Raw genomic sequence first — 55,762 nt, 5'->3', positions numbered from 1 at the left:
GTCCACGTCGGCGACCGCGTCGAGGTCGGTGGTCGTGGTGATCCGCGCCAGGGCCGCCTCGGCGTCCTCGGCGGTCAGCTTCCCCTTGGAGACGAACTTGTCGTAGGAGGCCTTGATGCCGTCCGTGCCCCGGGTCAGCGCGGCATCGGTGACGTCCCGCAGGACGACGTCCCAACCCGCCTGAGCGGAGACCTGAGCGATCCCGGAACCCATCAGTCCCGCGCCGATGACGGCGAGCTTCCCAGCCACTGCACACCCCTCGTTGTTCTCAGTACGACCCGGCCTCGTAGCCTCTCCGGCGGAGACTAGCGCCCGTGGGCGGCGGAGTGACCGCGAAGTAACACGCGTCACGTCTCAGATGACGGACATCACACTGGAACGGGTCAGGAGGCGTGCGCGGCCCGACAGTTCAGTTTTCGCCACCTTCGTACCGGGCCAGCAGCTCCTGGACGCGGCCCAGTTCCCAGCGGGCCGCCGGGACGTGGCCGAGCGCCAGGGCCATCGCGGCGCGGCCGGCGAGGTAGTGGGCGTCCTGGCGGGCGCGTTCGTCCGCGTCGGGGTGGTCGTCGATCCGCCGGAGGGTCCGCACCACCTGGTCCCGGAGCATGCCGGCCTCGTGGAGCCGCGGGTCTCCCGGGGCGAGGTCCGCGCGCGGCATGTCCTTGGCGTGGTCCCAGGTCCGGGCGTCCTGCTCGGCGGGGCGCCCGGCGTCGGGGTGGTGGGGGTGGCCGGCCCAGGGGTGGGCCAGGTCGCGCAGGTCGAGGCAGCGGTCGAGGGCCGCGCCGAGGTCCCCGGCGGCGACGGCCGCGCGGCCCGAGGCGGCGCGGCGGGCGGCTTCGTCCCGGTTGCGGTGGTCCTGCGGGGTCCCGGGGCGGCGGGAGGCGAGGAAGCCCGCCAGCTCGTCGATCTCCCGGGCCGCGTCGGCCCGCTGCCAGATCCCGTACGCGTCGTCCAAGGCTCCGCTCCCCCGCTCTCCGGACCCCTGCGGCCCCCGCCCGACGGTACGCGGCCGGCGGGCCCGTCTACGCTGGCGCCATGGTGAACCTGACGCGCATCTACACCCGTACCGGCGACAAGGGCACGACCGCCCTGGGGGACATGAGCCGGACGCGGAAGACGGACCTGCGGATCTCCGCGTACGCCGACGCCAACGAGGCCAACGCCGCCATCGGGACGGCGATCGCGCTGGGTGCGCTGCCGGAGGAGGTCGTGAAGGTCCTGGTCCGCGTCCAGAACGACCTGTTCGACGTCGGCGCCGACCTGTGCACCCCGGTGGTGGAGGACCCCGAGTACCCGCCGCTGCGGGTGGAGCAGTTCTACGTGGACCGGCTGGAGGCCGACTGCGACGTCTTCAACGAGCAGCTGGAGAAGCTGCGCAGCTTCATCCTCCCCGGCGGCACCCCGGGCGCGGCCCTGCTGCACCAGGCCTGCACGGTGGTCCGCCGGGCCGAGCGCTCCACGTGGGCGGCGCTGGAGGAGCACGCCGAGGTGATGAACCCGCTGACGGCCACCTACCTCAACCGCCTGTCCGACCTCCTGTTCATCCTGGCCAGGACGGCCAACAAGGAGGTCGGCGACGTGCTCTGGGTCCCCGGCGGCGAGCGCTAGCGCTTGGTTCCGGCCAGTTCGGCATCCTGGTCCGCCGCGCCCTCCGGGGCCTTGCGGGGCCAGATCGTGTAGGTCGCGGCGACGATGGCCTGGATGCCGAGCACCTTCAGGGGGACGCCCTGCCAGGACTGGAGCTGGGCCGTGTCGGCGGTGTCGCCGACGTACCAGATGCCGGCCTGGAGGAGGCCGTACGCGACCGCCGCGGCGGCCAGGGTGCGCAGCCACAGCTGCCACTCGTGGACCGCGCGGGCCTTGCCGTACTTGGCCCCCGGCGGCTTCGGGCCCCCGGCGAAGCGGTGGGCGGCGTGCCCGTCGAGCCACTTCACGGTGTAGTGCCCGTAGCCGACGGTGTAGCCGACGTACAGGGCGGCGACGCCGTGCCGCCAGCTCGGTTCGCCGCCGTTCTTCAGGTCGACGAAGGACGCCACCAGCAGCACCAGCTCCAGCAGCGGCTCGCACAGCAGCAGCGCGGCGCCCAACCGCGGCATTCCGGCCAGGTAGCGCAGTGCCAGCCCGCCCGCGAGCAGCACCCAGAAGCCGACCTCACAGGCGATGATCAGCCCGACGAGCATGACGGCTCTCCCTTCCTTCCTCGGTTCCCCCGTTGTCCTCCCAGGGTTCCGGCCCGCGCGCCCCGCCGCGTCGTCGCCAGTGACGAAAGCCCACTGCATCCTTCGATGTAGCGCCGTCTCAGCCCGGGCGGCGAGGCCCCGCCGCGGCGGACCGTGTTGGATGGGACCGTGCTCCCGAAGATCCCCCGCCCGCACCGCGACGACGTCCTGCTCGCGGCCGTCAGCGTGCTCGCCGGCCTGCTGCTGTGGGCGCTCGGCGTGCACAGCTCGCCCGGCCGGCACTCCCTGCCCGACTGGGCGGTGCTGGTGCCGCTCCTGGTGCTCGGCGCCCTGGAGCTGCTGCGCCGTTCCGCGCCGAACGTCACCCTGACCGTCGGCACCGTCGCCGTGGTCGTGGACCAGTTCACCCTCGGCAACATCGCCAGCGTCATCATCTTCACGGACCTGATGTACGCGGCCGTGGTCTACGGCAAGCCCGCCATGGCCCGCCGGCTCCCGGTCGTCACCGGTCTGATCACCGTGGCCGTCACCATCGGCTCCCTGGTCTGGCTGCGGACCCCGCAGGCCCTGCTGATCGGCGTGATCACCGGCATCGTCAGCTTCGCCCCGGCCCTGACCGGCGCCACCCTGCGCAACCACCGCGAGGCCGCCGAGGCCGCCCGGCTGCGGGCCGAGCAGACGGCGCTGCTGGCCGAGATGGACCGCAGCCAGGCCGTGGCGGCCGAGCGCGCCCGGATGGCGCGGGAGCTGCACGACATGGTGGCCAACCACCTGTCGGCGATCGCCATCCACTCCACCGCCGCGCTGTCCATCGACTCCCCCGCCACCAGCCGCGAGGCGCTCGGGGTGATCCGGGAGAACAGCGTGCAGGGGCTGGCGGAGATGCGCCGGCTGATCGGGCTGCTGCGGGACGCGGGGGCGGAGCAGGAGGCGGTCGCCGTGCCCTCCCTGGACGGTCTGGACGCCCTGCTGGGGCAGGCCCGCACCAACGGGTCGGGGAGCGGGCTGGACTTCGTCCTCGCGGACGAGCGGCCGGCCGGGGAGCCGCTGCCGGCGCCGGTGGAGCTGGCGGCGTACCGGATCGTCCAGGAGTCGCTGACCAACGCCCTCAAGCACGCCGTCCCCGGTACGGTCCGGGTCCGCGTGGCGCACGGCGCGGGGCTGCTGACGGTGGCGGTGGACTCCCCGTACGGGGAGCGGCCGGGCCCGCGCGCCCCGGGTTCGGGGGCCGGGCTGATCGGCATGCGGGAGCGCACGGAGCTGCTGGGCGGGACGTTCACGGCGGGCGCGGCGGACAGGGTGTGGCAGGTGCGGGCGGTGCTGCCCGCCGAGGAGAGGGCGGTGCAGTCATGACCATCAGGGTCGTCGTGGCCGAGGACCAGCGGGCGGTACGGGCCGGTCTGGTGCTGATCCTGCGCAGTGCGGGCGACGTCGAGGTGGTGGGAGAGGCCGCCGACGGCGAGGAGGCGGTGCGGCTGGCGGACGAGCTGCGGCCGGACCTGGTCCTCATGGACGTGCAGATGCCGAAGCTCGACGGGGTGTCGGCCACCCGCCAGGTGGTGGAGCGGGGGCTGGCGGACGTGCTGGTCCTGACCACCTTCGACCTGGACGAGTACGTCTTCGGAGCGCTGCGGGCCGGGGCGTCGGGCTTCCTCCTGAAGGACGCGGACGCCTCGGAGCTGATCGCGGCGGTGCGGACGGTGGCGCGCGGCGAGGGGCTGATCGCCCCGGCGGTGACCCGGCGGCTGATCGCCGAGTTCGCGGCGCCGAAGGCGGTACGGGCCCCCGTGCGGCCGGGGGCGGCCGCGGCGGTGGAGTCGCTGACGCGGCGCGAGCGGGAGGTGCTGGGGGCGCTGGGCGAGGGGCTGTCGAACGCGGAGATCGCCGTACGGCTGGACATGGCGGAGGCCACGGTGAAGACCCACGTCAGCAGGCTGCTGGGGAAGCTGGAGCTGCGCAGCCGGGTCCAAGCAGCCGTGCTGGCACAGGAGTTGGGGATCTAGACGGGCTCTGGAGGTAAGGTCTGGACCTCTTGACGCTTGGTCCAGACCTTTCTAGTCTCACCGCATCACTGTGGTGAGCATGCCATGACACAGAGCGACACGAGGCGTGCTCACGGGCGGCGCAGGTCCCACCCCCATGTACCGGTCGGCCCCACGATCGGTACGGACCTACGGAGGAGCACCCTTGAGCACAGCACCCCCACGACCCAACCGTCTGTTCAGGAGGCTGGCCGCCACCGTCGCGGCCCTCGCCCTGCCCGTCGCCGGCCTCGTCGGCCTGGCCGGCCCGGCGCAGGCGGCAGCATCAGCGACCGCGACGTACACCAAGGTCTCCGACTGGGGCTCCGGCTTCGAGGGCAAGTGGACGGTGAAGAACACCGGCACCACCGCCCTCAGCAGCTGGACCGTGGAGTGGGACTACCCGGCCGGCACCCGGGTGACCTCCGCCTGGGACGCCACCGTCACCAGCTCGGGCAACCACTGGACCGCCAAGAACCTCGGCTGGAACGGCAGCCTGGCCCCCGGCGCCACCGTCAGCTTCGGCTTCAACGGCACCGGCGCCGGCGCCCCCTCCGGCTGCAAGATCAACGGCGGCTCCTGCGACGGCGGCACCAACCCCACCGACAACCCGCCCTCGGCCCCCGGCACCCCCACCGCGACCGGCGTCACCGAGAACGCGCTGACCCTGTCCTGGACGGCGGCCACCGACGACAAGGGCGTCAAGAACTACGACGTCTACCGCAACGGCGGCAAGCTCACCACCGTCACCGGCACCACCTTCAACGACGGCGGCCTGACCAAGGGCACCACGTACACCTACTCGGTCACCGCCCGTGACACCGCCGACCAGACCGGCCCCTCCTCCGGCGAACTCTCGGTGACCACCCCGGGCGGCGGCGGCACCGATCCGGACCCCGGCTCCAAGGTCAAGCTCGGCTACTTCACCAACTGGGGCGTCTACGGACGCAACTACCACGTGAAGAACCTGGTCACCTCGGGCAGCGCCGCGAAGATCACCCACATCAACTACGCCTTCGGCAACGTCCAGAACGGCAAGTGCACCATCGGTGACGGCTACGCCGACTACGACAAGGCCTACACCGCCGACCAGAGCGTCGACGGCAAGGCCGACACCTGGGACCAGCCCCTGCGCGGCAACTTCAACCAGCTGCGCAAGCTCAAGGCCCAGTACCCCCACATCAAGATCCTCTACTCCTTCGGCGGCTGGACCTGGTCCGGCGGCTTCGGCCAGGCCGCCCAGAACCCGGCCGCCTTCGCCGACTCCTGCTACGCCCTGGTCGAGGACCCCCGCTGGGCGGACGTCTTCGACGGCATCGACATCGACTGGGAGTACCCGAACGCCTGCGGGCTGTCCTGCGACACCAGCGGCGCCGCCTCCTTCAAGAACCTGATGTCGGCCCTGCGCACCAAGTTCGGCGCCTCCAACCTGGTCACCGCCGCGATCTCCGCCGACGGCTCCAACGGCGGCAAGCTCGACCTCGCCGACTACGCCGGCGCCGGCCAGTACGTCGACTTCTACAACGTCATGACGTACGACTTCTTCGGCGCGTGGGACGCCAAGGGCCCCACCGCCCCGCACTCCCCGCTGACCTCCTACGCCGGCATCCCGATCGCCGGCTTCAACTCCGAGGCCGCCATCACCAAGCTCAAGGGCAAGGGCATCCCCGGCTCCAAGCTCAACCTCGGCATCGGCTTCTACGGCCGCGGCTGGACCGGAGTCACCCAGGACGCCCCCGGCGGCACCGCCACCGGACCCGCCCCGGGCACCTACGAGCAGGGCATCGAGGACTACAAGGTCCTCAAGAGCAGCTGCCCCAGCACCGGAACCGTCGCCGGCACCGCCTACGCCAAGTGCGGCAGCAACTGGTGGAGCTACGACACCCCCGCCACCATCGCCGGGAAGATGACCTGGCTGAAGAACCAGGGCCTCAAGGGCGCCTTCTTCTGGGAGTTCAGCGGCGACACCGCGAACGGCGAACTGGCGAACGCGATCCACACCGGGCTGCAGTAACCCCCACGCACTGCACGGCCCGGCGGCACGACGAAGCCGGGGAGGCGGGACCGTCCCCCGCCTCCCCGGCTTCCCCGCGTACGGGCCGGCTCAGGCCACGTTCACCCTCTGCCCGGGCGGCGCGGCCTCCAGCCACGCCAGGAACCCGGTCAGCGCGTCCTCGCTCATCGCCAGCTCCAGGCGGGTCCCCTGGTGGGAACAGCCGAGCACGACGGCGTCGGACAGCAGGGCCAGCTCCTCCTCGCCCTCGGGCGCACGGCGCGCGAGGACCTCGATGGAGGAGCGCTCCAGCAGCCGGCGCGGGCGGGGGGAGTACGAGAAGACGCGGAACCACTCGATGCGGTCACCGCTGTAGCGGGCGACCCCGTACACCCACCCCTTGCCGGAGACGTCGGGCTCCTCGGCCACGCCCCAGCGCAGGCTGCAGTCGAAGGTCCCGCCGGACCGCTGGATCAGTCTGCGGCGCAACCCGAACACGAACAGCCCGATCACCACCAGGGCTACGACCAGGCCGCTCACAAGCAGAGCGAGGAGCATCTTCACCGACCTCCTCGCTCATCGAAAACCGCACAAACAAAAGTACGTACATCGCCTCAGCCGCGACCCGGTCCGGAAAATTCCGGACCTGACCGCGGCTGAGGTATCAAACTGTTCGGTACGGGGCTCAGTGCCCCGCGACCGCGCGCAGCCGGACATCGGCGCGACGTTCGGCGGCCGCGTCGGCCTCCGACTTCGCGCGCTCCAGTGCCCGCTCCGCCCGCTGGACGTCGATCTCGTCCGCGAGCTCGGCGATCTCGGCCAGCAGGGACAGCTTGTTGTCCGCGAACGAGATGAATCCGCCGTGCACCGCGGCGACGACAGTGCCGCCCTCGCTGGTGCGGATGGTCACCGGGCCCGATTCCAGCACACCGAGAAGCGGCTGGTGACCGGGCATGACGCCGATGTCGCCGGACGTGGTGCGGGCGACGACCAGGGTGGCCTCGCCGGACCAGACATTGCGGTCCGCCGCGACCAGCTCGACGTGCAGCTCAGCAGCCAAGGTGGCTCCTCGGGTCACCACCCGGCGGGTCAGCCGGGTGTTGGGTCAAATTCTAATGGGCGTGGAGAGAGGGACGGGACACACCCGCCCCTCTCCGTCGAACGTCGAACCGGATGCGCTCCTCGCGGAGCGCGCCGGATCAGGAGACGCCCAGCTCCTTGGCGTTGGCCTTCAGGTCCTCGATGCCACCGCACAGGAAGAACGCCTGCTCGGGGAAGTGGTCGTAGTCACCGTCGCAGATCGCGTTGAACGCGGTGATCGACTCGTCGAGCGGAACGTCCGAACCGTCCACGCCGGTGAACTGCTTGGCGACGTGGGTGTTCTGCGACAGGAAGCGCTCGACACGACGGGCACGGTGGACAACGAGCTTGTCCTCCTCGCCCAGCTCGTCGATACCGAGGATCGCGATGATGTCCTGGAGGTCCTTGTACTTCTGGAGGATCCCCTTGACGCGCATGGCGGTCGCGTAGTGGTCCGCCGCGATGTACCGCGGGTCGAGGATGCGGGACGTCGAGTCCAGCGGGTCCACGGCCGGGTAGATGCCCTTCTCGGAGATCGGACGGGAAAGAACCGTCGTCGCGTCGAGGTGGGCGAAGGTGGTCGCCGGCGCCGGGTCGGTCAGGTCGTCCGCGGGGACGTAGATCGCCTGCATCGAGGTGATCGAGTGACCACGGGTCGAGGTGATGCGCTCCTGGAGGAGACCCATCTCGTCGGCCAGGTTCGGCTGGTAACCCACCGCGGAGGGCATGCGGCCGAGCAGGGTCGACACCTCGGAACCCGCCTGGGTGTACCGGAAGATGTTGTCGATGAAGAAGAGCACGTCCTGCTTCTGCACATCGCGGAAGTACTCCGCCATGGTCAGACCCGCGAGGGCGACGCGCAGACGCGTGCCCGGCGGCTCGTCCATCTGGCCGAAGACGAGGGCCGTCTTGTCGATGACGCCCGAGTCGGCCATTTCCTCGATGAGGTCGTTGCCCTCACGGGTGCGCTCACCGACGCCCGCGAAGACCGACACACCGTCGTGGTTGTTGGCGACGCGGTAGATCATTTCCTGGATCAGAACGGTCTTGCCGACACCGGCACCACCGAACAGACCGATCTTTCCACCCTTGACGTACGGGGTGAGAAGGTCGATGACCTTGACGCCGGTCTCGAACATCTCCGTCTTCGACTCGAGCTCGTCGAAGCGGGGGGCCTTGCGGTGGATCGGCCAGCGCTCGGTGACGTTGGCGTTCTCCTCCGGGTAGTTCAGCACCTCACCGAGGGTGTTGAACACCTTGCCCTTGGTGAAGTCACCGACGGGGACGGTGATGCCCTCGCCCGTGTCGGTCACCGGGGCCTGGCGGACCAGACCGTCGGTGGGCTGCATGGAGATGGTGCGGACCAGGCCGTCACCCAGGTGCTGGGCGACTTCCAGGGTCAGCGTCTTCAGCGCACCGTCCTCGGCCGGGTCGGAGACCTGGACCTTCAGCGCGTTGTAGATGTCGGGCATCGCGTCGACGGGGAACTCCACGTCGACGACCGGGCCGATGACCCGGGCGACGCGGCCCGTGGCGGCGGCCGTCTCAACAGAGGTCGTCATTACTTGTCACTCCCCGCGGTCGCGTCGGCCATGGCGCTGGCGCCACCGACGATCTCGCTGATTTCCTGGGTGATTTCGGCCTGGCGGGCCGCGTTGGCAAGCCGGGAGAGGCTCTTGATGAGGTCTCCGGCGTTGTCGGTCGCCGCCTTCATCGCGCGGCGGCGGGCGGCGTGCTCGGAAGCGGCCGCCTGCAGCAGGGCGTTGTAGATACGGCTTTCGACGTAGCGCGGCAGCAGGGCGTCGAGGACGTCCTCCGCCGACGGCTCGAACTCGAACAGCGGAAGGATCTCGCCCTTCGCACCGTCCTCCTCCTGAGCCTGGTCGAGGCTGAGCGGCAGCATCCGACCGTCCACCGGGTTCTGCGTCATCATCGACACGAATTCCGTGTAGACGATGTGCAGTTCGTCGACGCCGCCCTCGGCCGTCTCGGCCTGGATGGCCTCGATCAGCGGCCCGGCGACGCGCTTGGCGTCGGCGTAGGCCGGGCTGTCGGTGAAGCCGGTCCACGAATCCGTGACCTTGCGCTCACGGAAGCCGTAGTAGGCCAGACCCTTGCGGCCGACGATGTAGGTGTCGACGTCCTTGCCCTCAGCGCGCAGCCGCTCGGTGAGCCGCTCCGCCTGCTTGATGGCGTTCGAGGAGTAGCCGCCGGCCAGACCGCGGTCGCTCGTGATGAGCAGGACCGCGGCACGGACCGGCGCCTCGACCTCGGTGGTCAGGGCGTGCTTGGTGTTCGAACCGGTCGCCACCGCGGTCACCGCACGGGTGAGCTCGGTCGCGTACGGCATCGACGCCGCCACCTTGCGCTGCGCCTTGACGATGCGCGAGGCGGCGATCATCTCCATCGCCTTGGTGATCTTCTTGGTCGCCGTGATGGCACGGATGCGACGCTTGTAGACCCGGAGCTGCGCTCCCATGAGTCAGGTCCCTTCCGTCGTCACTTGGAGACGTTGACGGCCGGGACGTCCTCGCCCAGGAGCTTTCCGTCGGAGGTCTCGAACTGGCGCTTGAAGGCGGCGATCGCGTCGGCGATCGAGCCCAGCGTGTCGTCCGACATCTTGCCGCCGTCGGCGATGGAGGTGAGGAGGTCCTTGCGCTCGCGGCGCAGGTGCTCCAGCAGCTCCGACTCGAAGCGACGGATGTCGTTGACCGGGACGTCGTCCATCTTGCCGGTGGTGCCGGCCCAGACGGAGACGACCTGCTCCTCGACGGGCATCGGCTGGTACTGGCCCTGCTTCAGCAGCTCGACCAGGCGCTTGCCGCGCTCCAGCGCAGCCTTCGACGCGGCGTCCAGGTCGGAACCGAAGGCGGCGAACGCCTCCAGCTCACGGTACTGGGCGAGGTCCAGGCGCAGACGGCCGGAAACCTGCTTCATGGCCTTGTGCTGGGCGGAGCCACCGACGCGGGAGACCGAGATACCGACGTTCAGCGCCGGGCGCTGGCCCGCGTTGAACAGGTCGGACTCCAGGAAGCACTGGCCGTCGGTGATGGAGATGACGTTGGTCGGGATGAACGCCGACACGTCGTTCGCCTTGGTCTCGACGATCGGCAGACCGGTCATCGAACCGGCGCCCATGTCGTCGGACAGCTTCGCGCAGCGCTCCAGCAGACGGGAGTGCAGGTAGAAGACGTCGCCCGGGTAGGCCTCGCGGCCCGGCGGACGGCGCAGCAGCAGCGACACGGCGCGGTAGGCGTCGGCCTGCTTCGACAGGTCGTCGAAGATGATCAGGACGTGCTTGCCGGCGTACATCCAGTGCTGGCCGATGGCGGAACCGGTGTACGGCGCCAGGTACTTGAAGCCGGCCGGGTCGGACGCCGGGGCGGCGACGATCGTCGTGTACTCGAGCGCGCCGGCGTCTTCCAGGGCGCCGCGAACGGACGCGATGGTCGAGCCCTTCTGGCCGATGGCGACGTAGATGCAGCGGACCTGCTTGTTCACGTCGCCGGAGCGCCAGTTGTCACGCTGGTTGATGATCGTGTCGACGGCCAGCGCGGTCTTGCCGGTCTGACGGTCACCGATGATCAGCTGACGCTGGCCACGGCCGACGGGCACCATGGCGTCGATGGCCTTGTAGCCGGTCTGCATCGGCTCGTGGACCGACTTGCGGACCATGACGCCGGGGGCCTGCAGCTCGAGGGCGCGACGGCCTTCGGTCGCGATCTCGCCGAGACCGTCGATCGGGTTGCCGAGCGGGTCGACAACGCGGCCGAGGTAGCCCTCGCCGACGCCTACGGAGAGGACCTCACCGGTGCGCTGCACCGGCTGGCCCTCCTCGATACCGCTGAACTCGCCGAGGACGACCGCACCGATCTCGCGCTCCTCGAGGTTGAGGGCGAGACCGAGGGTGCCGTCCTCGAACTTCAGCAGCTCGTTCGCCATGGCGGAGGGCAGGCCCTCCACCTTCGCGATGCCGTCGCCGGCAACGCTGACCGTTCCGACCTCCTCGCGCGAGGCCGCGTCCGGCTGGTACGACTGGACAAAGGTCTCCAGTGCGTCCCGGATCTCCTCCGGCCGGATCGTGAGCTCCGCCATCTGGGTTCCCTGCTCTCCTTGTTGGGCCTGAAGCTTCTTAGGGGTCTGGGGGTGACCCCCAGGAATCTTCTGCAAGTTCTGCACGGCCCAACCGGGCCGCTAGGAATGCTTTGTATCTGTGTGGTGGCGGCTGGGTCAGCCGGCCATGCGGCGCGACGCCTCGGCGAGGCGGTCCGCGATGGTGCCGTCGATGACCTCGTCGCCGACCCGCACCGAGATCCCGCCGAGGACCGCGGGGTCCACGTCGAGGTTCAGGTGCATCTGGCGGCCGTACAGCTTGGCCAGCACCGCGCCGAGACGCTGCTTCTGCACGTCGCTGAGCGGGATCGCGCTGGTCACGGTGGCGACCATGCGGTCCCGGCGCTCGGCGGCGAGCTTGGACAGGGACTCGAGTCCCGCTTCCAGGCTACGTCCACGCGGGTGCGTGACGAGACGGATCACCAGGCGCTCGGTGACGGCGTTCACCTTGCCGCCGAGCAGGCTGCGCAGCAGCTCGCTCTTGGCGGAGCCGGTGGCGGCGCGGTCGGTCAGCGCGGAGCGCAGCTCGGTGCTGGAGGCGACGATCCGGCCGAAGCGGAAGACCTCGTCCTCGACGTTGTCGAGTCCGCCGGCCTGCTGGGCCGCCGTGAGGTCGGCGGTGGCCGCCAGCTCCTCCAGCGCGTCCACCAGGTCGCGGGACTGCGACCAGCGGGAGCGCGCCATGCCGGACACCAGGTCCAGGGTGTCCCCGGAGACCTGGCCGGACAGCAGCCGGCCGACCAGCTCGGCCTTGGCCTCGCCGGACTGCGCCGGGTCCGTGATGACCCGACGCAGCGAGACCTCACGGTCGAGCAGCGCGGTGACGGCTGCCAGCTCACCGGCGAGCTTCGCCGCGTCGACGGACGTGTTGTCCGTCAGCGCGTCGAGGCGCTCGCGCGCGGAGGCCAGCGCCTCGCGGCTCGCTCCGTTCATCGGGCCGCCTCGGCCTTCTCCTCAAGCTCGCTGAGGAAGCGGTCGATGGTGCGGCTCTGGCGGGCGGCGTCCTCGAGGGACTCGCCGACGAGCTTGCCGGCCAGGTCGGTGGCGAGCTTGCCCACGTCCTGACGCAGCGCCTGAGCGGCGGCCTTGCGGTCTGCCGCGATCTGGGCGTGACCGGCAGCGATGATCTCCTCACGCTGCCGCTGGCCCTCTGCGCGCAGTTCTTCCTTGAGCGCAGTGCCCTGCTCCAGCGCGTCCTGGCGCAGGCGCGCGGCCTCGTGCCGGGCCTCGGCGAGCTGGGCCTTGTACTGCTCCAGCACGCTCTGGGCCTCGGTCTGAGCGGCTTCGGCCTTCTCGATACCGCCCTCGATCTGCTCGCGGCGCTCGTCCAGAACCTTGTTGATGTTCGGGAGGAGCTTCTTCGCGAGGAAGCCGAAGACGATGACGAAGGCGATCAGACCGATGACGAGCTCGGGGATCGGCGGGATGAGAGGGTTTTCCATCTCAGCCGCGAGAACCATGAGGTTCACATCAGTGCCTTTCGTCTAGTGGGCTGTTCGTCGAGACCGAGGATCAGGAGCTCGGGTAGACGAACGGCATGACCAGACCGATCAGGGCGAGCGCCTCACAGAAGGCGAAGCCGAGGATCTGGTTGGCGCGGATCAGGCCGGCAGCCTCGGGCTGGCGGGCGAGGGCCTGGGTGCCGTTACCGAAGATGATGCCGACGCCGACGCCGGGGCCGATGGCCGCGAGACCGTAACCAACGGAGCTGAGGGAGCCGGTGACGGCGGCAAGGGTCTGGGACATGCCAGTTCTTCCTTCTCTTTCACGGACCGGTGGGGGTTGGCCACCGGACGAATACGGGGGGCTGAGCGGGGGCGGGCCTGGCTCAGTGGTGCTCGGCGAGCGCGCCCTGGATGAAGCTGCAGGCCAGGAGGACGAAGACGTACGCCTGGACAGCCTGGATGAAGAGCTCGAAGGCGGTCATCACGATCACCATCACGAACGACACACCGGCGTAGGCGATGCCGATGCCGTTCAGCAGGTACCAGCTGGCGATCGTGAAGAGCAGCAGCAGGGTGTGACCGGCGAACATGTTCGCGAAGAGTCGGACCGCGTGGGTGAACGGGCGCACCAGGACGTTCGAGAAGAACTCGATGATCATGATGAGCGGCAGGACGCCGCCGAGGCTCTTGTCGTAGCCGGTGAGGTTCTTCAGGCCGCCGACGAAGCCGTGGCGCTTGAAGGTGACCGACATCCAGATCACGTAGACGATCAGGGCGAGCACGGCCGGGTACGCGATGATCGAGGTCACCGGGAACTGCGCCACCGGGACGATCGACCAGACGTTCAGGATCCAGACGAAGAAGAACAGCGAGACCATGAAGGGGACGTACTTCTCGCCCTCCTTCTTGCCGAGGGTCTCGTAGACGATGCCGCGGCGCACGAAGTCGTAGCCGGCCTCGCCGACCATCTGGAGCTTGCCGGGGACGATCTTCGCCTTGCCGAAGGCGGCCCAGAAGAAGGCCACGATGATGACGGAGCCCAGGAGGGCCAGCAGCATCGGCTTGTTGAAGTAGGCATTGCTGCCCGCTTCGCCCCAGAGCGGCTCGAAGAGGAACGAGTGCAGGCCCGGGCCGGGGAAGCCACATCCGTCGAAGATGTGACAGTCGGTCTCGAAGGCGAGGACCTGCGTCGGGTCAGCACTCACCGCGGGCTCCTTCAGCGTGGCGCATAGGTACGGCAACCTCGTTGTGTCGGCGCGGCGCGAGGCCGCGGTTCGGCACTGGACTGGTGTAACGGGTGTGGGGGCGGCAATCAGGCATCGAGCCTCGCGATGGAACAGGCGTCAGCTCAGATGCCCGCGCCCGCAGAGCCGCAGTTGGAACCGGACGATAGCAGCATCTCGAACGCACACTTATCCCGGCCCTACCCCTCACGACTTCGACCCCGGGTTTTCGGGCTTTTCACCCTTGGTCGAGTCCGGCTCGACGTAAAGGATCTTCGCCTTCATGTGGGCACGCGTCTGTGCGCCGATCCACACGAGGGTGGCGACGACGAGCGTGATGGCGAACGCCCGGGGGTTGAACAGTGTCGTGTTCTTGAACACGGCGAGAAAGACGAAGAGCAGCAGGATCTGCGCGGCGTAGAGCATGAGGCCCATGGCCTGGAACAGATGCGGCAGGGATTTCGCCGTGCGCTGCAGGACGACGAATCCGAGGCCCATGAACAGGATCACGACCACGGTTGCGACGACGGACCCGATGGCGCCCTGGCTGCCGGCGACCAAACCGCTGATCACTGCGGCGATGCCGCCGGCGATTGCGGTGGGTACGGCGGTTTGCAGGAGGGATCGGACGTCATTTGACCGCATGGCGGTTTGCTCCGCGTGGTGGTGGGGGCACGGACTCGTACGGGAACTCGTACGGGGACGAGCGTAAGCCCGGTCCGAGTGAGAGCCTCGGGCCAATGGACCGTCGCACTACGGTCCTTCGGCTCTGTCGCCGGGTTTAGTGAACGGTATCACAAACTATTTGATGAGAGCTTTACCTGTCAGGTGTGCTGACTGTCACACATGAGGGCTAACGCGCCCGTGTGTGCAGGACAAGCCCGCTCATTGTCTGGTAAAGGGCGCCCATGTCGGAAATGCGCCCGGCCCGTCAGCGTGCCGATCCGGCCTTACGCCGGTCGGGGAGGCGCGAACGGGGGCCTACCGCGGTCGCTCCGTTGACGCCCGAGACACCCGCCACGACGGGCCTCGCCGGCTCCGGCTCCCGGCCCTCGTCCTCCCGCACCGCCGCCTCCGCGGCCCGCTCCGCGTGCCGGTAGCGCGGCGGGACCAGGCCCTCGGCCCAGCGCGGCGCACGCGGCGTGAACCGCGGCATCAGGAGCAGGACGAGGCCCAGCGCGCTCAGCGCGGCCAGCGACAGCACGATCCACATCGAGGCCGAATGCACCGAATAGGCCACCGTGCCGAATGCGATCAGGCCCGACCAGAAATACATGATGAGTACGGCGCGGCTGTGGGAATGCCCGAGTTCCAGCAGCCGGTGGTGCAGGTGCCCGCGGTCCGCGGCGAAGGGCGACTGGCCGTTCCAGGTGCGCCGGACGATCGCCAGGACCAGGTCCGCCATCGGAATGGCGATGATCGTCAGCGGCAGCAGCAGCGGAATGAAGACCGGGAGCATCGCGTGGGTGGCGTTGCGCTCGCCACCGACGAAGAGGGCCATCGTGTCGGGGTCCACCTGCCCCGTGATCGAGATGGCCGAGGCGGCCAGCACCAGACCGATCAGCATCGACCCGGAATCCCCCATGAAGATCCGGGCGGGGTGCATGTTGTGCGGCAGGAAGCCCAGGCACATGCCCATCAGGATCGCTGCGAAGAGGGTGGCGGGGGCGGCGGACTCGATGCCGTAGCCGAACCAGATCCGGTAGGCGTAGAGGAAGAACGCGCACGTGGCGATGCAGACCATGCCGGCCGCCAGACCGTCGAGGCCGTCGACGAAGTTCACCGCGTTGATGGTGATCACCACCAGGGCCACGGTGAGCAGGGTGCCCTGCCACTGGGTGAGCGCCACCGTGCCGATGCCCGGAACCGGAATCCACAGGATGGTCAGGCCCTGCATGACCATCACGCCCGCGGCGATCATCTGGGCGCCCAGCTTGATCAGCGCGTCGAGCTCGAACTTGTCGTCCAGGACGCCGATCAGCCAGATCAGCGCGGCACCCGAGAGCAGCGCTCTGGGCTCGTTCGACCGCTCGAAGACCCCGTTGAGGTTCTGCAGGTGGTCGGCGATCAGCAGCCCCGCGCACATGCCGCCGAACATGGCGATCCCGCCGAGCCGCGGAGTGGGCTCGCGGTGCACGTCGCGCGCGCGGATCTCCGGCATCGCGCCGGCCGCGATCGCGAACTTCCGCACGGGCCCGGTCAGCAGGTAGGTCACCGCGACCGTGACGCAAAGCGTCAGCAGATATTCACGCACTGGCTGCCCCAGATGTATCGCCGGCCATCTCAGCCCCACACATTAGCCGCGATGTCACCACCGACGAGGACGCACGGAGGCCCCGTTCCGGTTGCACTACGCCATGCTCGTCCCGGTTACGCCCCGTAAGGGGGAAATCCACTGGTCAGGTCGGCCACGTCCGTGCGCGTTCCGGCCGCTCCGCCCGCCAGCGCAGCGGCGAACAGCTCCGCGATCCGGGCCATCTCCGGCTCCCCCATCCCCTGCGTGGTCACCGCCGCGGTGCCCAGGCGGATGCCGCGCTGGTCCCCGTACGGCAGCGCGCAGGTGTCCAGCACGATGCCCGCGGCGGCCAGCCGGCCGCGGGCCGTCGGCCCGTCCACGCCGAGCGCCGCGGGGTCGGCGCTGATGAGGTGGGTGTCCGTCCCTCCGGTGGTCACGGCGAACCCGTGCTGCTCCAGGGCGGCGGCCAGGGCCCGGGCGTTGGCCACGACCCGGTGCGCGTAGCGGGAGAAGGGCGGGGCTGCCGCCTCTCCGAAGGCCACCGCCTTCGCGGCGATGGAGTGCATCTGGGCGCCGCCCTGGGTGAAGGGGAACACCGCCCGGTCGACCCGCTCCGCGAACTCGGCGCCGCACAGCAGCATCCCGCCGCGGGGGCCGCGCAGCACCTTGTGGGTGGTCGCGCACACCACGTCGGCGTACGGGACGGGGCTCGGCGCGGCCCCTCCCGCGACGAGCCCGATGGGGTGGGCGGCGTCGGCGATCAGATAGGCCCCGACCTCGTCGGCGATCTCCCGGAACGCCGAGTACTCCAGGTGCCGGGGATAGGAGATGGAGCCGCACACGATGGCCTTGGGCCGGTGCGCCCGGGCCAGCCGCTGCACCTGCTCGTAGTCGACGAGCCCGGTCCCGGCGTCGACGCCGTACCCCACGAACTCGAACCACCGGCCGGAGAAGTTGGCGGGCGAGCCGTGCGTGAGGTGCCCGCCGTGCGCCAGCCCCATGGCCAGGACGGTGTCCCCGGGCCGCAGCAGGGCCGCGTAGGCGGCCAGCACGGCCGCGGAACCGGAGTGGGGCTGCACGTTGGCGTGCTCGACCCCGAAGAGCGCCGTGGCCCGCTCCACAGCGGTCCGCTCGGCCAGGTCCACGTACTCGCAGCCGCCGTGGTAGCGGGCGCCGGGGTACCCCTCGGCGTACTTGTTGGAGAGCACGGACCCCAGCGCCGCGAGCACGGCGGGCGAACTGAAGTTCTCGGCGGCGCTCATCTGCAGCGTGACCGCCTGCCGCTGCCGCTCCCCGTCGAGGACGTCGGCCATCTGCGGGTCCTGCTGGCGCAGGGCGTCCGTGGGCTGGGTCATGACGCTCATGGCGCGACTCCCGCACAGTGGGGGTACCGGTACCAGCCACTGTAGGCCGGACCCGCCCTTCCCGCCCGGAACCACCTCCGCGCGCTCCCGCCGCGCGGGGCCGCTTACAGCCTCGCCGGCGTTTGAGGCGCGGAGGTCTGGGGGCGGAGCCCCCGGAAAGGGGTCCGGGCACAGCCCGGGGAACGGAGGAAGGGCGGGTAGGGGACCTCGCCCCGCGCAGCGGCGACGCACCCGCAGCCGAACCACCGGCCCCAGCCCGGGGCGGCGCATCAAAAAGGGGTCAGCGGCCCGCGTCGACGCCCGTCAGGGCCGTGACCACGGGGTCCAGCGCCTGGTTGATCTCGTCGCCGATCGAGCGGAAGAAGGTGATCGGTGCCCCGTACGGGTCGTACACCTCGTCCGCGTCGGCGGACGGCGCCAGCAGCCAGCCGCGCAGCGCAGCGGCGGCCCGTACCAGCGCCCGCGCCCGCTCCGCCATGCCGTCGTCCAGCGGCGGCAGCGTGGCCGGGTCTATCGCCCGTACGAGCCGGGTGAACTCCTTCAGCGTGAAGGTGCGCAGCCCCGCCGAGTGGCCCATCGAGATGACCTGCGCCCGGTGGTCCCGGGTGGCGGTGAGCACCAGGTCGGCGCGTATGACGTGCTCGTCCAGCAGTTCCCGCCCGGTGAACCCGGACGCGTCGGCGCCGAAGTCGGCGAGGACGGCGGCCGCGTTGGCCTCCATCGGGGCTCCCTCGTGGCCCCAGGTGCCGGCGCTCTCCACGATCAGGTCACCGGCCGGCAGGCCCAGGACGCCCAGGCGGTCGGCCAGCGCGTGCCGGGTCAGCCGCTCGGTGATGGGCGAGCGGCACACGTTGCCGGTGCTGACGTGGAGTATGCGGAAGGACTCGCTCGCTATGCCACGCCCCTGAGGGCTCACGGAGCCACCTCGAGGTCGGGTACGACCTCCCGCAGCTGTGCGGCGCTCAGCGCCCCCTCGCGCAGCAGTACGGGAACCTTCCCGGTGACGTCGACGATCGACGACGGCTCGGTGCTCGGCGTGGGCCCGCCGTCCAGGTACACGGAGACGGAGTCGCCGAGCATCTCGCGCGCCGCGTCGCAGTCGGCCGGTGCCGGGTGCCCGGACAGGTTCGCCGAGGAGACGGCCATCGGGCCGACCTCGGTCAGCAGCTCGATCGCGACGGGGTGCAGCGGCATCCGCACGGCCACGGTCCCGCGGGTCTCCCCCAGGTCCCAGGCCAGCGACGGCTGGTGCTTGGCGACCAGCGTGAGCCCGCCCGGCCAGAAGGCGTCCACGAGCTCCCACGCCTGCTCGGAGAAGTCCGTGACGAGGCCGTGCAGGGTGTTCGGGGAGCCGATGAGGACGGGGGTCGGCATGGTGCGGCCGCGCCCCTTGGCGGCGAGCAGGTCGCCGACGGCCTCCGCGCTGAACGCGTCCGCGCCGATCCCGTACAGGGTGTCGGTGGGCAGCACGACGAGCTCTCCGCGGCGCACCGCGGAGGCCGCTTCACGCAGACCCGTCTTGCGGTCCGTCGCGTCGTTGCAGTCGTATCGCCGGGCCATCAGCGGATCTCCTCGTGCAGCGTGTGGGGGGCGGGAAGGGCGGTCGCGCCGGTCACGGCATGGCCTTGCGGGCCGTCGCGAAGCGCGGGCGGTTGTTCAGGTCGGGGTGGTCGGCGGCGTCGGCCCAGCCCCGTTCGTCGGCGAAGATCCACGGCACCTGGCCGCCCTGGGTGTCGGCGTGCTCGATCACGACGATGCCGCCGGGACGCAGCAGCCGGTGGGCGGTGCGCTCGATGCCGCGGATGGTGTCGAGGCCGTCCTCGCCGGAGAACAGCGCCATCTCGGGGTCGTGGTCGCGGGCCTCCGGGGCGACGTACTCCCACTCGGTGAGCGGGATGTACGGCGGGTTGGAGATGACCAGGTCGACCTGTCCGTCGAGCTCGGGCAGCGCGGTGAGCGCGTCGCCCTGGTGGACGGTGACCCGGGAGCCCTCGGCGTTCTTGCGGGTCCAGCGCAGCGCGTCCTCGGACAGCTCCACGGCGTGCACGCGCGACCGCGGCACCTCCTGGGCCATGGCGAGCGCGATGGCGCCGGACCCGGTGCACAGGTCCACGATGAGCGGCTCGACCACGTCCATGGCCCGGACGGCGTGTATGGCCCAGTCCACGACCGACTCGGTCTCGGGCCGGGGCACGAACACCCCGGGGCCGACCTGGAGCTCCAGGTAGCGGAAGAAGGCCCGGCCGGTGATGTGCTGGAGCGGCTCGCGCGCCTCGCGGCGGGCGACGGCCTCCCAGTAGCGGGCGTCGAAGTCCGCGTCCTTGACGTGGTGCAGTTCCCCCCGCTTGACGCCGTGCACGAAGGCCGCGAGCTCCTCCGCGTCGAAACGCGGTGAGGGCACGCCGGCGGCGGCCAGCCGCTGGGTGGCCTGGGCCACCTCGGCAAGCAGCAAGTTCACGCTGGTCCTCCGGGCTGCTGTCGTCGGGGGGGGGTGGGGCGAAGGTCAGTGCGCGGCCGCGAGCTTCGCCGCGGAGTCGGTGTCGACACAGGCCTGGATGACCGAGTCGAGGTCGCCGTCGAGCACCTGGTCCAGGTTGTAGGCCTTGAAACCGGTCCGGTGGTCCGAGATCCGGTTCTCCGGGAAGTTGTACGTACGGATCTTCTCCGAACGGTCCACGCTGCGCACCTGGCTGCGGCGCTGGTCGGAGGCCTCCTGCTCGGCGGCTTCCTGGGCGGCGGCCAGCAGGCGCGAGCGCAGGATGCGCATGGCCTGCTCCTTGTTCTGGAGCTGGCTCTTCTCGTTCTGGCAGGAGGCGACCACACCGGTCGGGAGGTGCGTGATGCGCACGGCCGAGTCGGTGGTGTTGACGGACTGGCCGCCGGGGCCCGAGGAGCGGTACACGTCGATGCGGAGGTCGTTCATGTTGATCTCGACCTCGACCTCCTCGGCCTCCGGGGTGACGAGCACGCCGGCGGCGGAGGTGTGGATGCGGCCCTGGGACTCGGTGGCCGGCACGCGCTGCACGCGGTGCACGCCGCCCTCGTACTTCATCCGGGCCCAGACGCCCTGGCCGGGCTCGGTGGCCCCGTTGCCGCCCTTGGTGCGGACGGAGACCTGGACGTCCTTGTAGCCGCCGAGCTCGGACTCGGTGGAGTCGATGATCTCGGTCTTCCAGCCCACGCGCTCGGCGTAGCGCAGGTACATGCGCAGCAGGTCGCCGGCGAACAGGGCGGACTCGTCGCCGCCGGCGCCCGCCTTGATCTCCAGGAGGACGTCCTTGTCGTCGCTGGGGTCGCGCGGGACGAGCAGCAGGCGGAGCTTCTCGGTGAGCTCTTCGCGCTGGGCGCTCAGTTCCTTGACCTCGGCGGCGAAGTCGGGGTCGTCGGCCGCCAGCTCCTTGGCCGTCTCGATGTCCTCGGCCGACTGCTTCCAGGCGCGGAAGGTCGCGACGATCGGGGTCAGCTCCGCGTAGCGCTTGTTCAGCTTGCGGGCGTTCGCCTGATCGGAGTGGACCGAAGGGTCGGCGAGCTTCGTCTCGAGGTCGGCGTGCTCGCCGACCAGGTCCTCGACCGCTTCGAACATCGGGTGCTCCTGGGGTGAAAAGTCAAAAATGGGCTGGGCTGGCTGAACGACGACAAAGGCGCCGGTCCGGCCGCCCCCGCGTGGTCAGGGGGCGGCCGGTGACCGGCGCCTGGGTCGCGCTACTTCTTGGCCGCACCCTTGCCGAAGCGGGCCTCGAAGCGGGCCACACGGCCACCGGTGTCGAGGATCTTCTGCTTGCCCGTGTAGAACGGGTGGCACTCGGAGCAGACCTCGGCACGGATGGTGCCCTCGGTCAGGGTGCTGCGGGTGGTGAACGACGCGCCACAGGTGCAGCTGACCTGGGTCTCGACGTACTGGGGGTGAACATCGCGCTTCAAGGTGTCTCCTAGATTCGGGAGGGCGCCGGGTCGCAGGAGCCGAATTGCGCACTGCGTGAACCGGGGCCGACAGACCAGTCTGCCAGGACCGGGCCGCCTGTCAAAATTCCGGGAACGCACCCTTCAACAGGAGGGCTGCGGGATGTATTCCTGCCGGGTCCCGGCAGGTACGGCTACTTGACGATCGAGCCCGCGGTGCTCTTGTCCCCGTTGGAGTGCTGGGTGGCCTCGGCGGGGATGGGCCGGTCGGCCAGCAGGGCGTCCCAGACCATCTTGGAGTCCTTGGGCAGGATCGCCACGCGGTCCCTGTCGAGCGGGTCCGGGCCCACCGGCAGGGTGATCATGTGCATGTTCTCGGCGCTGATGCCCTGGAGTCCCTGGGCGAAGCTCGCCAGGGACTTCACGTCGCCGAGCGCCTTGTCGGTGGTGATCGCCTTGGTGGCGGAGTCCGCGAGGCCGTAGAGCTTCTTCGGGCTGTCGAACACGCCGACCCCCTTGACCTGCTTGATCAGTGCCTTGATGAAGGCCTGCTGGAGCTGTATTCGGCCCAGGTCGCCGCCGTCGCCGACGCTCTTGCGCGTGCGGACGAGGCCGAGGGACTGCTCCCCGTTGAGCTTGTGGGAGCCGGCCGGCAGGTCGAGGTGGCTGCCGTCGTCCTTGATCGGCTTGGTGGTCGTGAGCTCGACCCCGCCGAGGTTGTCGATGATCTTCTTGAAGCCGGTGAAGTCGACCTCGATGTAGTGGTCCATGCGGATCCCCGACATCGCCTCGACGGTCTTCACGGCGCAGGCGGCCCCGCCGATGGTGAAGGCCTCGTTGAACTGCGCGCGCTGCCGCGGGGCGCTGGTCTTCCCCTTGCCGGTGGGGCAGGCGGGCCGCGGGAGCATGGTGTCGCGCGGGATGGACACGACGCTGGCCTGCTTGTGGCCCTCGTAGAGGTGGATGATCATCGCGGTGTCGGAGCGGGCCGAACCGCCGTCGTCCGCGCCGTACTCGCTGTTCGCCCCGTCGCGGGAGTCCGAGCCGAGGACGAGGATGTCCATCGAGCCGTTGTCGACGTTCGGCGGGCGGTCCTTGCCCAGGGCCTGGTCGATGTCGACGCTGTGCAGGTTGCCGTTGAGCTTGAAGTAGAACCAGCCGAGGCTCCCCCCGCCCAGCAGGACCACCCCGGCGGCGGTCCAGGCGGCGACTCTGAGGCCCTTGCGGCGGCGCGGCTGCGCCCGGCGCCCGCGCCTGCGTGCCCGTCGACCGCTGCCCCTGCTGTCCTCGCTCATGCTCTCCTCGGTCCTGGCTCCGTTGCCGGCTGTCTCTCACACAGACGGACTAGCGCATTCCAGGGTTCCACGGAGCGCGGAGCGCTCCGTACGCCCCCTCCCGTACGAGCACCACCCGTGACCGGACGCCCACCGAGGGTCCCGATCCGGGGGTTTCAAGGGTCTCTTACACGACCCGTACGGCGCAGGAGTGTGGCGAAGGTCGCACAAACGGAACCGCCCCCGCCGCAGATGCGGCGGGGGCGGTTCCGTGTTCGGCGACCCGGTCAGTCGTCGTTCTTGCCGGCCGGGGTCGTCTTGGCGATCTGCATCAGGAACTCGGCGTTCGACTTCGTCTGCTTCATCTTGTCGAGCAGCAGCTCGATCGCCTGCTGCGAGTCGAGCGCGTGCAGCACCCGGCGCAGCTTCCAGACGATGGCGAGCTCCTCGCTGTTGAGGAGGATCTCCTCCTTGCGCGTACCCGACGGGTCGACGTCGACGGCCGGGAAGATGCGCTTGTCGGCGAGCTTGCGGTCGAGCTTGAGCTCCATGTTGCCGGTGCCCTTGAACTCCTCGAAGATCACCTCGTCCATGCGCGAGCCGGTGTCGACCAGCGCGGTGGCCAGGATGGTCAGCGAGCCGCCGTCCTCGATGTTGCGCGCGGCACCGAAGAAGCGCTTCGGCGGGTACAGCGCGGTCGAGTCGACACCACCGGACAGGATGCGGCCGGAGGCGGGCGCCGCGAGGTTGTACGCGCGGCCCAGACGGGTGATGGAGTCCAGCAGGACGACCACGTCGTGACCCAGCTCGACGAGGCGCTTGGCGCGCTCGATGGCCAGCTCGGCGACGGTGGTGTGGTCCTCGGCCGGGCGGTCGAAGGTCGAGGAGATGACCTCGCCCTTGACCGACCGCTGCATGTCGGTGACCTCTTCCGGACGCTCGTCGACCAGGACGACCATCAGGTGGCACTCGGGGTTGTTGGTGGTGATCGCGTTGGCGATCGCCTGCATGATCATGGTCTTGCCGGTCTTCGGCGGGGCCACGATCAGACCGCGCTGGCCCTTGCCGATCGGCGACACGAGGTCGATGATGCGGGTGGTCAGCACGCCCGGGTCGGTCTCCAGACGGAGCCGGTCCTGCGGGTAGAGCGGGGTCAGCTTCTGGAACTCCGGGCGGCCGCGGCCGGATTCGGGCGCCATGCCGTTGACCGAGTCCAGGCGCACGAGCGCGTTGAACTTCTCACGGCGCTCGCCGTCCTTGGGCTGGCGGACCGCACCGGTGGTGTGGTCGCCCTTGCGCAGGCCGGCCTTGCGGACCTGGGCGAGGGAGACGTACACGTCGTTCGGACCAGGCAGGTAGCCGGAGGTCCGGATGAACGCGTAGTTGTCGAGGATGTCCAGGATGCCCGCGACGGGGATCAGCACGTCGTCGTCGGCGACCTGCGGCTCGTTCGGCGCGAACTCGTCACGGCCGCGACGGCCACGGCGGTCGCGGTAGCGGCCGCGGCGGCCGCGACGGCCGTCCTCGTCGAAGTCGTCCTGCGGGCCGTTGTCCTGACGGTCCTGACGGCCCTGGCCGCGGCCGCCCTGCTGCTGCTGACGGTCGGCACGGTCCTGGCGGCCGCCGCCCTGCTGCTGCTGGCCCTGGCCACCCTGCTGCTGGCCCTGCTCGTCGGCCTTGGCACCGCGCTCGCGGCGGCCCTGCTGACGGTCACCGCGCTCGCCGCGCTCACCACGCTCGCCGCGGTCACGGCGGTCGCGGCGGGTACGGCCCTCGCCGGCCTCCTGGGGCTGGGCGGAGACGGCGGTGGCGGCCTCGGCCTTGGCCTCGGGCTGCGCGGCCGGGGCGGCGGTCTCGGTCTTCTGCTCGACCTGCACGGCGGCGGGGGCCGAGGACTCGGGGCTGCCGGAGGGCGCGGTGGCCCGGCGGCGGCGGCGCTCGCCGATGGGGGCGTCGTCTCCCCCGTTCTCGGCTTCGCTCGAACGGGAGGTGCCACCTGCCGGCTGGCCCGGGATCTCGATCTGGGCCTGGGCGGCCGACTTCTCGGCGGGGGCCGCGGCGGCGGCCTCGCCCGTACGGGCCTTGCTGGTGGCGCGGCGCTTCGGCTTGGCCTCGGCGGCGTCGGCGGCGGGGGCCGCGGCGGCGGCCTTGGGGGCGCTGCCGCCCTGCGCCTCCTTGATGACCTCGATCAGCTGGCTCTTGCGCATCCGCGCGGTGCCCCTGATACCGAGGCCCGACGCGACCTGCTGCAGCTCGGCCAGGACCATGCCCTCAAGGCCGGTGCCGGAGCGGCGGCGCTTCGGGGCCGCGCCCGCGGCGGGGGCACTGGTGTCGACGTTGGTGTCGGCAGCGCCCATCAGATCGGTGGTGTCGCTCACGAAGGGTCCTTCCCTGGAGCGGACGTCGGCCTGTCTGGCTCGGCGACCGGTTGTGCTGTCCGACAACAGTCCGGTGTGTGGACCGTGCCGGGGCGGTGGTCCGCCGTCATAGAGGTACGGCGGAGAGAAACGTGCGTGGTGGTTCCGGCGAGAAGCCCCCGAGCTGGAAGCGTGGGAATGTCACGCCGATTCCGGAGCGTGCTCGAAACTGCTGGCAGCGATCAAAGCAGTCGGGGAGGCTCCCGGAAGAAATGTGGTCCCGGATGGGGACACTGAGCACCGAGCCATGGCGGCTTCGGATGCGCACCTGAGGTTAACACTACCGGATCCAACAGACATTCCCCCTCTCAATCACCGGCAATCGCCCCGCTGGGGGCGGGCGGCCTGCCCGGCCGCCCGCCCCCAGCGGGCCGTGTCGTCACGACACGGGCTGACCGCCCTGGGCGCCCAGCGGAAGGACGCTCGCACCCGCGGCGTCGAGCGCGAGCCGGTTGGCGGCCCACCCCTCGCCCGCGAGCTGCGCGACCTTGTCGGCCGCGCCGTTGTCGACCAGCGCGAGGACCGTGGGGCCCGCGCCGGAGATGACCGCGGGGATGCCGTCCGCCCGCAGCCGGTTGACGAGTGCCACGCTCTCCGGCATCGCCGGGGCCCGGTACTCCTGGTGCAGCCGGTCCTCGGTGGCGGCCAGCAGGAACTCGGGACGCCTGGTCAGGGCCTCCACGAGCAGGCCCGCGCGGCCGGCGTTGACGGCCGCGTCCACGTGCGGAACGGTGCGCGGCAGCAGCCCGCGGGCGGTTTCGGTCAGGACCGGCTTCGAGGGGACGAAGACCACCGGAACGATGGAATCCGCGGGGTCCATCCGGATCGCCTTGGCGCTGCCCCCCTCCATCCAGGCCAGGGTGAAGCCGCCGAGCAGACAGGCGGCGACGTTGTCGGGGTGGCCCTCGATCTCGGTGGCGAGCTCCAGCAGAGCCGCGTCGTCGAGCCGCGCCTCCCCGCCTATGGTCACGGCGCGGGCGGCGACGATGCCGGCGCAGATCGCGGCGGAGGAGGAGCCGAGGCCCCGGCCGTGCGGGATGCGGTTGGCGCAGACGACCTCGAGGCCGCGCGGCTGCCCGCCCAGCAGGTCGAAGGCGGTGCGCATGGAGCGTACGAGGAGGTGGCTCTCGTCCCGCGGGAGGGTGTCGGCACCCTCGCCCGCGATGTCGATGTCCAGGCCGGAATCGGCTACCCGGACGACGACGTCGTCGTAGAGCCCCAGGGCCAGGCCGAGGGCGTCGAAGCCGGGGCCGAGGTTGGCGCTGCTGGCGGGGACGCGCACCCGTACGGCGGCGGCGCGGAACGCTGGACCTGCCATCGGTCGATGACACTCCTTGTGACTGTGCGGGATCCGGCTGCTGCGCGGGATCTTCGCTGCGAATGTACTGGAGAACGTACGACACCCGAAGGCCCTTGGGGCAGCACCGCGGTCATATGCGCGGTGGCGGATGTAAGTACAGCGTATCGAAGGAAGGTTCTCACGCGACATAGGGCGCACGGGAGGCGCACGATGCGTGTCGGTGTCTTCCGCCGGATCCCGCTGGTCCACCGCCTGCTCGCGGTGTCGTACGGCCCGGGTCGCCGGATTCCGGAGGCTTCCGGAATCCGGCAACGGGGCGTGGGCCCCCTCGGGGGCCGGTGAGCGGGGTCAGACCAGGCCGAGGCGGACGGCCGCGGCCTCGGCATCGACCGGGACGGTGACCGGCTGCGGAGCACCGGCGACGGCCCAGTCGGGGTCCTTCAGGCCGTTGCCGGTGACGGTGCACACGATCTTCTGGCCGGGGTCGACCAGGCCGGCCTCGGCGGCCTTCAGCAGACCGGCGACCGACGCGGCCGAGGCGGGCTCGACGAAGACGCCCTCCTGGGAGGCCAACAGGCGGTAGGCGGCCAGGATCTGGCGGTCCGTCACCTCGTCGATGAAGCCGCCCGACTCGTCCCGCGCGGCGAGCGCGTAGTCCCAGGAGGCCGGGTTGCCGATGCGGATCGCGGTGGCGATGGTGTGCGGCTCCTTGACGACCTCGCCGCGCACGATCGGTGCGGAGCCGGAGGCCTGGAAACCCCAGACGCGGGGCGTACGGGAGGCCAGGCCATCGGCCTTGTACTCCTTGAAGCCCTTCCAGTACGCCGTGATGTTGCCGGCGTTGCCGACGGGCAGCACGTGGATGTCGGGAGCGTCGCCGAGCGCGTCCACGATCTCGAACGCGGCCGTCTTCTGGCCCTCGATGCGCACCGGGTTGACGGAATTGACCAGCGCCACCGGGTAGTTGTCCGACAGCGCGCGGGCCAGGTCCAGGCAGTCGTCGAAGTTGCCGTCAACCTGCAGGATCTTGGCGCCGTGCACCAGCGCCTGGCCCATCTTGCCGAGCGCGATCTTGCCGCGGGGCACGAGGACCGCGGACACCATCCCGGCCCGCACCGCGTAGGCGGCGGCGGAGGCCGAGGTGTTGCCCGTGGAGGCGCAGATGACGGCCTTGGCGCCGTCCTCCTTGGCCTTGGTGATGGCCATGGTCATGCCGCGGTCCTTGAAGGACCCGGTGGGGTTCGCACCCTCGACCTTGAGGTGCACCTCACAGCCCGTGCGCTCGGAGAGCACTTGGGCGGGGACGAGGGGAGTACCGCCCTCGCGGAGCGTGACCACGGGAGTCGTGTCCGTGACCGGCAGCCGGTCCCGGTACTCCTCGATGATGCCGCGCCACTGGTGGGTGCGATTGCTGCTCATGGGTCCTTACTCCCCTTCAACACGCATGATGCTGGCGACACCGCGCACGGTGTCCAGCTTCCGCAGCGCCTCGACGGTCCCGGAGAGGGCGGCGTCGGGTGCGCGGTGGGTGACGACGACGAGGGAGGCCTCGCCGTCCTTGCCCTGCTGCCGGACGGTGTCGATGGAGACACCGTGCTCCGCGAAGGTGGTCGCCACCTGGGCGAGGACGCCCGGCTTGTCCGCCACATCGAGGCTGATGTGGTAGCGGGTGACGACGTCCCCCATGGGGCTGACCGGCAGCTGGGTGTACGCCGACTCGCCGGGCCCCGTTGCCTCGGCGAGCTTGTTGCGGCAGACGGCGACGAGGTCGCCGAGGACCGCGGACGCGGTCGGCGAGCCGCCCGCGCCGGGCCCGTAGAACATCAGCCGTCCGGCGGCCTCGGCCTCGACGAAGACGGCGTTGTACGCCTCGCGGACGGAGGCGAGCGGGTGGGTCAGCGGGATCATCGCCGGGTGGACGCGGGCGGTGACGGACTCGCCGTCCGCGGCGCGCTCCAGGATGGCGAGGAGCTTGATGGTGCAGCCCATGCGCTTGGCGGAGGCGAAGTCCGCGGCGCTGACCTCGGTCATGCCCTCGCGGTAGACGTCGTCGAGGCGGACCCGGGTGTGGAAGGCGATGCCGGCCAGGATCGCGGCCTTGGCGGCGGCGTCGTAGCCCTCGACGTCGGCGGTGGGGTCGGCCTCGGCGTACCCGAGGGCGGTGGCCTCGTCGAGCGCCTCCTGGTAGCCGGCGCCGGTCGAGTCCATCTTGTCGAGGATGAAGTTCGTCGTGCCGTTGACGATGCCCATCACCCGGTTGATCTTGTCGCCGGCGAGGGACTCGCGCATCGGGCGGACCAGCGGGATGGCACCGGCGACGGCGGCCTCGTAGTAGAGGTCCAGCCCGGCCTGCTCGGCGGCGGCGTGCAGGGCCGCGCCGTCCTGGGCGAGCAGCGCCTTGTTCGCGGAGACGACGGAGATGCCGTGCTCGAACGCGGTGGTGATCAGGGTGCGGGCGGGCTCGATGCCGCCGATGACCTCGATGGCCACGTCGATGTCACCGCGTTTGAGCAGCGCGGTCGCATCGGTGGTGACGAGGGCGGGGTCGATGCCCTCGCGCACCTTGGAGGGACGGCGCACAGCCACGCCGGCGAGTTCGACGGGCGCGCCGATCCTGGCTGTCAGATCGTCGGCGTGCGTCGTCATGATGCGCGCCACCTCTGAGCCGACCACTCCACAGCCCAGCAGCGCCACCTTCAGCGGACGCGTACGCATCATTGACCTACGCCTTTCGATCTTCCATCGCTCCCGGCGCGCGGTTTTGCGCGCCAGGTATGAACCAGTCTCACTCAATGGACAGGACTTTCCATCTCCGGTCCATTGAGTGAGACGTGTACGGAACGTCTATTTTGGGGGTCCGGACCCCTCCCCCAGAAATATGGGGGTCATCCGAGGTCGAGGGACAGGAGATCTTCTTCCGTCTCCCGGCGGACGATCACCCGCGCCCCGCCGTCGCGCACGGCGACGACGGGCGGGCGGAGCGCGTGGTTGTAATTGCTGGCCATGGAGCGGCAGTACGCCCCGGTGGCGGGCACGGCGAGCAGGTCGCCGGGGGCCAGGTCGGCCGGCAGGAAGGCGTCCTTCACGACGATGTCACCGCTCTCGCAGTGCTTGCCGACGACGCGGGACAGCATCGGTTCGGCGTCCGAGACGCGGGAGACGAGCGTCACCGAGTACTCGGCGTCGTACAGGGCCGTCCGGATGTTGTCGGACATGCCGCCGTCGACGGAGACGTACGTGCGGAGCCCCTCCAGCGGCTTGATCGTGCCGACCTCGTAGAGGGTGAAGGCGGTGGGCCCGACGATGGCCCGGCCGGGCTCGACGGAGATGCGCGGGGCCTTCAGACCGGCGCTCTCGCACTCCCGCGCGACGATCTCGGTGAGCGCCTTGGCGATCTCGTGCGGCTCGCGCGGGTCGTCGGCGGAGGTGTAGGCGATGCCGAGGCCGCCGCCGAGGTCGATCTCCGGCAGCTCTACCCCGTGCTCGTCCCGTACGGCGGCCAGCAGCCGTACGACCCGCTTCGCGGAGACCTCGAAGCCGGCCATGTCGAAGATCTGCGAGCCGATGTGGGAGTGGACGCCGAGCAGCTCCAGGCTCTCGTGCCCGAGCGCCCGCCGCACGGCCTCGGCGGCGGACCCGTCGGCGACGGCGATGCCGAACTTCTGGTCCTCGTGCGCGGTGGCGATGAACTCGTGGGTGTGCGCCTCCACGCCGACGGTCACCCGGATCTGCACGGGCTGCCGTACGCCCAGCTCGCGGGCGACGTGCGCGACCCGCGCGATCTCCTGGAAGGAGTCGAGGACGATCCGCCCCACGCCGGCCGTGATCGCGCGCCGGATCTCGCCCTCCGACTTGTTGTTGCCGTGGAAGGCGATCCGCTCGGCGGGCATCTCGGCGGCGAGGGCCGTGGCCAGCTCCCCGCCGGAGCACACGTCGAGGTTCAGCCCCTCCTCCTTGAGCCACTTCACGACGGCCTTGGAGAGGAACGCCTTCCCGGCGTAGAACACGTCGGCGTCCTTGCCGAAGGCGTGCGCCCAGGCGCGGCAGCGGGCCCGGAAGTCCTCCTCGTCGAGGAAGTAGGCGGGGGTGCCGAACTCCTCGGCGAGCCGGGTCACTTCGATCCCGCCGACGGTGACGACCCCGTCGTCGTTCCGCGTGACGGTACGGGACCACACCTTCTCGTCGAGCGCGTTCAGGTCGGCCGGCGGCGGGGCGTAGTGGCCCTCGGGCAGGACGTCGGCGTGGCGGGGCCCGGCGGGGTGCGCGGAACGGCTCATCGGAATCTCTCTTCGCGGTTCACAGGAAGTCTGGGGCGTCTATGCCGAGGAGGGCGAGGCCGCCTGCCAGCACCGTCCCGGCGGCTTCGGCGAGTGCCAGCCGGGCGCGGTGGGCGGCCGAGGGTTTCTCGTCCCCCTTGGGCAGGACCCGGTGCTGGAAGTCGAGGAGCGCGTCGGCGACGGCGACGAGGTGCCGGGTGAGCCGCTCGGGCGCCTGGTGGTGCGCGGCGGCCTCCAGCACGAGCGGGTACTCGCCGAGCAGCCGCAGCAGCCCGGTTTCCTCCACCGGGCCGGGCTCCGCACCGAACCCGAGACCGGCGGCATTGCGCCCCAGGGCCCTGGCCCGCGCATGGGCGTACCGCACCCGGAAGAACTCGCTGGACTCGTCCTGGACGAGCAGCCCGGAGGTGAAGGAGGGGGTCTCGCGGGCCGGCACGCAGAGCATGGCCCAGGCGGCGGCATCCGCCCCATAGACCGCGACCACGTCCCCGTCACGCCGGGCAACGGGCGCGACGCGCGGCACGGGCCCGTCCGGGGTGCCCTGGCTCTCCTGGATCCGCCGCACGGCGGCCCGTACGACACTCCCCCGGAGCTCCGCGCCGTCCGTGAACCCGTACCGCAGTCCCGCGCCCCGGACCTCGTGCACCAGCTGGGCGGCTGAGATCGGCACGAGGCTGAAGTTCAGGAACCCCGGGCCGGTGATCTCCACGTCCCGGATCCCGGGCTCGTCGGCGAGCAGCCGGCCCGCGAGCACCCGGGCGACCTCACGGGGATCGAGCCGCGCCCCCTTCGCCACCTGGAGCGCGACGGGGCTGGCGTACTCCCCCACTCCCCCGGGGCGGGTCCGCTCGACGACCACCCGCTCGGGCACGCCCGCGGCGAACTCTCCGCCCTCGACGGCACGGCGCACGGCTTGTGCGACGGCACGAGAGAGGTCGGCGGGGATCACGGCACCCAGCCTAGGCGAGAAGCCCCCGGGCCATGCATCCGGTTTCGCCATGTGAACAGGCGCCCGCCCTCAAGCCCCCCGACCGGCCCTCCCGGCCCTCCCCGCGGGGGCACCCTTCCGCTCGACGAGCCGCCGCACGACCCGGACCAGCTCGGCGGGCTCGAAGGGCTTGGCGACGAACGCGTCCACCCCGGCGGCGATCCCGGTCTCGACCTCGTGCTGCGTACAGGCACTGACGATGGCGACGGGCACGTGCCGCGTCCGCGGATCGGCCCGCAACTGCGCGGCGGCCCCGAACCCGTCCAGCCGGGGCATGACCACATCAAGGGTGATGGCGTCGGGACACACCCGGTGCACCACGTCCAGACACTCGGCACCATCGTTCGCGGTCACTACCTCGAAGCCCTCCAGCTCGAGATTGACCTTGATCAGCTGCCGGATGACCTTGTTGTCGTCGACGACAAGAATCCGGCCCGAGGCGCCTGGCACAACTCGAGAGTAGGTCGCCCTAAGCCCCCGCGTCCGGGTTTTTGCCACTTCCACCCCCTCCGGGCGACCGACCTCCCCCTCCCGCCCAAAACGGTTCCTGATCACCCCGCGGAAGCTGGTAGTGTTCAACCCGTCGCCGCAACGCGAACGACACGCCCCCGTAGCTCAGGGGATAGAGCAACGGCCTCCGGAGCCGTGTGCGCAGGTTCGAATCCTGCCGGGGGCACTTCGCAGGAAGTGCCCAAAGACCCCGCCGTCAGCGAGTTCGCTGAGACGGGGTCTTCGCGTATGTGCGGCCAACTGTCCTGCCGCACAAGCCTGCGGGGCAGTCGGAGCCCGGTTACGGGCTCTCGGGGGCGGCGGCCCAGGAGGCCGCGGCGGCAGCCGGATCGCCGGGGTCGTCCGGCGGTGGCGGGGCTGCCGTGAGGTCCTCCTCGGGGTCGGTCCAGAGCCGCTTTCGGATGTGTGCGGCCTCGTCGTGGCGTTCGGCCGCCTCCAGGAGGCGCAGGAGGCGGTGCAGGAAGGACCAGCGCTCGGCCGAGGGTTCACCCAGACCGAGGTCCTCCAGGAACGCCTCCGCCCGGGCGGCCACGTCCGGCGGCCGTGGCGGCTCGTCCTGGGGATGGTCCCGGGGGAACGCGTCGTCCTCCGACCAGAGCGCGGCGCGTGGTTCCGGCCCGTCGACCAGGTGCCGGAACAGCTCGACCACCTCGGTGTTGTTCGACGCGGCGGAGAGCCGGGCCAGGGGGCCGAGGAGGTCCACCGCCCGTTCGATCTCCTCATCGTGGCGCGCGAGCCACCACACGACGGCACTGCCCGGGGTCTGGAGGACCTCGTCCGTGAGGTACTGCCGCTTGCTCCGCTCGTACTGGCGCTCCTGCTCCCAGGTGTCCTCCTCCTTCCGGAGGCCGGCGAGTTTCCGCAAGCGTTCGGCGTCCTCCGGGACCAGCGCCAGCGTCACGTCCGTGGCCATGACGACGAGCGTGGCCGAGTCGTCCAGGGCATGGGACCCCAGTCGCTCTTCCAGCAGGTACTGGACGGCTCCGTACCGGTCCGGGTGTTCACGACAGGTGAGCTCCTGCGCCTTCCGGATGATGCCGGCCGCGGCGAGCCCTGCCCGGTTCCCGTGCGGGACGTCTCCTTCCGTTCCTGCCGGCCGCCACCACACCGACGCGGAGAAGAGGAAGTCGTAGCCGGTCAGCGCACTGCGGACGGGCACCCGGTCCAGGTGGATCTCCTGGAACGGGACCTCGACATGCCGTTGGGCCTCGGCCCGCGACGCGGCCTCGGCGGCGGCCTCTTCGTTGCGCCGGGTACGGAGTCGGGCGCGTTCCGCGCGTTTCATGACGGCGAGGCCGAGCGCTGCCGCGCCGGCCGCGCTGAGGAAGATCCAGGCCAGTGTGTTCACCGGGTGCCTCCCGAGACGGCGGACTCGAAGGCCGGGTCGGGTCCGATCCCCTGAGCCGCATCGATCTTCTGCCAGACCCGCATCGCAGTGGCCTCCCTTTCCGGCCGGCCGGCCGCCCAGCCGCAGGTGGTCGCGTAGAGCTGGTTGCCCCGCCGGTCGTTGCCGGAGGCGGCCTGCACCAGGACGCCGAGCGCCGACTCCCGCCGTGCGCCGGCCGTGAGCGCGGATGCGGTCAGCCAGCTGCGGGCGAGCGGGGACCAGTCGTCCGGCGGGCTGTGCTCCATGGCCGCGCGCCATACCCCGGTCAGCTCCGGCCACGGCAGGTCCGGGGGGAATGGGGCTTCCGGGAAGAGGTCGACGAGCAGAGCCAGATTGCCCAGGGAGCGGCGGCCGGGACTGGTCGCGATCCGGCTGATCAGGAAGCGCTTCAGCCGCCTGTCCGCCCGTACCAGCCCGAGGAGCGCCTCGCGGGCGTCCGCTCCCACGTCCTGGAGTGCCAGGTGATGGAGCCTGACGAGTGCCCGGTGCGGGTGTGTCACGGACATGGTGCCGCGGCAGACCTCGGTCAACACCTGGCACAGCCCTGCCGGAAGTCCGCTCGCCATGGCCCAGGTGCGGATCCGCTCACGGACGGCCTGGCCGTGGCGCGCGTCACCGAGCCCCCGCTCCAGGGCCATGACGGCCACCGTGCCCAGGCGCGGCGAAGCGGTCAGCGCCCACTTCTCGACGTGCTTCAACAGGTCTTCGAGCCGGCCCGTACCGAGGGCCTGTTCCGCGAAGCGCTCGACGAGAGCCTCTCGGTCGGCGGGGGTGAGATCGCCTAGCCTGATGGTCCGGTCGACCCAGCGCGCGAACCTGCCGCGCAGTGCGGGGAAGTGCAGCCAGTAGTGGCGGCGGACGGCGGCGTCGAACTCCAAGGGGCCGAACCGGATCTGCCCCTGGTCGTCCCGGTGGATCTTCAGTGCGTCCATCTGTGCGAGTAGGTCGGGATGGCCGAGTCCGGGCGGGCCCTCACCCCCGTGCCCGAGTTCGGCCAGGAGGGCGTTGCGGCTGTGGAAGACCGCGTCCTCCGAAGCACCGTGGAGCATCGCGACGGTCAGCAACAGGGCGCGGTCCCCGGCTGACTCGTGGTCGGCCACCCGCCGTGCCGCGTCGGCGGAACGGTCCCTGACGGCCCCGAGCGCTTCCACGCACCAGAGGCGGAACTCGGTGCCGTGGAGGCCTCCGTCCCGGACCCGCCTGACCATCTCGCAGAAGCGTGCCAGTTCGCGCATCGGAGCCTCGGCCAGGAACGCCGTCAGGGCCCCGTCCTGCAATGCCTCCGGCTCGCACGGGATCCCTTCGCTGCGCAGGGCGAGAAGCACCACCGCCTTGGCCGGAGGCCTCTCCAGCGGAACCACCAGTGGCGCGAACTGCGGGGCGAGCAGGTGGTGCAGTCCTGCCGGGAGTACGACGACCATCCTGGCCTTGGCGTGTTCAACGGCGGACCGGTGCAGTGCGAGGGTCTCCTGGGCGTCGGGATAGTCCTCGTCGGAAACGCCGGAGAGGTCCAGGAGGAAGCAGTCCCGCGGACCCGCGTCCAGGGTGTCCTCGGGCTTCTCCGCCGTCAGTTCCTCGAACCTGCCTTCTGCCCCGGCTTCGGATTCCGCCACTTCGTGGAGGAGTACCGTCGCCGCGGCGCTTCGGCCGATGCCGGGAGGCCCGTCGAGGAGGACGACGGCGCCCGGCGTCTCCAGCCTGTGGGCCGCCTCCCCGTAGTTGCCCGGGGGGACGAAGGCCCGGCGCAGCCGCGCGCGCCGTTCCCGGACGATGTGCAGGGGGTCACGGCGTTCCCGGTGACCGATGTAGTTGATCTGTGTTCCCGGACCGTGGTGTGCGGGGCCCGTGCTGCCGAAGACGTAGCTGGTGGAGTCTCCCGGCATCACTCGTCGTCCTTGCCGGGCTGCACTCGGTCGGTCTGCTGCCGCATCCCTCCGGAGTTGTCGCCCGCCACGTAGTTCACGCCCATGCCGTCGCCGGTGAAGGTCGGCCCGTTGTGCTGGTTCCCGGAGCCGGTGTGCAGGGGGCCGCTCGACTCGTTGACGAAGGTGCCCAGATCACCGTTGAGGTTGCCGATGCCTCCCTGCTGGCGATGGCGCACGTCCCGCACCTGCATCCGAACGGATCCGTTGTGCTGCGGCGTCCGGTCCTCCGCGGCCGGCCCGGCGGCCGTGTCCGCCTCTGCCAGCCGGGGAACGAGGTCGGCCAAGTCGTCGCCGAGGCGCTTCAGGTCGCTCTCCGCGTTGCGGTGGTCGAACCTGCGGTACTGGCGGTCGGCCAGTACCTGCAGCTCGTGCGGCAAGGTCGCCCGATCGAGCCGCGTCACCCCCCTGAGCAACACCGGGATGACGTGGGCTCCGGTGTCCAGGGCCTCCTGGATCTCGCGGCGGACCCAGTCCTGGGGATCGTCGAGGGCGCGGCGTCCGTCACGTGTGGTGGCCTCTGCCCATCGGGTGCCGATCACTGCGAGCAGGACGCTGCTGCGGCGCACTGCCGTGAGAAGTTCCTGGGGAAATGCCTGCCCCGGACGGATCGACTTTCCGGCATAGAAGATCCGTTCGGATCCGAAACGGCTGGAAAGCGCGTGCGCGATGAGGGCCGCAGAGCCTTCCTCGTCCCCGGTGCGGTAGTTCACGAAGATATCGGGCATGGCGGTTTCTTCTCCTTGCCTGTGCAGGGGTGAGAGAGCCGGGCGTTTCAGATGTGGGAGGGCTTCAAGGACCAGGCCAAGGCGGGCCGCAGATCCCGCACGGCGCGGCTGGTCCGAAAGCGGCCGAGTTCGTCGGCGAGGCGCTGGATGTCGGCGCGCACGGTTGCCGAGGGGGCGGCGGCTCCGACGTCGAGCAATTCGCGGGCAATGGAGCAGGAGTGTTCGATCTCTCCTGCTGCCGCGTGGGCGAGCGCCCGCCGGATTCCGTACCGCGTACGGGTTCTCAGGGCGCCCGGGGGAATCCTGCGGAACTCCTTGTCCAGTACCTGGGCGGCCTCCCGCGGGCTGCCGAGGTCGTACAGGCACCATCCCGTGACCATGGCGGCGGGATCCGCCAGGTTCGTGGTGCCGATGACGGGGCCCGGTCCGGCTTCCGCCTCAGCGTCGGCGAGGTTGCGGCGGGCCCGTTCCAGTGCGCGCATGCAGGCGAGTTCGTCACCGGCCAGCGCGTGCCCCTGGGCCTCGCGCTGCGCCGCCAGGCCCCGGATCCTGGGCGGCACCCGTTCGTTCGACTGGGCCCGGACGGCAAGTCCGATGGTGGCAGCCGCGTCGTTGCCGTAGAAGGCGACGAGCGCCCGTCGCACGAACGCGTAGGAGGCGAGGTGCTCGTCCCCGCCGGCTTTGGCGAGCAGCACGGCGTCGGAGGTCCAGGCCAGCGCGGCCCTGTCCCTGCCCGCCTCCTGCGCCATCCAGCCGGCGAACTCGGCGAATCGTGAGGCCAGGAGGAGCAGGGGGAGGCGGGTACGGGCATCGACCCTGGGCACGAGGCCGACGACGTGGCGCGTCTGGGACTCGAGCATGGGCAGCAGCGCGGCGGGATCCGAGCACTGGCCGAGCTTCCGGGACTGGTCCAGTTGTACGGCCAGTGCGTCCAGCAAGGGGGTTCCGGTGACCGGGGCGCCTCCCGGCGCTTTGGGGTAAAGGCCGGCCAGGGGAATCCCCAAGGATTCGAGGAATTCAGGCCGGTCCTGTTCCCTTCGGCCCGCATTCTGCGCCCGACCGCTTTCGGCAGCCGACGAGGGGTCTGTCGATCCCGCCCGTGAAGGTTCGGCAAGGTTCCACAGAACACCTCCCGTCCGGAGCAGGGCGTCGAGCCGACGAATCAAGCCGGGGGAAGGCCGGACCTTTCCTCGTTCCGCCTTGCTGAGGTAACCCTTGCTGTAGTTCACCGCCCGGGCCAGTTCAGTGAGTGTGTAACCGGCCTGATGCCGTAATCGACACAGCTCTGGACCCCATTCAGGCGAGGTGCTCACGCGAGCTCAACTCCCAAAATCGATGGCGTACTTGGAGATCGATTCAGAGGCGAGTGTGGCACGCTGCCCGACGGCGCGGGGGCCTTCCCGGAGGTTTCCTGTTGCCAAAACGCAGAGTGACGAACCGACCCCCATGCCGTCACGGGGTGCGTTCGTCCCCCTTGTGGGGCGCACCTCGTTCAGCCACGGGCACCGGTTCTCCCGAGCGCTCCCCCGGCCCTTCGGAGGCCGGGGTGACGGCCAGGGCCACGGCTGCCGCCGTGAGGGAGATGAGGCCGCCTGCCGCGAGGGACCAGCGGGGGCCCCAGTGGTCGGAGAGCCAGCCCGTCAGGAGGGCGCCCAGGGGGGTGGTGCCCATGAAGATCAGGGTGAAGAGGGCCATCACGCGGCCGCGGTAGGCGGGGTCCGAGCCGAGCTGGATGCGGTGGTTGGCGGCCTGGGCGAAGTACATCATCGCGAAGCCGGTGAGGGCGAGGAGGAGGCAGGCCGTGGGGAGGGTGGGGGCCAGGCCCGTGAGGGCTTCCGTGGCGCCGAAGGCCAGGGCGGAGCCGGTGACCACGGCGGCCGTCGGGCGGGAGCGGCGGGCGGTGGTCGCGAAGGCTGCCAGCAGGGAGCCCGCCGCGAGGGAGCTGCTGAGGAGCCCGAAGGCCGCCGAGCCGGTGTGGAACTCGGTCTTGGCCAGGAGGGGGAGGGTCAGCTGGAAGTTGAAGCCGGCCAGGCCCAGGACGCCGACCAGGGTGAGGGGGAGGATGAGGTCCGGGCGCCGGGAGACGTAGCGGAGGCCGTCCGCGATGCGGGCGCCGGCCGGGCGGGAGGGCGGGCCGTGGAGTTCCGCGGGGCGCATGAGGGCGAGGCCCGCGACTGCCGCGAGGTAGCTGCAGGCGTTGAGCAGGATGACCGGGCCGACGCCGAGGTGGGCGATGAGCAGGCCCGCGGCCGCGGGGCCCGCCACCCGGGCGGCGTTGAAGTAGGCGCCGCTCAGGGCGGACGCGTTGGGGAGCAGTTCGTTGCCGACCATCTCGCCGACGAAGGCGATGCGGGTGGGGGCCTCGACGGAGTTGACCGCTCCGAGGGCGAGGGCGAAGAGCCAGATGTGCCAGAGGCGGACGTCGCCCCAGACCACCCACAGGCCCAGGGCGAGGGAGAGGGTGCCCGAGGTGAGGTTGGCCAGGATCAGGATGCGGCGTTTGCTGTGGCGGTCGGCGAGCCGGCCGCCGTAGAGGGTGAGGAGGAGCACGGGAGTGAACTGGAGGGCGGTGACCACGCCCAGGGCCGTCCCCGAGTTGCCCGACAGCTCCAGCACCAGCCAGTCCTGCGCGACCACCATCATCCAGGTGCAGGTCACCGAGAGGAGCTGGCCGAGGAAGAAGAGCCGGAAGTTGCGTATGGAGAGGGAGTCGAAGGCGCGTTTCAGCGTGTGCACGGGCGGTAGTTTCCCTTCGCTCCCTCGATTCTCCGTCGTGGCGGCGGAGCGGCCACTCGTGGCCGGTTCCGGTGGTCCGTACGAGGGCGGCGGGCCGGGGTTGGTGGGTTCGGGGGATGGGTGGCGGCCGGGGGCGTGCGTAGGGTGGTTTCCGAGGCCGCTCTGTGCCCGTTGACCAGGTGCTTTGCGGCGAGGGAGCGCACAGAGGATGGGGCGACGAGGATGCGTGAGCTTGCGGAGACGGCGCGGCAGTGGGCGGCCGAGGGGCGGGTGGCGTTCCTGGCCCGGCCCGTGACCGAGCAGGGGTTCGGGCCCCGGGACCCCGCCGGGGCCGTGCTCGTGGACCCCCGCGGGGAGTGCGTCGGGGCCCTGTACCGGGGGGTGTTCGACGCCGAGCTGGTCGCGGAGGCCGGGGCGCTGGGGGCCGGGCGGACCGCGCGGGTGTGCGAGGTGTCGGTCGGGGCCGGGGAGGCCACGGAGGCGAAGCTGACCTGCGGCGGGCAGGCGGAGGTGCTGTTGCAGCCGCTGTCCGCGATCCCCGCCGAGTGGTGGGAGCTGCTGGGCACCGGGGCCGGGGTGGCGCTCGTGACCCGGCTCAGCGAGGGCGCGGACGAGGCCGTCAGCGAGGTCGTACGGGCCGGCGACGCGCCCGCCGACGACGCCGGGCGGCGCGCCGGGGAGCTGCTGGGGACCCGGCGGCCCGGACGGGACGCCCTGTACGGGGGCTCCGGCCTGGTGCTGGTGGAGGCGTACCCGTCGGCCCCGTACGTGGTGATCGGCGGGACCGGGGAGCTGGCGGACGTGATCGGCGCGCAGGCCGGGCTGCTGGGCTGGGACGCGGTCACGGTGGAGAACGCGGCGGAGGCGGAGAAGGTGCTGGCCGCGCACCGGGACGCCGCCTGTCTGGTGATGCTCAGCCACGAACCCGAATTCGACGTGCCCACGCTGGGCAATGCCCTGGCCCTGGAGATCCCGTACATCGGCGCGCTCGGCTCCCGGCGGACGACCGCCCGGCGCCAGGACGGGCTGGTGGCCGCCGGGGTGGGGGCGTCCGACCTGGCGCGGGTGCACGGGCCGATCGGGCTGGACCTGGGGGCCAAGACGCCGGCGGAGACGGCGCTGGCCATCTGCGCGGAGATCCTCGGGGTGCTCGGCGGCCGGGACGCCCGCGGGCTGCGGGACTCGGACGGGCCGCTGCGCTGAGGGAGGGCGGCGAGGGGGCGGCCGTCGCGGCGTGACCCCCGTCGTCATCCGTTCGGAGTAAGGGGCGGTACGCGCCGCCCGGTCGCCGGCTCCGCCTCCGGGCGGGGCCGGCGGCCGTTTCCGAGGGGTTTTCGAGGGGGATTCTTTGCGCCTCCCCGAGGCGCAAGAGGGGTGAAATCGGGAATATGGGGTCCATGGACACGATCCTCAGCGTGGACAAGATCCTGACCAACATCGCGTGGTTCTTCGTCGTCGGCATCGTCATCGCCGGCGTCCTGCTCGCCGGGTTCAAGCTGGGCCAGCAGGTCCGGGAGAAGGAACCGCCCCCGCCCACCCCCGAGAGCCAGCCGCACCTGCCCGAAGGCGGGGCGGTCTACGAGGTCCGCGAGGAGCGTGACCCGGTGGAGATCCCCGAGGGCGGCCTGCGCCCGCACGAGATGCAGGGCTACGGGAACTTCGGCTCCACCACCTCCAGCCATGCCGACGAGGTCCGGGCCGAGCGCGAGTCCGGCTACAAGAAGCCGGAGGGACCCGGTCCGCACCCGCAGCCCGGGGCGCCGCCCGACGCCGGACGCGGCGCGCACTCCTGAACGCCTCACCACCTGGCCTCTGACCTGCGCCGCCGCGCGGGTCAGAGGTCCGTCCGCAGCCGCAGCACCTCCGGCGGCGGGTGGCGCGCCGAGCTGTGCCGGACCTCCGCCGCCAGCGGCGGGTCCAGCAGGCTGAACGGCACCTCCCCGAGCCCGATCGCCGTGACCGTCGCCCCGCCCGTGCCCCCGCCCGCGCCCCCGGCCGGGCCCCGCCCCCGCTCGGCGACGGCCGCCGCCAGCTCCGTGCGCAGCACCGCCGAGAGCGGGCTCGACACCAGCGGCGCCTCGTCCTCCTCCCCCGGCAGGACCAGGACGAGCGCCAGCGGCCGCCGCGGGGTGCCGGTGTAGCCGATCACCGCCGCGTCCCGCACGTCCGTGTGCCGGAGCTTGCGCCAGGCGCGCCGCCCGGCCGGGTAGGGCTGGTCCAGCCGCTTCACCACGAGGCCCTCGATGCCGCTGGCGGGCAGGGTCTCGTACCAGGTCTCGGCCAGCTCCGGGTCCGTCGTCATCGGCACCGGCTGCAGCGGCGGTCCGAGCGGCAGCAGCAGGTCGACCAGCAGGGCCCGGCGCCGCTCGTAGGGGCGGCCGCGCACGTCCACCCCGGCCAGCTCCAGCACGTCGAAGGCCGCGTACGAGGCCGGCAGGCTCTGCGCGAGCACCGCGGCGCGGGCCGCCGTGGCCGCCGCGCGCCGCTGGACCAGCGCGAAGTCCGTGCGGCCGGCGTGCCAGACGACCACCTCCCCGTCCAGCACGGTCCCGGCGGGCAGCCGGCCGGCCGCCGCGGCCAGATCCGGGAAGGCGCCGGTGACGATCCGCCCGGACCGGGCCTGGAGCGCCACCCCCTCCCCCGTGCGCAGCACGACCATGCGGTGGCCGTCGAACTTCGGCTCGTACGCCAGGCCCGCCGCGCGCGGCAGGGTGCGTACGGCGGCGGCGAGCGCGACCTGGACGGCGGGCGGGGTCACGGCAGGCTCCCGGCCCGTCCGGGGTCGGTCAGCGGGGCGAGGAGGTCCCCGTCGCGGGCCAGTCGGGGCGGGATGTCGTCGGCGAGGAACACGAGGTCGGAGGGGTCGCGGCAGGCTTCGACCTCCGCCCAGGAGACGGGCGCGGAGACGGTCGGCAGGGGCCGCGCGCGCAGCGTGTAGGGCGCGGCGGTGGTCTTGGCGGCGGCGTTCTGGCTGTGGTCGACGAAGACCTTGCCGGGGCGCAGCGCCTTGGCCATCCGGTGCACGACGAGCCCGGGGAGCGCGGCCTCGGCCTCCTGGGCGAGGGCCTTGGCGTACGCGGAGACGCGCGCGGAGGGGACCGGTTCGAGGGCCACGGCCAGGTGGAGGCCCTTGGCGCCGGAGGTCTTGGCGTACGCGGTCAGGCCGTCGGCGGCGAGGCGTCCGCGCAGCCAGAGGGCGGCGGCGCAGCATTCGACGACGGTGGCGGGCGGGCCGGGGTCGAGGTCGAGCACGAGCCGGTCGGCGACGGCGGGGGCGCCGGCCCGCCACTGGGGGGTGTGGAACTCGACGACGAGGTTGGCCGCCCACATCAGGGACGCCAGGCCGGACACGACCACCTGTTCGGCGCGTTCGTCCTCGGAGCGGGGCACGGGGGTGGTCCTCACCCAGTCGGGCGTGCCGGGGGGCGGGTTCTTCGTGAAGAAGAGCTGGCCGTCCGGGCCGTCCGGATAGCGCAGGAAGGAGAGCGGGCGGTCCTTGATGTGCGCGAGGAGGGAGTCCGCGACGGTGGCGTAGTAGTGCAGCACCTCGCCCTTGGTGAAGCCGGTCCCCGGATAGATGACCTTGTCCAGGTTGCTGAGCGCGATGCGACGCCCCTCCACCATCGTGATCGGCGTCATACGATGAGATTGCCACGAATCAGGAGGAACCGTGCGATCCATTTGGAACGGGGCGATTTCCTTCGGCCTGGTCAGCATCCCGATCAAGCTCGTGAACGCCACCGAGAGCCACTCGATCTCCTTCCGTCAGATCCACGTGTCCGACGGCGGCCGGGTCCGCTACCGCAAGGTGTGCGAACTGGACGGCGAGGAGGTGTCCTCCGACGAGATCGGCAAGGGGTACGAGGAGGCCGACGGTTCGATCATCCCGATCACGGAGGAGGACCTGGCGCAGTTGCCGATCGCCACGGCGAAGACGATCGAGATCGTGTCGTTCGTGCCCGCCGACGAGATCGACCCGCTCCAGATGGACGCCGCGTACTACCTCGCGGCGAACGGCGCCACGGCGGCGAAGCCGTACACGCTGCTGCGGGAGGCGCTCAAGCGCAGCCGGCGGGTGGCGATCGCCAAGTACGCGCTGCGGGGGCGGGAGCGGCTGGGCATGCTGCGGGTCGTCGACGACGTGATCGCGATGCACGGACTGCTGTGGCCGGACGAGATCAGGGCGCCGGAGGGCGTGGCGCCGGACGCCGAGGTGTCCGTACGGGACGCCGAACTCGACCTGGCGGACGCGCTGATGGCGACGCTGGGCGAGGTGGAGATGTCCTCCCTGCACGACGACTACCGCGAGGCCGTGGAGGCGATGATCGCGGCGAAGGCGGGCGGCGGGTTCGAGCCGCCGGAGGCGGTGGTGGAGCCGGCCGGCGGTCAGGTGATCGACCTGATGGCGGCACTGGAGAACAGCGTGCGGGCCGCCAGGGCCTCGCGGGGCGGGGAAGGTGCGCAGGACGGCACGGAGGCGGAGGTGACCCCGATCCGGCGCGGGGCGGCGGCCGCCGCGCCGAAGGCGGTGGGCGGGAAGAAGTCGACGGCCGGATCCGCCGGCCGGAAGACGGCCGCGGCGGCGAAGAAGACCTCGGCGAAGTCCGCTGCGGCGGCCCCGTCCGCCAAGGCGGGCGGCAAGAAGTCGACTTCGGCCGCCACGAAGTCCGCCTCTTCGGCCACGAAGTCCACCGCCACCGCCAGGAAGTCCACCTCGGCCGCCGCCAAGTCCACGTCCGCCGGCGCGAAGAAGACCGCCGCCGCGAAGAAGGCAGCGCCGCGCAAGCGGAGTTCGGCCTGAGCCTCCTCCCTACGCCCACGCCGGGCGGGCCCGGGCCACGGCGAACAGGGCCTCGATCTCCGGGGGTTTGAGCGTCGTCGGCGTCCCCCGCAGCAGGGCCGTCAGCGTCGGCGGCCGGAGCACCAGCACGTCGCGCTGGGTCGGGGCCACCTCCACCCGGGAGGCGTCGGCCAGCGCGAGGGCCGGGGTGACCGGCGCGGCCAGCACCCGGGCGGCACAGGCGGCCGCCCGGCGGATCCAGCGGGGGTCGGGGCGGGGCTCGGCGCGGCCCACCGTGAGCAGCAGGTCCCCGACCTGGGCGCGCTGGCGGCGGCCCGGGACCGTACGTACGGCGAGCACGCCCGGCGGGCCGATGAGCAGGTGGTCCAGCAGCCCCAGACCGGGCAGCGGGACGTCGTGCAGGGCCCGCCAGTCCGCCGCCTCCAGCAGGTCGAGCTCCGCGCCGGTGCACTGCCGGGCGTGGAGCTCCTGCCGCATGCGGTGCCGGGCCCGGCTGCCCTGCGAGCCGTACGCCAGCTCGCCCAGCAGGGTCTCGCCGGGCCGGTTCGGGGCCAGGTCACGGTCCGGCGGCAGGCTCAGGCCGCGCAGCTCGGCCCGGGTGGGCACCGGGGGCGGGCCGATGGTCCAGCCGCGGGTCAAGTACGGTCGCAGGGCGGCCAGTACCGCCTCGCGCTGGTCGTCCGCCAGGACGCTGATCCGGTTGCCCTGCCGGTCGTACCAGGCCACGGCCTGGCCGTCGGGCCGGTTGACGTAGAGCCGGCCGCGGCCGGGCCGGCCGCTCGGAAGGACCTTGAGTCCGCGCATCGGCCTCACCCCCGCCGTCCATGGGAGCAGGCGGCGCGCCCGCGGGCAATCCCTCGGTTGTGTAACAGCTCCGTCGGGTCCCTGCGGCCTTCCTGTTACAAGGCCAGCGCACTACCGCAACGGCCGGGCCCTAGTTTGGTGCCGTCTGGAAGCGCCAGGCCCTGACCATTGCCGAGGGAATCCCGTGGAAACCGCCCGCCGCCGCACCATCGTTCGCGCCACTGCCGTGACCGCATGCGCCGGCGCACTGCTGGCACTGCCGACCGCCGCCGCGCTCGCCGACGGGGCGCCGGCCGCCGCCGGCGCGCAGCGGACCCTGGTCAGCAGCATCTCCCTCGCGGACGGCCGGTCGACCGCCAAGGTGTACCGCCTCGCGAAGGACGCGTACCAGGCCGAGATCCTGCGCGCCGGCGCCAAGGTCGCCACCCTGACCAGCCGCGACGGGTCCACCGGGGTCGGCGCCGCCGGTGAGCTGCACGCCGCGCTGCGGCCCGACGGACGCCTCTCCTCCTGGGTCGGCGACACCGCGCCCGGGGGCGGCTCCCACGCGGTGGCCGGCGACGGCCACAAGACCGGGACCCGGCACGGCGGGAACGCGGGCGCCGGCGGGAGCGGCGGCCAGGTCGTGCCCGCGTCGCTGGACACCCCTGCGGGCACGCCGGGCACCGCGGGCACCTCGGCCAAGGGCGGTTCCGGCGCCCCCGGCACCGCCGAGGCGCTGCGGCTGAACACGCTGGCCGACGGGCCGGGCGACGGGGTGCTGCTGCTCGCCGCGGGCGGCGGGATCGCCGCCGTGGGCGCCGCCGGCCTGGGCTTCGCGATGCTGCGGCGCGGGCGTACGGACGGCTGAGCGCCGGCTGAGGCGGTAGCCGACCGCCGGCCGCTGAGCGGCTCCCGGCGACAAATGGGGTCGAGCTGCGCATAAGGTTGGCTGGATATCGACCACCGCCGATCGGCCACCGCCGATCGGCCGCGCGCAGAGGAGGGCCCGCACGTGCGAAAGCCCTCCCCCGCACCGCTGCTGCTGGCGGCCCTGCTGCCGCTGGCCGCCGCCTGCGGCAACACCGGCGGCCTCGCCTCCGCCGGACCCACCCCGACGGCGAGCGGCCCCGTCCACCTGTGGCCCGAGCGCCGGGGCGCCGAAGTCCCGCCCGCCGACCCGGGGGGCGCGCCGCCGGAGTACGTACGGGGGCTGCCGGAGGTCACCGGCCAGAACGTGCACGAAGTGGACCCGGTCGCGCTGGTGCAGGCGGAGCTGCGGGCCCACCCGGACATCAGCGTGGGCCCGGACGGCATGCCCGAGGAGACCGCCGCCGCGATCCGCGCCTGCGGGAAGGCCGGGCAGGCCCCGGCCGCGTGCCCGGTCAGGCAGCCCTACTACCGGGACCTCACCGGCAACGGCAAGGACGAGCTGGTGATCGGCATCGAGCTCCCCGACAAGATGATGTCCGTACGCGCGTACACGGCGGACCCGGACGGGCGGATCAACCGGATCATGGCCACCACCGAGACCGTCATCGGCGTGGAACTGGCGGGGCAGGACGTCATCCTCCGCGTGCCGAGCGGCAACCCCGGCTACGAGCTCATCACCGCCTGGTCCTGGGACGCGAAGCAGCGCACGATGCTGCCGGAGCGCGAGCAGATCGTACGAGTGCCCGCCGGACCGGCCCCGCAGGAGGCGTCCCCGTCGGCGTCGGCCGGTGCGCCGGGCCGCCCGTGAGGTCCTGGCTGCCGGCCTGGACGGCCACGCTCACCTGGAAGTCCGCCTGCTTCATCGTGGTGATGTGCTGCTCGCTGGCGGCGGTGCTCGGCGTCCTGGTGCACGTGGAGGTGACCCGGCAGACGGTGGCGGCGGCCCGGGACAAGGCGCTGGGCAAGCTGGACGAGGCCTCGTACGCCTACGAGGCGGGCGAGGCCCTGCCCCCGCAGTCCGGACTCGACCCGGCGGGACTCCCGCCGGAGCTGCGGGCCCTCGCGCTCAGCGGCCGGCGCGGGACCGTCGTCGGCGACGTCGGCGGGCGGCCGGTGATGTGGGCGGCCGCCCCGGCCGACGGCAGGGCCCTGGCCACCCTCATCGACTACGGACAGAGCGCGGGCACCATCCGGGGCCTCGACAACGCGATCATCGGCTCCTCGGTACTGGCCCTCGGCGGCACCCTGCTGATCGGCGCCTTCGCCGTGACGCGGGTGACGCGACGGCTGCACCAGACGGCGACCGTCGCACGCCGGATCACCCAGGGCGACCTGGACGCGCGGGTCGGCGACCCCCGCACGGAGGACCCCTCGCGGCATCAGGACGAGGTGTCGACGGTGGCGGGCGCACTGGACACCATGGCGGGGACGCTCCAGCGGAAGCTGCAGAGCGAGCAGCGGTTCACCGCGGACGTGGCCCACGAGCTGCGCACCCCGCTGACGGGCCTCCAGGCGGCTTCGGAACTGCTCCCGGAAGGGCGGCCGACGGAGCTGGTCCGGGAGCGGGTGCGCACGATGCGGCAGCTGACGGAGGACCTGCTGGAGATCTCCCGGCTGGACTCGGGGAACGAGCGGGTGGACACCGACCTGCACCAGCTGGAGCGGCTGGCACGGCGGGTGGTGCGGGCGTCGGGGCTGGAGACCGAGGTGGTCGTGGTCCGGGACGCCCACGTGGAGACGGACCGGCGACGGCTGGAGCGGGTCCTGGGGAACCTGCTGGCGAACGCGCACAAACACGGCCGGGCCCCGGTGGTGCTGACGGTGGACGGGCCGGTGATGACGGTACGGGACCACGGCGACGGGTACCCCGAGTACCTCCTCACGAGCGGACCGCAGCGGTTCCGCAGCGGGGGCAAGGGACACGGCCTGGGCCTGACCATCGCCGCGGGCCAGGCGGAGGCGATCGGCGCCCGCCTGGAGTTCCGCCGCGCACCGGGCGGCGGCGCGGAGGCGGTCCTGACGCTGCCGGTGCCGTAGCCCGGCGGGGGGACGGGGCGGGGGCTCTCGGTGCGGGCCCGCCATCGCCCCCTCGACCCCCGGCCGCGGGGCGGTGGCTGCCCACCCGCCTCCCTGTCTGCGGGCCGGGGGCCGGGTGGGCGGTATCCCCCTGGACCGGATCAGAGCAGGTTGGGGGCTTCCCGTCAGTCCATCGTCCTTCCGGTTCGCACCGGTCCCTCAAGGGCGCTCCCTCCGGTCGCGTCGCTACGCGATGGCCTTCGGCCACCCTTGACCGACCGGCACGAACCGGAAAGCCGAAAGACTGCCGGGAAACCCCCAAAGAAACGGTCACCGGGCAAAGGACAGAGGAACGGCCGCGTCAGCGATGCAGGAGGGGGCGAGGGCCGGCCCACCGGGCATCCGGGCCCCATATCCCCATTCCGGAGCCAGGGGCGCGACTACCTGCACGAAAAGTCGATCAGAGCAGGCCAGGGATCCGACAGGCGCGACAGATCGCTACGCGCTCCTCCCGGCTTGGCGTCCAGCGACCGCCTGGGGCTGATACCTGCACGAAAAGTCGACCAGAGCAGCGCGGAAGCGCACGGGCGCGTCAGATCGCTACGCGCTCCTCCCGTTTCGGCGTCCCGCGGCCGTCTGGGGCTGGGACGGGCGAGAAACACGGCATGCAGGCCTGCTGTGCGCTGTGACCAGCCCAGGACGGCCGCCGGACGCCGAGACGAGAGGAGCGCGTAGCGATCTGACGCGCCTGTCGGATCCCTAGCCTGCTCTGATCGACTTTTGGTGCAGGTACCAGCCCAAGGCGGTCGCCAGACGCTGAGAAATGAGGAGCGCGTAGCGATCTGCTGCGTCCTGGCCGCGCCCCTGGCCCGGAACCGCTGACGCGGGGCCGAATGACAGGCCGGCCGGCCCCCGGCCCCTCGCCCATCCCTGACAGGCCCGTCCCTCCGGTCTCTGCCCCGTGACCGTTCTTTTGGGGGCTTCCCGGCAGTCTTTCGGCTTTCCGGGGCGGGTCGGTCTGTCAAGGGTGGAGCGAAGCGACATCGCGCAGCGACGCGACCGAAGGGAGCGCCCTTGACAGGGCGGCACGAACCGGAAGGACGATGGACTGCCGGGAAACCCCCAAACCCTCTCTGATCCGGTCCAGGGTGGTGCCGCTCACCCCACCCCGCCCCGCGGGCTCTCCCGAACCCCCGTTCAGCGGCCCCCGCGGGGCCTGGTCCAGGGCCAGCGGAGCTTCGGCTTCTCGCCCGACGGGGAGTAGGTGTACTTCCAGCCCTTCTGGAGCCCCAGCCGCTTCGTGTACCCGGACGGCACGCGCTCGTACAGCAGTACCGTCGGGGGGCCGCCGTCCGCAGCCGGGACCGGGATCTCGTACCACTTCGGCGGGTGCCCCGTCGGGCCCACGAGGATCGGGAGGACCCGGCCGTCCATCGGCCCGCCCTCGAAGGGGGTCGGTTCGCTTCTCACCCCACCAGTGTCACAGGAGGTGGGCGGCCTCGGAGACCACCGGGATCACGCGGCGTGCGAGGACGCCCACGGGGCCGTCGGCCGACTCCAGGGCGAGGGCCGCGCGGGCCGCATCGGCCGTTTCCGGGTCGGTGGCGGCCGTGGCCGTGAGGAGGGCGATGAACTGGTCCACCAGCCAGTCGCGGAGGGTGGCCGCCCCGGGCTGTTTGCCCTCGTCGATCCAGATCAGCGAGGCGGCCTCCACGGCCGTGATCCAGGTGCGGACCATCATCCGCAGCCGGGGCCCGGGGGCGGGGACGCCGAGGTGGAGGAGGATCTGTTCGGCGGCCGCGCGGCGGATGCCGTCCACGGTGGCGGTGGTGCGGGAGGTCTCCACGACGCTGCCGCCCTGGAGCAGGGCGGCGAAGCCGGTGTCGTGCTCGTCGACGAAGGTCAGGTAGCGGTCCAGGGCCCGGGACAGCCGCCGGGTCAGCGGGCCGGTCTGGGGTTCGGCGAAGCAGAGTTCCAGGACGTCCGCCGCCGAGCGCAGCGCAGCCTCGTACAGCTGCTGCTTGCCGCCCGGGAAGTAGCGGTAGACCAGCGGGCGGGAGACGCCGGCGGCCTCGGCGACGTCGTCGAGGGAGATCTCCTCCGGGGCCCGGTGTGCGAACAACGACAGCGCGGCGTCGAGGAGCTGGGCGCGCCGCTCCTCGACGCTCAGCCTGCGGTACGCCCGTACGGTCATGCCCGCAGAGTAGACGACCCGTCTAGGCGAGGAGGCCGGAGCTGCGCCAGAGCCTGCGGCCGACGCCGCGCAGGACGCCGATGTCGTCGAGGAAGTCGGTGAGCCGCTTGGCGCCGGTCTGCATGACCTCGCGGCGGTGGCCGCTGGCCTTGACCTGGGCGACGGCTTCGCGCCGGTCGAGGCCGATGTTGTCGTAGACGGCGGGGTTGACGAAGGCCACGGAGAAGACGCGGGCGGCCTCGCCGCAGCTGATGCGGGTGAGTTCCTGCTCCCAGCGCGGGGCGGTCAGCATCTGGCGGCGGAGTTCCTCGCGGGCGTAGCGGACGTGCCGGGCCTCTTCGATGACGTGGATCCGGGTGACGCCGCGGACCAGGGGCTGGATGCGCTCGTCCGGGAAGGTCAGGCGCTGCATCCAGTCGAGGATCTCCTCGCCGAGGAGGGTGCAGGCGAAGGAGCCGGGGGTGGTGGAGACGGTCTTGAGGATGCGGGCGAGGTTGTGGTTGAGCCGGGTGACCGGGTACTCGGGGGCTCCGCCCGTCCGGATCATGCGGGCGAACATCATCGAGTGCCGGCATTCGTCGGCGATCTCGGTGAGCGCGTACCGGACGTGGTTGCTGGTGAGGGACTTGTCGTAGATGTGCCGGACCAGGAGCTGCATGAGGATGATCTCGAACCAGATGCCGAGGGAGGCGAGGGAGGCGGCCTCGTGGCGGGAGAGGTCGATGCGCTGCTCCTCGCCCATCTTCTTCCACATCGGGGTGTCGTAGAGGGAGAGCAGCTCGGGCGGCCAGTAGTACTTGCCGTCGATCGGCGGGGCGTCCCAGTCGAGTTCCCGGTCGGGGTCGAAGGAGTGCTTGGCGGAGGATTCGAGGAGTCGTTCGGCGATCTGCTCGCGGTCCTTGAGGAGGCCGAGGGCGTCCCTCAGCGCGGCTCGTTCCGTCACTGTCGTCATGGCTTCGGGCACCTCGCGGTCGGGTTACCTGCGGTCACTCCTTATGAGACTCCCTGTCAGCAAGGCCGTCAATCCCTCGCGCACGACTTGTTGACCCCGCGTCTACCAACGTGTGACGCTGCCAACTGTCCACTCCCGCACGGCAGTACGCGACATCCCGCACGCGAGACGCAGTACGCGAGACGAGGAGGCGTCAGTGTCGACGCACGAGTTCTACACCCATGCCCCGGACGAGGCCGTGTGGCCGGTCCCCGCCTCCGGTGCGGCCCGCTTCAGCTGGGAGTACGACGGAGGACGCGAACGCCTCCTCGCGCTGTACCAGAAGGGCAAGGACAAGCAGTGGGACGGCGCCAAGCGCATCGACTGGGACATCGAGGTGGACCCGTACGACCCCCTCGGCACCCCCGACGAGATGCTGACCCTCCACGGCACCCGGCACTGGGCCAGGATGACCGAGCGGGACAAGGGCGAGCTGCGCCGGCACTACAGCGCCTGGAACTTCAGCCAGTTCCTGCACGGCGAGCAGGGCGCGATGGTGTGCGCGGCGCGCATCGTGGAGTCCGTGCCGGACCTGGACGCCAAGTTCTACTCCGCCACCCAGACCATGGACGAGGCCCGGCACGCCGAGATCTTCGGACGGTTCCTGCACGAGAAGGTCGGGATGCTCTACCCGATCAACGACAGCCTCCAGGGCCTCCTCGGCGACACCCTGCGCGACTCCCGCTGGGACATGCCCTACCTCGGCATGCAGGTGCTCATCGAGGGCCTCGCGCTGGCCGCCTTCGGGATGATCCGCGACACCACCGACAAGCCGCTGCCCAAGCAGATCCTCGCGTACGTGATGCAGGACGAGGCCCGCCACGTGGCCTTCGGGCGGATGGCCCTGCGCGACTACTACAAGCAGCTGACGGACGCCGAACTGCGCGAGCGCGAGGAGTTCGTCATCGAGGGCTGCTACCTGATGCGCGACCGGCTGCGCGGGGTGGAGGTGCTGGAGGCCTTCGGCATCCCGAAGCGGGAGGCGGTGGAGTACACCGAGCAGTCGGAGTTCCTGCACCTGTTCCGCAAGCTGCTGTTCAGCCGGATCGTGCCGTGCGTCAAGGACATCGGGCTCTGGGGGGACCGGCTGCAGAAGGCGTACCTGGAGATGGGGGTCTTCGAGATGGGCGACTCCAACCTCGACCTGCTGATGTCCCAGGACGAGGAGATCGCCGAGTCGCTGGACCGCGAGCGCTTCGCGGCCGAGGAGCGGGAGCGGGTGGCGGAGGTGCGGGCCGCGATCCAGGAGGGCGCGGAGACCTGAGGGCGGGGGCGTACATCCAGCGGGCCCACGCCCAGCGGGCCCACGCCCAACGGGCCCACGCCTAGCGGGCGTCCGCCCGCAGCGCCGCCTCCATCACCGCCCGCGCGATCGGGGCCGCCGCGCCGTTGCCGCTGATGTCCCCGCGCACCGCCGAGGCGTCCTCGACCACCACCGCGACCGCCACCGCCGGCTGCGGCGCGTCCCGACCACGGGCCCAGCCGATGAACCAGGCGTAGGGGGTGCCGGCGTTGCCCACGCCGTGCTGCGCCGTGCCGGTCTTGCCGCCGACCAGCGCGCCGGGGATCGCCGCGTTGCGTCCGGTGCCGTCCTCCACCACCTTCACCATCAGCTCCTGCACGCGCAGCGCCGTGGCCGGGCTCATCGCCCGGCTCAGGGTGCGCTGGTCGGCGCGCCGCACCAGGGAGCCGTCCTCCCGCGTGGTGCGGTCCACCAGGTAGGGGGTCCGCAGCTCGCCCCCGTTGGCCACCGCCGCCGCGACCATGGCCATCTGGAGCGGGGTGGCCTTGGTGTTGAACTGCCCGATCGCGGACAGCGCCAGCTGGTCGGGGCTCATGTCGGTGTCGAAGTTCGACCGCGACACCCAGGACGGCACCCGCAGCCCCTCGTCGTTGAACCCGAAGCGGGCCGCCGCCTCCGCCATCCCGCGCAGCCCGACCCGCACCCCGATGTCGGCCATCACCGTGTTGCAGGACCACTGCACCGCCTCCGCCATCGAGGCCTCCGCGCAGCCCGTGGCCGCGTTCGGCAGCAGGGTGCTGGTGCCGGGCAGCGGGTACGGGTCCGGGGTCCGGGTCGGGGCGTCGACGTCCGTGACCACGCCCGCGTCGAGGGCGGCGGCCGCCGTCACGATCTTGAAGGTGGAGCCCGGCGGATAGGTCTCGCGCAGCGCCCGGTTCAGCATCGGCCGGGTGGGGTCCGCGTTCAGCCGCTCCCAGGCCGCCTTGACCCGCGTACCGGTGCCGGAGAGCAGGCCCGGGTCGTACGAGGGGCTGCTGACCAGGGCCAGGATCCTGCCCGTGGCCGGCTCGACTGCGGCGACCGCGCCGCGCTTGCCGCCCAGCCCCCGGTACGCGGCCTGCTGCACGGCGGCGCGCAGGGTGGTCGCGGCGTCGCCACCGCCGGGGCGGCCGCGCGACAGGTCGTACCAGAGCGGGAAGGCGGACAGTCCCGGGTCGGTGCCGGACAGGAGGGCGTCCTCGGCCCGCTCGACGAAGCTGGTCCCGTACGTCTGGGAGGAGAAGCCGGTGACGGGCGCGTAGAGGGGGCCGTCGGTGTAGGTCCGCTCGTAGCGCAGCAGCTGGCCGCTGTCGCGGGAGCCGGTGACGGGCAGGCCGTCGACCAGGATGTTCCCGCGCGGTTCGGCGTAGCGCCCGATGGCGGGGCGCTTGTTGGCGGGGTTCGCCCCGTAGGCGGCGGACTCCCACACCTGCACCCGGGCGACGTTGGCCAGCAGGGCGGCGAGCAGCAGGGCGCAGAAGTACGCGCACCAGCGGATGTAGCGGATCACTCGGGTCCCTCCGGCACGGAACTCGGACGGGGCCTGCGGGCGCTGTCGCTGAGCCGGACCAGCAGGGCGACGATGATCCAGTTGGTGACCACGGAGGAGCCGCCCTGCGCGAGGAAGGGCATGGCCATGCCCGTGAGCGGGATCAGACCGGTGACGCCGCCCGCGATGACGAACACCTGGAGGGCGACGATCGAGGCGAGCCCGGTGGCGAGCAGCCGCCCGAAGGGGTCGCGCAGCGCGAGACCGGCCCGGAAGCCCCGGGACACCAGGAGTCCGTAGAGGAGCAGGATGGCGGTGAGGCCGACGAGGCCGAGCTCCTCCCCGGCGGTGGCGAGGACGAAGTCCGACTTGGCGGCGAAGCCGATGAGGAAGGACTGGCCGTGTCCGAGGCCGGCGCCGAGCAGGCCGCCGGCGGCGAAGGCGAAGAGGGACTGGGCGAGCTGGCCGGGGCCTTCGCCGCGCTCGATGGAGGCGAAAGGATTCATCCAGTCCTGGACGCGGCTGTGGACGTGCGGTTCGAGGGTGCCGACGGCGTAGGCGCCGAGGGCGGCGAGCAGCAGGCCGATGGCGATCCAGCCGATCCGCCCGGTGGCGGTGAACAGCATGATCACGAAGAGGCCGAAGAAGAGCAGCGAGGTCCCGAGGTCCCGCTCCAGGACCAGCACCCCGACGCTGAGCAGCCAGATCGCGAGGATCGGCCCGAGCACCCGGCCGGGCAGCAGGCGGAGCTTCCAGAACAGCCGGCGGCCGGTGAGGGCGAGGGCGGTGCGGTTCGCGGCGAGGTAGGCGGCGAAGAAGAGGGCGAGCAGGATCTTCGCGAACTCCCCCGGCTGGAAGGACAGCCCGGCGAAGCGGACCCAGATGTGGGCGCCGTTGACGGCCGGGAAGAAGACGGGGAGCAGCATCAGGGTGAGGGCGGCGGTGACGGAGAGGTAGGCGTACCGCTGGAGGGTGCGGTGGTCGCGCAGGAGTGCCAGGACCAGGACGAAGAGCACCACCCCGAGCGCCGACCAGCGCAGCTGGGCCCCCGCACCGGGCTCCCCGGGGGTGGCCAGGTCCAGGCGCTGGATGAGGACCAGGCCCAGCCCGTTGAGCAGGACGGCGATGGGCAGGAGGAGCGGATCGGCGTACGGGGCCCTGAGCCGGACGGCGAGGTGCGCGAGCAGCGCGGCCCCGCCGAGCCCGGCGGCGTAGGGGGCCGCGGGGGCGGCGGGGGCCCGGGGGCCCCTGCCGTCCGCGGCGAGGCCGACGTAGAGGTGGCCCAGTACGGAGATCAGGACCGCGGCCGCGAGGAGCGTCAGCTCGACACCGCGGCGTTTGGCGCCCCGGGCGTCGGGGGGCGGGGGCGGAGCGGGCTCCGTCACCTTTGCCGTCAGAGCGGTCATACGGGGAAACGTAGCAAGGTCGCGGCCAGTATGTCCGCTTATGTCATAGGGTGCCGAAGAGTCGTCAGAAACGGTCAGGTAGGGATGCCCGCCAGGGACGTCCGCCAGGAACGTCAGGCAGGAACGTCAGGCAGGAATGGTCAGGAGTGAGGAGCACCGGCTCATGGGACCTGTGGAATTCATCGTGCTCGCCTTCCCGGAGGAGCAGCTCCGGGTCCCGGCGGTCGAGGCCGTGATGGGCCTGCGGAAGACCGGGGTGGTCCGGCTGATCGACGGCCTGGTCGCGACGAAGACGGCCTCGGGGGAGGTACTGGCCGCCGAGTTCGACGAGTTCGTCGAACTCCAGGGCATCCTGGCCGGCCGGGACGTGGCCCGGCTGATCGGCCCGGAGGACGTCCGCGAGGCGGCCGAACTCCTGGACCGGGGCAGCTGCGCGCTGCTGCTGGTGGTCGAGCACGTCTGGGCCCAGGACGCGGCCGTCGCCGTACGGGCCGCGGGCGGCCGGATCGTCGGCTCGGTCCGGCTCCCGGCGGAGCGGGTGGGGGTGGCCTGATGTTCATCCGGCCGGTGGGTGTCACGGTCAAGGCGGCGAACCGCCCGGCGGGCCGCCCCCTCCTGCGGGGCCTGCTGCGCCGGGCGGCGGGCGCGGCGGAGTGGGCGCAGGCGGAGGACAGCGGGGAAGCGGTGGTGGAGGGGTTCGGGGACGAGTACGGGGACGAGTTCGGGGAGCGGGTGGGGGGCGGCGGTGCCGAGCCCTGGGAGGAGGAGCCCGG

The 55,762-nt window shown here is 71.6% G+C and carries 54 protein-coding genes, 1 tRNA gene and 1 pseudogene (2 of these 56 cut by a window edge); 14 read left to right on the top strand and 42 right to left on the bottom strand.

Going from position 1 to position 55,762, the window contains the following annotated elements:
• Positions 1–249: the start of a 3-hydroxyacyl-CoA dehydrogenase family protein gene (locus tag ACIPW5_RS27995; RefSeq protein WP_401250413.1), read on the bottom strand. 600 nt of this gene lie to the left of the window's left edge; the window shows 249 of its 849 coding nt (coding positions 1–249); it begins with the start codon at positions 247–249; its stop codon lies off the left edge, out of view.
• Positions 250–409: 160 nt separating this feature from the next.
• On the bottom strand, positions 410–955 hold the full coding sequence (locus ACIPW5_RS27990; protein ID WP_401250412.1) for a hypothetical protein: 546 nt from the start codon (positions 953–955) through the stop codon (positions 410–412).
• Positions 956–1,035: 80 nt separating this feature from the next.
• Here ACIPW5_RS27990 and ACIPW5_RS27985 point away from each other — a divergent pair, with 80 nt between their 5' ends.
• Positions 1,036–1,608, top strand: coding sequence for a cob(I)yrinic acid a,c-diamide adenosyltransferase (locus tag ACIPW5_RS27985; RefSeq protein ID WP_401250409.1), 573 nt, complete (start codon positions 1,036–1,038; stop codon positions 1,606–1,608).
• On the opposite strand, the gene ACIPW5_RS27980 is transcribed toward ACIPW5_RS27985, so the two are convergent.
• Positions 1,605–2,180, bottom strand: a complete 576-nt coding sequence (locus ACIPW5_RS27980) for a hypothetical protein (RefSeq protein ID WP_401250406.1) — start codon at positions 2,178–2,180, stop codon at positions 1,605–1,607. The two genes, ACIPW5_RS27985 and ACIPW5_RS27980, sit on opposite strands and share 4 nt — an antisense overlap.
• A 156-nt stretch (positions 2,181–2,336) precedes the next feature.
• Between ACIPW5_RS27980 and ACIPW5_RS27975 the strand changes: the two genes are divergently transcribed.
• From ACIPW5_RS27975 to ACIPW5_RS27965, 3 genes are all read left to right on the top strand, one after another.
• Positions 2,337–3,533, top strand: a complete 1,197-nt coding sequence (locus ACIPW5_RS27975; protein ID WP_401250403.1) for a sensor histidine kinase — start codon at positions 2,337–2,339, stop codon at positions 3,531–3,533.
• On the top strand, positions 3,530–4,183 hold the full coding sequence (locus ACIPW5_RS27970) for a response regulator (RefSeq protein WP_401250400.1): 654 nt from the start codon (positions 3,530–3,532) through the stop codon (positions 4,181–4,183). Before ACIPW5_RS27975 ends, ACIPW5_RS27970 begins: the two co-directional genes overlap by 4 nt.
• A gap of 184 nt (positions 4,184–4,367) precedes the next feature.
• A complete protein-coding gene (locus ACIPW5_RS27965) occupies positions 4,368–6,215 on the top strand; it encodes a glycosyl hydrolase family 18 protein (protein WP_401250397.1) in 1,848 nt (615 codons plus the stop codon).
• 90 nt (positions 6,216–6,305) lie between these two features.
• Here ACIPW5_RS27965 and ACIPW5_RS27960 read toward each other — a convergent pair whose 3' ends face one another.
• The 25 genes from ACIPW5_RS27960 to ACIPW5_RS27840 form a co-directional block, all read right to left on the bottom strand.
• Entirely contained in the window at positions 6,306–6,752 is a 447-nt protein-coding gene (locus ACIPW5_RS27960) for a DUF2550 domain-containing protein (RefSeq protein WP_267032620.1), read from the bottom strand.
• Between the two features lie 127 nt (positions 6,753–6,879).
• Complete coding sequence (locus tag ACIPW5_RS27955) at positions 6,880–7,254, bottom strand: F0F1 ATP synthase subunit epsilon (RefSeq protein ID WP_007266595.1); 375 nt, start codon at positions 7,252–7,254, stop codon at positions 6,880–6,882.
• A gap of 139 nt (positions 7,255–7,393) precedes the next feature.
• Positions 7,394–8,836: a F0F1 ATP synthase subunit beta gene (atpD, locus tag ACIPW5_RS27950; protein ID WP_401250393.1), complete on the bottom strand. Its 1,443-nt coding sequence runs from the start codon at positions 8,834–8,836 to the stop codon at positions 7,394–7,396.
• Positions 8,836–9,753, bottom strand: coding sequence for a F0F1 ATP synthase subunit gamma (locus ACIPW5_RS27945; RefSeq protein ID WP_401250390.1), 918 nt, complete (start codon positions 9,751–9,753; stop codon positions 8,836–8,838). Before ACIPW5_RS27945 ends, atpD begins: the two co-directional genes overlap by 1 nt.
• A 20-nt stretch (positions 9,754–9,773) precedes the next feature.
• Positions 9,774–11,369: a F0F1 ATP synthase subunit alpha gene (gene atpA, locus ACIPW5_RS27940; RefSeq protein WP_401250387.1), complete on the bottom strand. Its 1,596-nt coding sequence runs from the start codon at positions 11,367–11,369 to the stop codon at positions 9,774–9,776.
• 135 nt (positions 11,370–11,504) lie between these two features.
• Positions 11,505–12,320, bottom strand: coding sequence for a F0F1 ATP synthase subunit delta (locus tag ACIPW5_RS27935; RefSeq protein ID WP_401250384.1), 816 nt, complete (start codon positions 12,318–12,320; stop codon positions 11,505–11,507).
• Entirely contained in the window at positions 12,317–12,847 is a 531-nt protein-coding gene (locus tag ACIPW5_RS27930; RefSeq protein WP_362471677.1) for a F0F1 ATP synthase subunit B, read from the bottom strand. The genes ACIPW5_RS27935 and ACIPW5_RS27930 overlap by 4 nt, the downstream gene beginning before the upstream one ends.
• Before the next feature lie 52 nt (positions 12,848–12,899).
• Positions 12,900–13,133: an ATP synthase F0 subunit C gene (gene atpE / locus ACIPW5_RS27925; protein ID WP_007266589.1), complete on the bottom strand. Its 234-nt coding sequence runs from the start codon at positions 13,131–13,133 to the stop codon at positions 12,900–12,902.
• Positions 13,134–13,215: 82 nt separating this feature from the next.
• Positions 13,216–14,052 carry a F0F1 ATP synthase subunit A gene (gene atpB, locus ACIPW5_RS27920; protein ID WP_401250497.1) on the bottom strand — a complete coding sequence of 279 codons (837 nt, stop codon included), beginning with the start codon at positions 14,050–14,052 and terminating at the stop codon, positions 13,216–13,218.
• A gap of 210 nt (positions 14,053–14,262) precedes the next feature.
• The gene (locus ACIPW5_RS27915; protein WP_401250381.1) at positions 14,263–14,700 is read right to left on the bottom strand and encodes a hypothetical protein; all 438 of its coding nucleotides are present in this window, start codon (positions 14,698–14,700) and stop codon (positions 14,263–14,265) included.
• A gap of 286 nt (positions 14,701–14,986) precedes the next feature.
• The gene (locus tag ACIPW5_RS27910; RefSeq protein WP_401250494.1) at positions 14,987–16,321 is read right to left on the bottom strand and encodes an MraY family glycosyltransferase; all 1,335 of its coding nucleotides are present in this window, start codon (positions 16,319–16,321) and stop codon (positions 14,987–14,989) included.
• A 104-nt stretch (positions 16,322–16,425) separates the two neighbouring features.
• Positions 16,426–17,655, bottom strand: coding sequence for a serine hydroxymethyltransferase (gene glyA / locus ACIPW5_RS27905; protein ID WP_401250378.1), 1,230 nt, complete (start codon positions 17,653–17,655; stop codon positions 16,426–16,428).
• A 280-nt stretch (positions 17,656–17,935) separates the two neighbouring features.
• Positions 17,936–18,571: a protein-tyrosine-phosphatase gene (locus ACIPW5_RS27900; RefSeq protein WP_401250376.1), complete on the bottom strand. Its 636-nt coding sequence runs from the start codon at positions 18,569–18,571 to the stop codon at positions 17,936–17,938.
• Positions 18,568–19,215: an L-threonylcarbamoyladenylate synthase gene (locus ACIPW5_RS27895; RefSeq protein ID WP_401250373.1), complete on the bottom strand. Its 648-nt coding sequence runs from the start codon at positions 19,213–19,215 to the stop codon at positions 18,568–18,570. Before ACIPW5_RS27895 ends, ACIPW5_RS27900 begins: the two co-directional genes overlap by 4 nt.
• Positions 19,216–19,267: 52 nt before the next feature.
• Positions 19,268–20,113 (bottom strand): peptide chain release factor N(5)-glutamine methyltransferase, encoded by an 846-nt coding sequence (gene prmC / locus ACIPW5_RS27890; RefSeq protein WP_007266582.1) that lies wholly within the window; start codon positions 20,111–20,113, stop codon positions 19,268–19,270.
• Positions 20,114–20,158: 45 nt separating this feature from the next.
• Positions 20,159–21,238, bottom strand: a complete 1,080-nt coding sequence (gene prfA, locus ACIPW5_RS27885) for a peptide chain release factor 1 (RefSeq protein WP_401250369.1) — start codon at positions 21,236–21,238, stop codon at positions 20,159–20,161.
• Positions 21,239–21,357: 119 nt separating this feature from the next.
• Positions 21,358–21,576, bottom strand: coding sequence for a 50S ribosomal protein L31 (gene rpmE / locus ACIPW5_RS27880; RefSeq protein WP_401250366.1), 219 nt, complete (start codon positions 21,574–21,576; stop codon positions 21,358–21,360).
• 173 nt (positions 21,577–21,749) lie between these two features.
• A complete protein-coding gene (locus ACIPW5_RS27875) occupies positions 21,750–22,850 on the bottom strand; it encodes an LCP family protein (protein ID WP_401250363.1) in 1,101 nt (366 codons plus the stop codon).
• Positions 22,851–23,116: 266 nt separating this feature from the next.
• The gene (rho, locus tag ACIPW5_RS27870; protein WP_401250360.1) at positions 23,117–25,207 is read right to left on the bottom strand and encodes a transcription termination factor Rho; all 2,091 of its coding nucleotides are present in this window, start codon (positions 25,205–25,207) and stop codon (positions 23,117–23,119) included.
• 418 nt (positions 25,208–25,625) lie between these two features.
• Entirely contained in the window at positions 25,626–26,564 is a 939-nt protein-coding gene (gene thrB / locus ACIPW5_RS27865) for a homoserine kinase (RefSeq protein ID WP_401250357.1), read from the bottom strand.
• A 330-nt stretch (positions 26,565–26,894) separates the two neighbouring features.
• On the bottom strand, positions 26,895–27,965 hold the full coding sequence (gene thrC, locus ACIPW5_RS27860) for a threonine synthase (RefSeq protein WP_401250354.1): 1,071 nt from the start codon (positions 27,963–27,965) through the stop codon (positions 26,895–26,897).
• Between the two features lie 6 nt (positions 27,966–27,971).
• Positions 27,972–29,264: a homoserine dehydrogenase gene (locus ACIPW5_RS27855; protein ID WP_401250351.1), complete on the bottom strand. Its 1,293-nt coding sequence runs from the start codon at positions 29,262–29,264 to the stop codon at positions 27,972–27,974.
• 167 nt (positions 29,265–29,431) lie between these two features.
• Positions 29,432–30,823, bottom strand: a complete 1,392-nt coding sequence (gene lysA / locus ACIPW5_RS27850; RefSeq protein ID WP_401250348.1) for a diaminopimelate decarboxylase — start codon at positions 30,821–30,823, stop codon at positions 29,432–29,434.
• A gap of 19 nt (positions 30,824–30,842) precedes the next feature.
• A complete protein-coding gene (nrtL, locus tag ACIPW5_RS27845) occupies positions 30,843–31,772 on the bottom strand; it encodes an ArgS-related anticodon-binding protein NrtL (RefSeq protein WP_401250345.1) in 930 nt (309 codons plus the stop codon).
• A gap of 69 nt (positions 31,773–31,841) precedes the next feature.
• Positions 31,842–32,315 carry a response regulator gene (locus ACIPW5_RS27840; protein WP_401250491.1) on the bottom strand — a complete coding sequence of 158 codons (474 nt, stop codon included), beginning with the start codon at positions 32,313–32,315 and terminating at the stop codon, positions 31,842–31,844.
• A 100-nt stretch (positions 32,316–32,415) separates the two neighbouring features.
• On the opposite strand from ACIPW5_RS27840, the gene ACIPW5_RS27835 reads away from it, so the two are divergent.
• Positions 32,416–32,487, top strand: a tRNA-Arg gene (locus tag ACIPW5_RS27835).
• A gap of 114 nt (positions 32,488–32,601) precedes the next feature.
• On the opposite strand, the gene ACIPW5_RS27830 is transcribed toward ACIPW5_RS27835, so the two are convergent.
• The 6 genes and pseudogenes from ACIPW5_RS27830 to ACIPW5_RS27805 form a co-directional block, all read right to left on the bottom strand.
• Positions 32,602–33,669 carry a hypothetical protein gene (locus ACIPW5_RS27830; protein ID WP_401250342.1) on the bottom strand — a complete coding sequence of 356 codons (1,068 nt, stop codon included), beginning with the start codon at positions 33,667–33,669 and terminating at the stop codon, positions 32,602–32,604.
• Entirely contained in the window at positions 33,666–35,591 is a 1,926-nt protein-coding gene (locus tag ACIPW5_RS27825; protein WP_401250339.1) for a hypothetical protein, read from the bottom strand. Before ACIPW5_RS27825 ends, ACIPW5_RS27830 begins: the two co-directional genes overlap by 4 nt.
• Complete coding sequence (locus ACIPW5_RS27820; RefSeq protein ID WP_401250336.1) at positions 35,591–36,358, bottom strand: toll/interleukin-1 receptor domain-containing protein; 768 nt, start codon at positions 36,356–36,358, stop codon at positions 35,591–35,593. The genes ACIPW5_RS27825 and ACIPW5_RS27820 overlap by 1 nt, the downstream gene beginning before the upstream one ends.
• A 47-nt stretch (positions 36,359–36,405) precedes the next feature.
• The gene (locus tag ACIPW5_RS27815; protein ID WP_401250489.1) at positions 36,406–37,296 is read right to left on the bottom strand and encodes a DNA-binding protein; all 891 of its coding nucleotides are present in this window, start codon (positions 37,294–37,296) and stop codon (positions 36,406–36,408) included.
• A gap of 192 nt (positions 37,297–37,488) precedes the next feature.
• A pseudogene (locus ACIPW5_RS27810) lies at positions 37,489–37,671 on the bottom strand (helix-turn-helix domain-containing protein); the annotation flags it as partial.
• Between the two features lie 139 nt (positions 37,672–37,810).
• Entirely contained in the window at positions 37,811–39,094 is a 1,284-nt protein-coding gene (locus ACIPW5_RS27805) for an MFS transporter (RefSeq protein WP_401250333.1), read from the bottom strand.
• 222 nt (positions 39,095–39,316) lie between these two features.
• On the opposite strand from ACIPW5_RS27805, the gene ACIPW5_RS27800 reads away from it, so the two are divergent.
• Complete coding sequence (locus tag ACIPW5_RS27800) at positions 39,317–40,297, top strand: XdhC family protein (protein ID WP_401250330.1); 981 nt, start codon at positions 39,317–39,319, stop codon at positions 40,295–40,297.
• Between the two features lie 194 nt (positions 40,298–40,491).
• The gene (locus tag ACIPW5_RS27795) at positions 40,492–40,887 is read left to right on the top strand and encodes a DUF6479 family protein (RefSeq protein ID WP_401250327.1); all 396 of its coding nucleotides are present in this window, start codon (positions 40,492–40,494) and stop codon (positions 40,885–40,887) included.
• Positions 40,888–40,928: 41 nt separating this feature from the next.
• Here ACIPW5_RS27795 and ACIPW5_RS27790 read toward each other — a convergent pair whose 3' ends face one another.
• Both ACIPW5_RS27790 and ligD read right to left on the bottom strand, forming a co-directional pair.
• On the bottom strand, positions 40,929–41,852 hold the full coding sequence (locus tag ACIPW5_RS27790) for an ATP-dependent DNA ligase (RefSeq protein WP_401250324.1): 924 nt from the start codon (positions 41,850–41,852) through the stop codon (positions 40,929–40,931).
• A complete protein-coding gene (gene ligD / locus ACIPW5_RS27785; protein ID WP_401250321.1) occupies positions 41,849–42,733 on the bottom strand; it encodes a non-homologous end-joining DNA ligase in 885 nt (294 codons plus the stop codon). Before ligD ends, ACIPW5_RS27790 begins: the two co-directional genes overlap by 4 nt.
• 31 nt (positions 42,734–42,764) lie before the next feature.
• Between ligD and ACIPW5_RS27780 the strand changes: the two genes are divergently transcribed.
• Positions 42,765–43,895 carry a Ku protein gene (locus ACIPW5_RS27780; protein WP_401250318.1) on the top strand — a complete coding sequence of 377 codons (1,131 nt, stop codon included), beginning with the start codon at positions 42,765–42,767 and terminating at the stop codon, positions 43,893–43,895.
• A gap of 9 nt (positions 43,896–43,904) precedes the next feature.
• Here the strand turns inward: ACIPW5_RS27780 and ACIPW5_RS27775 are convergent, their stop codons facing one another.
• Positions 43,905–44,699, bottom strand: a complete 795-nt coding sequence (locus tag ACIPW5_RS27775; RefSeq protein ID WP_401250315.1) for an NERD domain-containing protein — start codon at positions 44,697–44,699, stop codon at positions 43,905–43,907.
• Positions 44,700–44,925: 226 nt separating this feature from the next.
• On the opposite strand from ACIPW5_RS27775, the gene ACIPW5_RS27770 reads away from it, so the two are divergent.
• The 3 genes from ACIPW5_RS27770 to ACIPW5_RS27760 all read left to right on the top strand — a co-directional run bounded on the left by ACIPW5_RS27770 (position 44,926) and on the right by ACIPW5_RS27760 (position 47,648).
• Positions 44,926–45,549 carry a hypothetical protein gene (locus tag ACIPW5_RS27770; protein ID WP_401250312.1) on the top strand — a complete coding sequence of 208 codons (624 nt, stop codon included), beginning with the start codon at positions 44,926–44,928 and terminating at the stop codon, positions 45,547–45,549.
• A gap of 144 nt (positions 45,550–45,693) precedes the next feature.
• Positions 45,694–46,419, top strand: coding sequence for a hypothetical protein (locus ACIPW5_RS27765; protein ID WP_401250309.1), 726 nt, complete (start codon positions 45,694–45,696; stop codon positions 46,417–46,419).
• The gene (locus ACIPW5_RS27760; RefSeq protein WP_401250306.1) at positions 46,416–47,648 is read left to right on the top strand and encodes an ATP-binding protein; all 1,233 of its coding nucleotides are present in this window, start codon (positions 46,416–46,418) and stop codon (positions 47,646–47,648) included. Before ACIPW5_RS27765 ends, ACIPW5_RS27760 begins: the two co-directional genes overlap by 4 nt.
• Positions 47,649–48,824: 1,176 nt before the next feature.
• On the opposite strand, the gene ACIPW5_RS27755 is transcribed toward ACIPW5_RS27760, so the two are convergent.
• From ACIPW5_RS27755 to ACIPW5_RS27745, 3 genes are read right to left on the bottom strand one after another with little or no spacing between them, the layout of a single operon-like run.
• Positions 48,825–49,097, bottom strand: a complete 273-nt coding sequence (locus ACIPW5_RS27755) for a hypothetical protein (protein ID WP_401250303.1) — start codon at positions 49,095–49,097, stop codon at positions 48,825–48,827.
• 10 nt (positions 49,098–49,107) lie between these two features.
• The gene (locus tag ACIPW5_RS27750; RefSeq protein WP_401250300.1) at positions 49,108–49,821 is read right to left on the bottom strand and encodes a TetR/AcrR family transcriptional regulator; all 714 of its coding nucleotides are present in this window, start codon (positions 49,819–49,821) and stop codon (positions 49,108–49,110) included.
• A 22-nt stretch (positions 49,822–49,843) separates the two neighbouring features.
• The gene (locus ACIPW5_RS27745) at positions 49,844–50,773 is read right to left on the bottom strand and encodes a diiron oxygenase (protein WP_401250298.1); all 930 of its coding nucleotides are present in this window, start codon (positions 50,771–50,773) and stop codon (positions 49,844–49,846) included.
• A gap of 196 nt (positions 50,774–50,969) precedes the next feature.
• On the opposite strand from ACIPW5_RS27745, the gene ACIPW5_RS27740 reads away from it, so the two are divergent.
• A complete protein-coding gene (locus ACIPW5_RS27740; RefSeq protein ID WP_401250296.1) occupies positions 50,970–52,076 on the top strand; it encodes a ferritin-like domain-containing protein in 1,107 nt (368 codons plus the stop codon).
• A gap of 61 nt (positions 52,077–52,137) precedes the next feature.
• Here ACIPW5_RS27740 and ACIPW5_RS27735 read toward each other — a convergent pair whose 3' ends face one another.
• Positions 52,138–53,604: a penicillin-binding transpeptidase domain-containing protein gene (locus tag ACIPW5_RS27735; RefSeq protein ID WP_401250293.1), complete on the bottom strand. Its 1,467-nt coding sequence runs from the start codon at positions 53,602–53,604 to the stop codon at positions 52,138–52,140.
• Positions 53,601–54,989 (bottom strand): FtsW/RodA/SpoVE family cell cycle protein, encoded by a 1,389-nt coding sequence (locus ACIPW5_RS27730; protein ID WP_401250290.1) that lies wholly within the window; start codon positions 54,987–54,989, stop codon positions 53,601–53,603. The genes ACIPW5_RS27735 and ACIPW5_RS27730 overlap by 4 nt, the downstream gene beginning before the upstream one ends.
• A 163-nt stretch (positions 54,990–55,152) precedes the next feature.
• On the opposite strand from ACIPW5_RS27730, the gene ACIPW5_RS27725 reads away from it, so the two are divergent.
• The gene (locus ACIPW5_RS27725; RefSeq protein WP_401250287.1) at positions 55,153–55,542 is read left to right on the top strand and encodes a DUF6325 family protein; all 390 of its coding nucleotides are present in this window, start codon (positions 55,153–55,155) and stop codon (positions 55,540–55,542) included.
• Positions 55,542–55,762 carry the start of an SHOCT domain-containing protein gene (locus ACIPW5_RS27720; protein ID WP_401250284.1) on the top strand. The gene runs 238 nt beyond the window's last position, so 221 of the gene's 459 nt are visible here — the first part of the coding sequence; it begins with the start codon at positions 55,542–55,544; its stop codon lies beyond the right edge, outside the window. The genes ACIPW5_RS27725 and ACIPW5_RS27720 overlap by 1 nt, the downstream gene beginning before the upstream one ends.

It is taken from the genome of Streptomyces sp. NPDC090077, from assembly GCF_044747545.1.
Taxonomy (GTDB): Bacteria; Actinomycetota; Actinomycetes; order Streptomycetales; family Streptomycetaceae; genus Streptomyces.
This window is presented reverse-complemented; position numbering and strand designations above follow the sequence as displayed.

Excerpts from the sequence above, each read along its gene's own strand:
- ACIPW5_RS27985 (WP_401250409.1), top strand. The coding sequence starts at position 1,036 with ATGGTGAACCTGACGCGCATCTACACCCGTACCGGCGACAAGGGCACG.
- ACIPW5_RS27980 (WP_401250406.1), bottom strand. The coding sequence starts at position 2,180 with ATGCTCGTCGGGCTGATCATCGCCTGTGAGGTCGGCTTCTGGGTGCTG.
- ACIPW5_RS27970 (WP_401250400.1), top strand. The coding sequence starts at position 3,530 with ATGACCATCAGGGTCGTCGTGGCCGAGGACCAGCGGGCGGTACGGGCC.
- ACIPW5_RS27960 (WP_267032620.1), bottom strand. The coding sequence starts at position 6,752 with ATGCTCCTCGCTCTGCTTGTGAGCGGCCTGGTCGTAGCCCTGGTGGTG.
- atpD (WP_401250393.1), bottom strand. The coding sequence starts at position 8,836 with ATGACGACCTCTGTTGAGACGGCCGCCGCCACGGGCCGCGTCGCCCGG.
- ACIPW5_RS27945 (WP_401250390.1), bottom strand. The coding sequence starts at position 9,753 with ATGGGAGCGCAGCTCCGGGTCTACAAGCGTCGCATCCGTGCCATCACG.
- atpA (WP_401250387.1), bottom strand. The coding sequence starts at position 11,369 with ATGGCGGAGCTCACGATCCGGCCGGAGGAGATCCGGGACGCACTGGAG.
- ACIPW5_RS27935 (WP_401250384.1), bottom strand. The coding sequence starts at position 12,320 with ATGAACGGAGCGAGCCGCGAGGCGCTGGCCTCCGCGCGCGAGCGCCTC.
- ACIPW5_RS27930 (WP_362471677.1), bottom strand. The coding sequence starts at position 12,847 with ATGGTTCTCGCGGCTGAGATGGAAAACCCTCTCATCCCGCCGATCCCC.
- atpE (WP_007266589.1), bottom strand. The coding sequence starts at position 13,133 with ATGTCCCAGACCCTTGCCGCCGTCACCGGCTCCCTCAGCTCCGTTGGT.
- ACIPW5_RS27915 (WP_401250381.1), bottom strand. The coding sequence starts at position 14,700 with ATGCGGTCAAATGACGTCCGATCCCTCCTGCAAACCGCCGTACCCACC.
- glyA (WP_401250378.1), bottom strand. The coding sequence starts at position 17,655 with ATGAGCGTCATGACCCAGCCCACGGACGCCCTGCGCCAGCAGGACCCG.
- ACIPW5_RS27895 (WP_401250373.1), bottom strand. The coding sequence starts at position 19,215 with ATGGCCCGGCGATACGACTGCAACGACGCGACGGACCGCAAGACGGGT.
- prfA (WP_401250369.1), bottom strand. The coding sequence starts at position 21,238 with ATGTTCGAAGCGGTCGAGGACCTGGTCGGCGAGCACGCCGACCTCGAG.
- ACIPW5_RS27875 (WP_401250363.1), bottom strand. The coding sequence starts at position 22,850 with ATGAGCGAGGACAGCAGGGGCAGCGGTCGACGGGCACGCAGGCGCGGG.
- thrB (WP_401250357.1), bottom strand. The coding sequence starts at position 26,564 with ATGGCAGGTCCAGCGTTCCGCGCCGCCGCCGTACGGGTGCGCGTCCCC.
- thrC (WP_401250354.1), bottom strand. The coding sequence starts at position 27,965 with ATGAGCAGCAATCGCACCCACCAGTGGCGCGGCATCATCGAGGAGTAC.
- ACIPW5_RS27855 (WP_401250351.1), bottom strand. The coding sequence starts at position 29,264 with ATGATGCGTACGCGTCCGCTGAAGGTGGCGCTGCTGGGCTGTGGAGTG.
- lysA (WP_401250348.1), bottom strand. The coding sequence starts at position 30,823 with ATGAGCCGTTCCGCGCACCCCGCCGGGCCCCGCCACGCCGACGTCCTG.
- ACIPW5_RS27825 (WP_401250339.1), bottom strand. The coding sequence starts at position 35,591 with ATGCCGGGAGACTCCACCAGCTACGTCTTCGGCAGCACGGGCCCCGCA.
- ACIPW5_RS27820 (WP_401250336.1), bottom strand. The coding sequence starts at position 36,358 with ATGCCCGATATCTTCGTGAACTACCGCACCGGGGACGAGGAAGGCTCT.
- ACIPW5_RS27800 (WP_401250330.1), top strand. The coding sequence starts at position 39,317 with ATGCGTGAGCTTGCGGAGACGGCGCGGCAGTGGGCGGCCGAGGGGCGG.
- ACIPW5_RS27795 (WP_401250327.1), top strand. The coding sequence starts at position 40,492 with ATGGACACGATCCTCAGCGTGGACAAGATCCTGACCAACATCGCGTGG.
- ligD (WP_401250321.1), bottom strand. The coding sequence starts at position 42,733 with ATGACGCCGATCACGATGGTGGAGGGGCGTCGCATCGCGCTCAGCAAC.
- ACIPW5_RS27775 (WP_401250315.1), bottom strand. The coding sequence starts at position 44,699 with ATGCGCGGACTCAAGGTCCTTCCGAGCGGCCGGCCCGGCCGCGGCCGG.
- ACIPW5_RS27750 (WP_401250300.1), bottom strand. The coding sequence starts at position 49,821 with ATGACCGTACGGGCGTACCGCAGGCTGAGCGTCGAGGAGCGGCGCGCC.
- ACIPW5_RS27745 (WP_401250298.1), bottom strand. The coding sequence starts at position 50,773 with ATGACGACAGTGACGGAACGAGCCGCGCTGAGGGACGCCCTCGGCCTC.
- ACIPW5_RS27730 (WP_401250290.1), bottom strand. The coding sequence starts at position 54,989 with ATGACCGCTCTGACGGCAAAGGTGACGGAGCCCGCTCCGCCCCCGCCC.
- ACIPW5_RS27725 (WP_401250287.1), top strand. The coding sequence starts at position 55,153 with ATGGGACCTGTGGAATTCATCGTGCTCGCCTTCCCGGAGGAGCAGCTC.